The organism is Halomonas sp. CSM-2, assembly GCF_002119345.1.
In the GTDB taxonomy this organism is placed as follows: Bacteria; Pseudomonadota; Gammaproteobacteria; order Pseudomonadales; family Halomonadaceae; genus Vreelandella; species Vreelandella janggokensis.
Genome location: NZ_NBYR01000008.1, coordinates 170,230 through 222,562, shown reverse-complemented (window position 1 = coordinate 222,562; position 52,333 = coordinate 170,230). Strand labels below are relative to the sequence as shown.

The window sequence follows — 52,333 nt, the reverse complement described above, 5'->3', positions numbered from 1 at the left end:
GCTTTTTGAGCTGGTGGTCTACCTGCTGCGCAAGTACTGGTCACCAGAGCAAATAGCCCGCACACTGAAGCGTATGTTTCCTGATAACACTGACCGCCACGCCTCGCACGAAGCCATCTACAATGCGCTCTACCTCATGCCGCGCGGCTCGCTCAAGAAGGAGCTGATTGCCTGTTTGCGCCAGGGTAACGGTAAACGACGCCCTCGCAGCCGTGGCAAGGATAGGCGGCAACAGATTCCTGATCTGGTGAGCATCCACCTGCGGCCACCTGAGATTGAAGACCGCCTGATGCCTGGCCACTGGGAGGGGGATCTCATCATTGGCGCTAACAATCGTTCTGCCGTTGGTACATTGGTGGAGCGCACGACGCGTTTAGTGATCCTGGCGAAAGTGGATGGCACCACGGCTACAGCGGCGGCTGTTGGCTTCAGCGACAAGCTCAATGAGGTGCCGCGCGCTCTACGCCTGTCCATGACCTATGACCAGGGCAAAGAGATGGTGAAGCATGCCGAGATCACTCAGAAGACGGGGACAGCGATCTACTTTGCCGACCCGCATAGCCCATGGCAGCGGGGTTCCAATGAGAACACCAACGGGCTGTTGAGACAGTACCTGCCGAAGGGCACGGACCTGTCGGTCTTCAGCCAGGAAGAGCTCGACGAGATCGCCGACTCACTCAATACACGGCCGCGCAAGACACTGGACTGGCGCACGCCGCTGGAAGTCTACGCCGAGGTACTCAAGAAATCCGTCGCCGGACCGAGCGCGCTTCAATAGTGTTGCACTTGGAACTTGAGGCCGCCGTGTTTCCGCACTTTTATGGCCGAACTTTATTGCCGAATGGCCTTTGTTGAGTCCCCCGGATAGTTCAGTCTCAGGGCCTGATAATGTCTTTAGCCCTTGGCAGCTGCCCTTGGTGAATACATTGCTGTTGGTCACCTCAAGTATCACATTGACAATTTCCCATGAAGCACTCAAGGCTGAAAAGCGTGGTGTATGCAGGAACTGGCTGGCTGGAACGGTAATACTTGGTTGCTGTTTTATTTTTATTCAAGGTGTCGAGTATTATGAAGCTTACCAGCATTATGGTATTACGCTGGAAGCCGGTATTTTTGGGTCTACGTTCTTTATTTTAACGGGTTTTCATGGCGTTCACGTCATCATAGGCACCCTCATTCTTATGGTAATGCTGGCGCGTATCATACGCGGACATTTTTCGGATACTGAGAACTTTGGTTTTGAGGCATCCTGCTGGTACTGGCACTTTGTCGATGTTGTATGGTTAGGATTGTTCATCTTCGTTTACGTTGTGTGAGCACTCAGGTGAGTTGGCCGCTCCCGAATCCATAGACGATTAGCAATAAGAGCAGAGCAGCAAAGCCTATCCGCCATTTCAGAGATGTAAGTAGTCGCTTGGACGAAGAGCCATCACGTAACAGGTAACCAGCGCCTATCGCCAAGCTAATCAACATAGCGAAAAAAACAATGATAATGAGTGATTTAAGTAGCATGAAAAAGTACTCCTCATGTCGCTGGCGTCTATATGGCTGGTATGCGTTCTGGTTGTCGTTGGTGCTGCTGGGCGGTCTTCTTGGCGCATGGCAGTGGGACAGGGCCAATAATAAACAAGCGGCGGCTTCGGCGCGAGACAATGCGCCTGCGCTGGTTGACCCGCAAACGCTACCTACCGAAGGGGCTGAGCTTACGCTCAATGGTGAGTATATATCCGAGCATACTTTTTTTTTAGATAACCGAATTGCCAATGGACGGTTGGGGGTTGCCGTTTTAACCCCGCTTAAAGATAGATTTGGTCAGTACTGGTTGATTCAGCGTGGCTTTGTTGAAACCGGGACCAGTCGTGAATCGCCAATTATATCGACACCCAAAGAACACGTCTCTTTAACCGGGAAATGGCAGCAAGCAAATAATGATGGCCTATTGTTTGGACCTAACCGGGAAGAAGAGCGCCTTCAACAAATCAGCCTTACGCCTTGGCAAGGGGTGATACCCGGCTTTCGTTACCAGGGATGGGTGCATGCGCAAACCGGCGACGGCGTTTTCTCAGAGTGGTGGCAAGCCAATGTAATGCCAGCAAGTCGGCATATTGCCTATGCATTTCAGTGGTGGGGGCTTGCGCTGGTGGCACTGATCACGATGTTGGTTGGCAGACGTTATCTTTACTCGAGCCGAGAGCACCATGAGAGGGGGCATGATGATAGCCATTAATTCAGTCAATCGTCAGCGTATTAAGTTGGTATTGATATTCGTTATCTTTTCTGCGCCTATCATCACCGCTTGGGGGATGGTTGAGTGGCGTATCGGCGTTCCTGAACAGATTACGGCTCACGGATCACCCGCTGAGCAACTTCCATTACTTGAGCATTGGCCCGTTGAAACGGTTTCAAAGACAGATGTTGGTGAAGATCAATGGACATTAGCATTTGATTGTTCGGTTAAGTGTGCAGAGCGCCGAGACATCCTGTGGCGAATGCATCGCGCTCTCGGCCGTGAGGCCCATCGGTTGGCGCGATTAAGTATCGGCGGAGGAGGTCAGGCATTGCCTGGCGAGCAGTTGGCACGTTGGGAAGGAAAGCCCACCTGGCGAAAAGCAAATAGCGTGTGGTTGATTGATCCTCAGGGTCGTCCGGCGTTGTCGTTTCCTGCTTCTGTGCCGGTGGCAGATATACTCGACGACACGCAACATTTATTTAAGGTCAACGCCAGATAGCATAGAACAAGCGCTTTGCCGTGGGAGGTCTCAATGGTTGATCAACAGCGTATTGTCGTCGTCAAGGGGCTGTCATTTATCGGTATCTTTTTTACCGCTCTGGTGATGTTAGTGGGGGCCTGGACGCGACTGTCAGACGCAGGTTTGGGGTGTCCAGATTGGCCAGGGTGCTACGGTCAATGGGTGGTGCCCACAGCCGATCACGCCGCTGTGAACTATCCAGCCTTCCCCTTAGAGGCATCGAAGGCCTGGCTTGAAATGTTCCATCGCTATGTTGCAACCATGCTCGGCGCGACTGTCATCCTGCTGTTGTGGCTGGGTTGGCCACTAAGACGTGTAAAGCAATATCCATGGAATATCAGCATTATCTTGTTAATGGCTATTACGGCACAAGGGACATTTGGTGCGTTGACCGTCACCCTCAAATTATGGCCCCAGGTGGTTACGTTGCATTTGCTGGGTGGTATGGGGATTCTGTTGCTGTTTGTATTGTTGTATAGCCGTCTGAAAGCATTACAGCAAAATTCTGGTCGGCAGCCACGTCGAGCATCTGCACACTGGTGGCTGGTGGCAGTACTATTATGTTGCCAGATAGCGTTGGGGGGCTGGGTTTCGAGCAACTATGCTGGTATTTCATGCCAGGGCTTCCCGTCGTGCAATGCTCAATGGTGGCCGGAAATGGATATTAGTGAAGGCTTCCACTTGACCCAAACCGTAGGACCCAATTATTTACACGGCCAGTTGCACGCTGATGCGCGAACCGCGATTCATATGATGCACCGACTGGGGGGCGGCTTGCTGGGAGCGGCTCTAATGGCTTTGTGGTGGCGATATCGGCATGACAGGGCGGCACTCGGCTTGCTTACGGTATTGAAAATCTACTGCCTCCAGGTGGTCCTCGGCATTGCCAGCGTTGTTCTGTGGCTGCCGCTATGGTTGGCGTTACTGCATACCGCCGGCGCGATGGCGCTTAGTGTCAGTTATTTAATTGCCTGGCGGCAGTGGCGATACAGCATGTCGGATAGAAATGCTCACGGGCTCAACTCTTCCTCGACGGCAAACTATTTATCGCCTGATAAGGCAAGCCAGCCAGCAGAGCTAGTAACACTCGCTGCCAATCGACAAGCTCGATATGATTAGCGTGATCGATATAGATGCTGTAAGGTCATGATGATTGATATGTACAATTTTGGTAAAGCAATTGATAGGTTTGGGTAAGGAGCATCATGAGTCTGACGTATGCATTGTTACTTCTCTTGGTTGCGGTTGTGGTGATTGTCGCACTGGGTGGCTACGCCTACCGCTTACGCAAGGAAGTCAAGCGGCGTGATGCGTTTCGCGTCGCTGAAGACCAACAGGCTCAGTTGAAGAGCCTGGAGAATCTGGATTGGGTAACCGCTGCTTTGGTTCAGGAGCAGGTGGACATCACCGAAGGCGCTTGGCGTTGCAAAGTCTTGCTGGAGATTATCGACCCGAGCCTGACGGAAAGGTCTGATTTTCAAGCCTTCGCAGAGCATTATGAGCGCACAAAGCACCTTAAAACCCATTCGGCCAGGCAACAATTGACGCCGCGTGAGCGCATGGAAGAAGATCGTGAACGTCTTGCCGCGGAAGAGCAAATGCGAGATGCCGTGTTAGCCGCTGCTGAGGCTGTGATGACATGGCGTAAAAAGGGTGGGCAAGGGCTTCATTGAGCTGTCAATAGATTGATTGCCCAAATTTTTTAAGTGTAACGGCTGGTTTATAGTGCTCTTCGTGCTTAATTTGCTATGCTGAGGTATGTCAGCGTCTGCAACAAGTTGATAAATCGACATGTTGCCTAAGGGCATTGATTCGGTACCATGACCAACGGCCTCACACCGAGGAAGGCAAATTTTGGCGGTGTCAGGCAAGCGAAAAATGGATGCTCTCGCTTAAAAAGAAGCATTATATGACATGGTCACTAATGACCATGTCAGCATTGGATCAAGAAGGAGTTCTGCATGAAAAAATCAACGACTGGCTTGCTAATCGGTTCTGCTCTGGTAGTGGGCCTTTCCGGTTGCGCTAGCTCTGCCTCCCAGTCTTCCGGCCAAATGAGCGCCAGCAGCGATCGCAGCTGGTATCAGCATCCTTTTGTTTGTGGCTTGGCCGGTAGCGTAATTGGTGGAAGCATCGGCTACGCGGGCAGCAGCAGCTCTGACGAAGACACGGGCGCTGCTGTTGGTGCGACAGCGGGTGCCACTATCGGTGCTATGCTGTGTGCGGACAGCAGCCCTGAGCCTATGGAGCCTCAATGCCCGAGTTATGGCGGTGAAATTCCTGCTGGTGCAGCTGTCGATGCTGAAGGCTGCCCGTTAGATTCCGACAATGATGGCGTGCCTGACTTCCGTGATCAGTGCCCGGGTACTCCTGCAGGCGTTGAAGTCGATGCCAACGGTTGCCCGCTGGACTCTGATAACGATGGCGTGCCTGACTACCGTGACCAGTGCCCCAATACACCGGCAGGTGTTGAAGTCAATTCATTGGGTTGCCCGGACAGCGTTGTACTACAGGATGTCAACTTTGAGTTTGATTCCGCTCAACTAACCGCTGAAGCGCAAAATGTGCTTAATGGCGTTGCTGAGCGCTTGGTGAATAATCCTGGCGTGCGTGTCCGCATTGAAGGTCACACCGATTCTGTTGGCTCCAATCAGTACAACATGGATCTGTCCCAGGCTCGTGCCGAGTCGGTGACTGAGTATCTTGCAACTCGTGGCGTCGAGTCCAACCGCATGATGGCTGAAGGTTTCGGTGAGGAGCAGCCAATTGCAACGAATGAAACTGCTGCAGGACGTGCTGAAAACCGTCGTGTAGAGCTGGATGAGTGGAACTAAGGTACGCATTTAACGCGCCGACCTTACGGTTTTAAATCGCGTTAATTGAAGTAAGCGGGGGGCTTTAGCCTCCCGCTTTTTTATTTATACAAAGTCCGTCATCTGTTAGTCTTGTACGTTGTTATCGTTAACCTATTTTTACATCATTGATAGCGAAATGTGATCCTTGGTATGGATCACCACTGCGCTCAAGGAAAATCCGCATGCCCATTGTGACACTGCCAGACGGCAGTCAGAGAACATTTGATGAACCGCTTTCCATTATGCAACTGGCAGAGTCCATTGGCCCTGGTTTGGCTAAGGCCTGCGTTGCCGGAAAAATCGACGGCGTCCTGGTAGATGCTGCTGATCTGATCGAGCAAGACGCTCAGGTGGCCATCCTTACTGCCCGTGACCCCGAGGGGCTGGATATTATCCGGCATTCCTCTGCGCATTTGATTGGCCACGCCGTCAAGCAGCTATATCCCAATGCCAAGATGGCAATTGGTCCGGTCATTGAAGACGGCTTCTATTACGATATCGAATTTGGCAGCTCGGTATCGCCTGATGATCTGGAAGCAATAGAAGCGCGTATGAAAGCGCTTATTGATCACGAATATGACGTCGTACGTGAGTACGTGGATCGTGATCAAGCCATGCTGACCTTCCTGCATCGTGATGAGCCCTATAAGCAGGAAATTGTTCGGGATATTCCCGAGGGCGCTACCATCCGGCTCTATCATCATGAAGAATATACCGATATGTGTCGGGGGCCGCATGTCCCCAACACGCGTCACCTCAAAGCCTTCAAGCTGACCAAGCTGGCGGGGGCTTACTGGCGTGGTGATGCCTCGAATCCCATGTTGACGCGGATTTACGGAACAGCGTGGGGCGACAAGAAACAGCTCAAGGCTTATCTAAAACGGCTGGAAGAAGCTGAGAAACGGGACCATCGCAAGCTGGCGCGCAAGATGGATCTTTTTCATCTCCAGGAAGAAGCGCCTGGCATGGTGTTCTGGCATCCCAACGGCTGGACGATGTATCAGGCCTTGGAAGACTACATGCGCCAGATCCAGCGTGAACACGGTTATCAGGAGATCAAGACGCCCCAGGTCGTGGATCTTTCCCTGTGGAAAAAGTCGGGTCACTGGGGACACTACAATGAACTGATGTTTACCACGGAATCGGAAAAGCGCGAATATGCGGTCAAGCCCATGAACTGCCCGTGCCATGTGCAGGTCTTTAATCAGGGGCTCAAGAGCTACCGTGATTTGCCGTTACGCTTGGCAGAATTTGGTAGCTGCCATCGCAACGAGCCGTCTGGGTCCTTGCATGGCCTGATGCGTGTACGCGGCTTTACGCAGGACGACGCGCACATCTTTTGTACTGAAAGCCAGATTCAGGCGGAAGCGGAAGCCTTCATTGCGCTCACGCTTCAGGTATATAAAACGCTTGGCTTTGAAGATGTGGAGCTTAAGCTGTCAACCCGGCCCGAAGACTTCTTGGGCGAGGCTGATGTGTGGGATCAGGCTGAGCAAGGATTGGAAGCTGCCCTCAATGCCACCGGGCTTGACTGGGAGTTGCAGCCGGGTGAGGGTGCCTTTTATGGTCCGAAGATTGAGTTTGCCCTGCGCGATTGCCTGAATCGCGTGTGGCAATGTGGTACGCTACAACTCGATTTCAATTTGCCAGGTCGGCTTGGAGCGCAATACGTAGCCGAAGACGGGGCTCGCAAAACGCCAGTGATGCTGCACCGTGCTATATTAGGTTCCTTCGAGCGCTTTTTGGGAATTTTGATTGAGCACTACGCTGGCGCAATGCCATTATGGCTGGCACCGCAGCAGGTCAGCGTGATGACGATAACCGATTCACAGCGTGATTATGCCCTTGCTTTAGAGCAACGTTTGCAAAAAAATGCAATGCGAGCAAAAGCGGACTTGAGGAACGAGAAAATCGGCTTTAAAATCCGCGAGCATACGTTACAGAAAGTTCCCTATCTCCTGGTGGTAGGAGATAAGGAAGTCGACGCTGACTCAGTGGCCGTGCGAACTCGCAGCGGCGAAGATCTCGGCACTATGACGGTCGATGAGTTTATCGAACGTTTCAGTGCTGAGCGAGCAGCCCTGGCGACATCGTCAATTGCCTAAGGAGACGGAACGATCAAGAGAAGCAACCAGCGCGGGCGTCCAGCAGACAAGCGCCCACCAATGAACGAGCGAATTACCGAGCAAGAAGTGCGTCTTATCGATAGCGAAGGTGAGCAGTTGGGTGTAGTGCCCACCACCGAAGCGTTGGAACGTGCTGAATCTGCCGGTTTGGACCTCGTGCAAATTTCGAATGCCGATCCCATCGTCTGCAAGATTATGGATTACGGCAAATTCGTTTTTGAGCAGAAAAAGCAAAAAGCGGCTCAGAAGAAGAAGCAGAAGCAAATCCAGGTCAAGGAAGTTAAATTCCGGCCTGGCACCGACGAGGGCGACTATCAGGTCAAGCTGAAAAACCTGACGCGCTTTCTTGAAGGTGGTGACAAGGGGAAGGTCACATTGCGCTTCCGTGGTCGTGAAATGGCGCACCAGGATATCGGCCGAAAGCTGATGGAACGGATTGCGGCAGACCTGGAAGAGATCGGAACGGTGGAAGCATTTCCAAAAATGGAAGGCCGCCAGATGATCATGATCCTTGCCCCGAAAAAGAAGTGATCCAACGGCGAAGTTAACGGGCTACCTCCTGTAGGTAGTAGGCCCTGGATTTTCTAAAAAACATCGAGCGGAGTTTTCCTCATGCCGAAAATCAAAAGCAACAGTGGTGCTGCAAAGCGCTTCAAGAAGACAGCCAATGGCTTCAAGCACAAGCAGTCTTTCCGTAGCCACATTCTGACCAAGAAGTCGACCAAGCGTAAGCGTCAGCTGCGCGGTATGAAGCAGATTCATGCGTCTGATAAGGCGCTTATCCAGCGCATGCTGCCGAATCTGTAACGTCGAATTTTCTAAACTGAGTGCATTTGCCTCAGTCATAAAGTCAGGAGTGTGTTATGACTCGTGTTAAGCGTGGCGTAGTTGCCCGTCGTCGCCATAAAAAAGTATTGAAGCAGGCCAAAGGTTATTATGGTGCTCGTTCGCGTGTGTTCCGTGTAGCCAAACAGGCGGTTATCAAAGCCGGTCAATATGCCTACCGTGACCGCCGCAATCGCAAGCGTCAATTCCGTGCGTTGTGGATTCAGCGCATCAATGCGGGTGCGCGCATGAACGGTATGTCATACAGCCGTTTTGTTGGTGGCCTCAAGAAGGCCGGTATTGAAATTGACCGTAAAGTGCTGGCGGATCTGGCCGTTCATGAAAAAGCGGCATTTGCTGCCATCGTGGAAAAAGCCAAGGCTGCCCAATAAGCTTCAATTGGCACCGGTGGTGCCAGTGAACGTTTCGGTCATTTCAGTGTGACCCATACAGGGGAAGAGCAGCCGCTCTTCCCCTGTTTTTATGTCACGCTCTTCAATCACAACGTGACACGCCATCCTCGGGATGGAAATCGCTTAATTCGGAGATGAACAGGATGGACCACCTTCCAGCGCTGGTATCTGAAGCACGCGACGCCATTCAGGCGGCACAGAGCGTCGCTGCATTGGATGAAGTGCGCGTACGTTATTTAGGCAAAAAGGGCGAAATGACGACGTTGCTTAAAGGGCTTGGCAAACTGTCCGCCGAAGAGCGTCCAGCTGCAGGTGAGCGTATCAATCAAGCCAAGCAGACATTGGCGGGAGAAATCGACACCAAGCGCCAGCAGCTCGAAAGCGAGGCCCTTGAAGCGCGTTTGGCCGCGGAGCGTATCGACGTGACCTTGCCCGGTCGCACGCAGTCGGCTGGCGGCCTGCACCCGGTGACCCGTACACTGGAGCGGATCGAGGGACTGTTTACCCGCATAGGTTATGACGTCGCCGTCGGGCCAGAAATTGAAGATGACTACCACAATTTCGAGGCGCTCAATATCCCCTCGCACCATCCGGCTCGCGGCATGGCCGACACTTTTTACTTTGATGCAACGCGCTTGTTGAGGACACATACCTCGCCAGTGCAAGTGCGCACCATGAAAAGCACTGAACCGCCTATTCGGATTGTTTGCCCAGGGCGCGTTTATCGCAGCGATTCGGACCTGACCCACACGCCGATGTTTCATCAGGTCGAGGGTCTTCTGGTGGATGAAGATATCAGCTTTGCGGATTTGAAAGGCACGATTGAAGATTTTCTGCAGGCATTTTTCGAGCGGGATGATCTCTCGGTGCGCTTTCGTCCTTCCTACTTCCCGTTTACAGAACCTTCAGCGGAAGTTGATATTCAATGTGTCATGTGTAGCGGTGAGGGATGTCGTGTGTGTTCACACAGTGGCTGGCTTGAGGTGATGGGCTGCGGCATGGTCCATCCTGAAGTCTTTCGTCACTCAGGTATCGATGCTGAGCGTTTTACGGGCTTTGCCTTCGGTATGGGCGCTGAGCGCCTGGCAATGCTTCGATATGGCGTCAACGACTTGCGTCTTTTCTTCGAGAATGATCTGCGCTTCTTGCGTCAGTTCGCTTAAGTCCTTCGCCAACCACAGGAACGACCATGAAATTTTCAGAACAGTGGCTGCGTGAGTGGGTTTCGCCGCAGCTGGATACGCAGGCAGTCGCCGACCAGATCACCATGGCAGGCCTGGAAGTCGATGCCGTTGAGCCGGTGGCAGCATCATTCAGCGCCGTGGTAGTCGCGGAAGTGTTGACCAGGGAAAGTCATCCCAATGCCGACAAGCTCAACGTGTGCACAGTGGATGACGGCAGTGGTTCGTCGGTACAGGTGGTTTGCGGGGCGCCCAATGTCGACGCGGGCCAGAAAGTACCATTTGCCCGGGTAGGTGGTGTATTGCCCGGTGATTTCAAGATTAAAAAAGCCAAGCTGCGGGGTGTCGAGTCGCAAGGCATGATTTGCTCGGCCTCAGAGCTTGGCCTTGAAGAGGATACCTCGTCCGGTATTCTCGAACTGCCCATCGAAGCGCCTGTTGGCATGGATTTTCGTGAGTATATGCATCTCAATGACATGACGATTGAGGTCGATCTCACGCCTAACCGAGGCGACTGCCTGAGTATTAAAGGCATGGCCCGTGAAGTGGGGGTGCTTAACCGCCTGACGCTGACGGAGCCAGAGGCGCTGACGGTGCCTGCCGAGATCGATGATACCTTCGCGGTCGACCTGGAAGCGCCGGAACAATGCCCGCGTTATCTGGGCCGTGTCATCACCAATGTCAACACAGGCGCGGAAACACCTCTATGGATGGTCGAGCGCTTGCGTCGCAGCGGTATCCGTGCGATTGACCCGGTTGTTGATATTACCAACTATGTGATGCTGGAACTTGGCCAGCCCATGCACGCCTTTGACCGGGAAAACCTCAGCGGCGGTATCGTCGTGAGGATGGCTCATCCCGGTGAAACCCTAACCCTGCTGGATGGGCAGGAGATCGCTCTGCGGCCTGAAACCCTGGTAATTGCCGATCAGGCAGGTCCGCTGGCGATGGCAGGGATCATGGGGGGCGAGCTGTCCGGTGTCAGCGAAACAACACGGACGATCTTTCTGGAAGCCGCTTTTTTTAGCCCGGTGGCCATTGCCGGTCAGGCCCGTTCCTACGGTTTGCACACCGATGCCTCGCATCGCTTTGAGCGCGGTGTCGACCCAGAACTGACGCCCCTCGCCATCGAGCGTGCGACAAGCCTGCTCATGGAGATATGTGGTGGCCAGGCAGGGCCCGTTGTCGAGGCGAAGAGTGAGGCTGCAATGCCGACCACCAAGCACATCACGCTTCGCGCTGAGCGGCTTGAAAAAGCCCTTTCCAAACGTCTGGCCAGCGATGATGTCAGCGATATTCTCAAACGACTGGGTTTCAGCGTCACCGAAAGCGAAGGCAACTGGCTGGTGCAGGTACCCAGTTGGCGGTTTGATGTTTCCATTGAAGAAGACCTGATTGAAGAAGTGGCGCGAATCCACGGCTATAATAATCTGCCGGTTCGTCGCCCCGCTGCGCGACTTTCGCTGCGTCCCACAGATGAAGCCACGCTTTCCCTCGGGCGACTGCGCCGACAAATGGTGGCGCGGGGATTTCAGGAAGCCATTACCTATAGTTTCGTAGCCCCCGAGCTACAGTCGGCCATGCTGCCAGACGCCGTCTCGCCGGTTCTTGCCAATCCCATCTCTGCCGATATGTCGGTGATGCGTGCCAGCCTGATGCCGGGATTAGTGAGGGCGATGGAGCACAACCTTAACCGTCAGCAAAGCCGGGTGCGCCTGTTTGAGACGGGGCTGGTCTTCAACGGTGAGCTGGATGCTTTATCGCAAGTGCCGATGATGGGGGCGCTGGTGTGCGGCAGCCGCGACCCAGAAGGCTGGAGCGGCGCGAAGGTCGGCGTGGACTTTTATGACCTCAAAGGTGACCTGGAAAGCTTGTTGACATTGGGCGGCAATCGCGATGCGTGGCGGTTCGAGCCCGCTGAGCATCCAGCCTTGCACCCGGGTCAGAGTGCCCAGGTACTGTTTGAAGGCAAGCCGGCGGGTTGGATTGGTACCCTGCATCCTCAGGTGAGGGCAACGCTGGGACTTAAGGTTGATGCGGTCGTATTTGAAGTGCGTTTGGATCACTTGAGTCAGGGGTGTGTACCTGCTTTTGAGCCGCTGTCACGCTTTCCAGAAGTACGCCGTGATTTAGCGTTTACGCTTCCCAGTGAGCGCCCCGTGCAGACATTGCTGGATTGTGCGCAGGTAAAAGCCGGTGAATACCTGAAAGACATAACGCTATTTGATGTCTATGCTGGTAAAGGCGTTGCCGAAGGGTATAAAAGTATCGCGCTAGGCTTGACCTGGCAGCACCCATCGCGCACGCTTAATGATGAAGAAATCAATCAGTTGGTAGAGTCGATAGTGGCGCAGGTGCAGGCTGAGTTGGGCGCTGAGCTACGCGGCTAAAAATGCCAAGATGCGGTCCGTTCCGTATGCTTGGCGGCTTTGTGCTACACGGAGGATTCCCATGGGTGCGTTAACCAAAGCAGAGCTGGCGGAGCATTTACATACTGAGCTGTCGTTTTCCAAGCGGGAAGCGAAAGCTATGGTTGAGGCTTTCTTCGAGGAGATCCGAGCCTGCCTAAGGGAGAACGAGCAGGTGAAGCTGTCGGGTTTTGGTAATTTTGATCTTCGCGACAAGCGTGAGCGGCCTGGCCGCAACCCCAAAACCGGTGAGGAAATCCCCATTTCAGCCCGCCGGGTTGTCACTTTCCGTCCCGGGCAAAAGCTCAAGCAGCAAGTCGAGCATTATCGGGGGGCGGCATCATAAAGTAACGTAGATGCTCTGTTTCCCCTGTAAGCCACTGATTAACCCCCGTTGACGCTGCCCGTGTCGATGGGGGTTTTATATTGTCCACTCTGGTAGAGGTTCTCTTGAGGGTGCGCCATATCACGCAGGCATGTTAATATTTGAGCAAATTCATCAGGTATTAGTCGGCTATTTGTCGGCGGTACATTACCTTGTTTGAGGAGTCGTAATGCCTCGTCTAAGTATAGCAGTAGGTACCATGTACGGTGGTGCATTGGATGTGGCCGAGCAGGTCAAGCCGCTATTTGAGGAAGCGGGTTACGTGGTTGATATCCTGGAACAGCCAGTACTGGCGGACATTACCGATTCGATGCCGGATCTCGTGTTGTTTTGCGTATCGACCACCGGTAGCGGTGATTTCCCAGGCAACTTTGTTCCTTTAGTTCGCGACCTTCAGAGTCAGAGCCCATCACTTTCCTCGTTGTCTTACGGCCTGATAGCGCTCGGTGATAGCTCCTACGGTGACACCTTTTGTGGTGCGGGACGTCGTCTGGATGAGTTGCTGGCAGATCTTGGTGCGACACGTCTGGGCGAGCGATTGGAAGTCGATGCCATGGAAACCTTTATGGCCGATGACGCCGCATTACCCTGGGTCGAAGAATGGCTGGCGTCTGAGCAACTGCCGGTGAATAGCTGATGCAGCCGGGGGAGGCAACGTCAGCCAATAAAGTGAGCAGTGCGCTAGGCCTGTGTGTCGTGATGCTCGCCACCTTGCCTCGCTACATGGCGGGTGGCCACGAAACCCGCTTGACGTTGATACTGCTGGCTCTGGTGGTTGTGCTAGTGGCTACCGTCGTGCAGTGGCGTCTCCTGCCGCGCGATGGTCGACAGCAGCTTCCTGGTATGCTTAAACGTCTTGCCATCATGATGATGCTCGGAGTGTTGGTAATGGGGGCGTGGCATGCACTGTTCACCGACTGGATGAGCTGGCAGGTGTTTATTTCCCATGCAAGCACCTTTGGCCTTGTTGCCCACGTTGTCAGTCTATGGTGGGTGGCCAAATAAGGCGGCAGGCCATGAAAATTGTCCGCCTTGGTACTAAATCGATGTCAAAGGGGCTCTGAAACCAGCACTATCCCCTTGTTTTTCACGATGCTGCCCCCATCTTGCGAGCATGGCGCTTGCCACGATGCGCCAGGGTTCTTAAAATTGCCCCTTGGACTTATTTACAGCAATCAACACAACGCCCAGCCGTTAGAGGACAATTCATGCAAGTTTCCGTCGAGACGACCTCCCAGATTGAGCGCCGCATCACGATCCAAGTGCCTGCTGGCGAAATCGATGAGGCTGTCAATACTCGCTTAAAAGAAACGGCGAAGAACGTTCGCTTGAATGGTTTTCGCCAAGGGCGAGTGCCGATGGCCGTGGTTCGTCAGCGTTACGGTCAAAGCGTGCGTAATGAAGTTGTTGGCGAAGTAATGCGTGAGCGCTACGTGCGTGCAATCACCGATGAAGGCTTTAACCCGGCGGGCTATCCGCAAATCGAGCCGGTCGTCAACGAAGCGGGTAAAGACTTTGAATTTGTTGCCACCATGGAAGTCTATCCCGACGTCGAGCTTGCTTCGATTGAGGGAACAGAAGTGGAGCGCCCGGTAGTAGAAGTCACCGATGCTGATGTTGACGAAATGATCGACACACTGCGTAAGCAAAATGCGACCTATGAAGAAGTCGATTCTGCTGCGCAAGACGGCGATCAAGTGACCATCGACTTCCAGGGCTACCTTGGCGACGAGCCGTTCGAAGGCGGTAGTGCTGAAGGTCATGAGCTGGTGATTGGTTCCAATAGCTTCATCCCCGGTTTTGAAGAGCAGCTCATCGGTGCCAAAGTTGGTGACGACAAAACCATTACGGTGACCTTCCCTGAAGACTACCAGGCCGAGCACCTCGCGGGTAAGGAAGCCACCTTCAAGGTCAAGGTGCACAAGGTCAGCCGCCAGGCGCTGCCGGAAGTCGACGCCGAGTTCATCGAGCGTTTCGGCGTTGAGGGCGGAGACGAAGCCAAGTTCCGCACTGAAATCAAGAAGAACATGACCCGTGAAGCAGAACAGGCGGTCGATAACCGCGTCAAGCAGCAGGTGCTGGATGCGCTGAAAAAAGCCAACGACATCCCTGTTCCGAGTGCGCTCGTGCAACAAGAGACTGACGGCATGAAGCGGCAGGCTGCTCAGCAGTTCGGCCTCGGTGAAGATTTCGACGTCAGTCAATTGCCGAATGAGCTTTTCGAAGAGCAAGCGAAAGGCCGCGTTCAGGTCGGTTTGTTACTCGCCGAGGTCATCAAGGCGAACGAGCTTGACGCATCAGACGATGAGATTAAGGCGAAGGTTGAAGAACTGGCGGAGCAGTACCAAGATCCTTCTGAAGTCGTTGACTACTATATGGGCAACGAGCAGATGAAAACCCAGGTCAAATCTGCCATTCTCGAAGAAAAAGCGGTTGATAAGCTGCTTGAGCAAGCAACCGTCGCCGATGTTGATATGTCCTACCAGCAAGTGCTGGCAGCGGCTCAGCAACAGGCTGAGGCAGGTGAGGGCGCTGAGGAAGACGAAACTACCAACGCGTAAACTCCCTGACACTGGCGCACTTTCCGGGTGCGCCATTCCCTTATCGGACGCAAGGAATCACCTAAATGAGTGAATTTGATATTCAAAACGCCGGCGGTCTAGTGCCCATGGTGGTGGAGCAAAGCGCCAAAGGGGAAAGATCCTACGATATATACTCGCGTCTGCTTAAAGAGCGCGTTATCTTTTTGGTGGGCCCCGTCGAAGATTACACAGCCAATCTGGTCGTTGCCCAGCTGCTGTTTCTTGAATCTGAAAACCCCGACAAGGACATCCACCTTTACATCAACTCTCCCGGTGGATCCGTGACGGCAGGTATGTCGATCTACGATACCATGCAGTTTGTGAAACCCGATGTGTCGACAGTGTGTATTGGCCAAGCGGCCAGCATGGGTGCTTTGTTGTTGACCGCCGGTGCCCAAGGCAAGCGCTATTGCCTGCCCAATTCACGCGTGATGATCCATCAGCCGCTGGGTGGCTATCAGGGCCAAGCGTCGGATATCGAAATCCACACCCGTGAGATTTTGGGTATTCGTGAGAAGCTGAATCAGATTCTGGCACATCACACTGGCCAGGAGATTGAGGCTGTTGCGCGCGACACTGATCGCGACAACTTCATGAGTTCCAGCCAGGCTCAAGAATATGGCTTGATTGATGCAGTGCTGGATAAGCGGCCTACATCCTGATAGCGTGATGGGATACTGCATTTCCAACGAGCTTACAAGGCGGTCTTTACCGCCGCAGTGAAAGAGGTACGCGAATGGCCGACGGCAAAGGCAAAGACGAAGGTGGCAAGCTGCTTTACTGCTCGTTTTGTGGCAAGAATCAAAACGAAGTAAGAAAGCTGATTGCAGGTCCATCCGTCTATATCTGCGATGAGTGTGTCGACTTGTGTAACGACATCATTCGCGAAGAAGTTCTCGAAGCCGATGCCGAGAGCGATGAGGAGCGTTTACCTACGCCTCGCGAAATACGTTACACGCTTGACGACTACGTCATCGGACAGGATCGAGCCAAAATGGTCCTGTCGGTCGCTGTGTACAACCATTACAAGCGACTGAAATCTGAAGTCCGTGAAAGCGACGTCGAGCTCGGAAAATCCAACATCCTGCTGATTGGTCCGACGGGGAGCGGTAAAACACTCCTGGCCGAGACCATGGCGAGATTGCTGAATGTGCCGTTCACGATTGCTGATGCCACCACGCTGACGGAAGCGGGCTATGTGGGTGAAGATGTTGAAAACATCATCCAGAAGCTGCTGCAGAAGTGTGACTATGACGTCGAGAAGGCGGAACGAGGCATCGTCTATATTGACGAAATCGACAAGATTTCGCGCAAGTCGGACAACCCTTCAATTACGCGTGACGTTTCCGGCGAAGGCGTACAGCAGGCGCTGCTCAAGCTGATTGAAGGTACGACAGCGTCTGTTCCTCCGCAGGGTGGTCGCAAGCATCCCCAGCAGGAGTTTGTGCAGGTCAATACCGCCAACATGCTGTTTATTGTCGGTGGGGCATTTGCCGGGCTGGACAAAGTTATCCGTGACCGTGTTGAAAAGGGTGGTATCGGTTTCAATGCGACGGTTAAGAGCAAGGAATCATCTCGGGGTGTCGGTGAAATGCTTGCCGATGTCGAACCGGATGACTTGGTCAAGTTTGGCCTTATTCCTGAGTTCGTCGGTCGTCTTCCAGTGATCGCCACGCTTACCGAGCTCACTGAAGAAGCGCTGATCGAGATACTCACCGAACCCAAGAACTCCTTGATCAAGCAGTATGCCAAGCTGTTTGAAATGGAGAATGTGACGCTTGAATTTCGTGATGATGCGCTTCGTGCCGTTGCGGAAAAAGCGATGGAACGCAAAACCGGTGCGCGTGGCTTGAGGTCGATCCTTGAATCCGTATTGCTTGATACCATGTACGAAATACCTTCCTTGGAAGGCGTCAGCAAAGTGGTGATCGAAGCTTCGGTAATCGCCGGTGAAAGTGAACCGCTGTTGATTTACTCCCAGCAAGAAGAGGCACGGGTCGACGGTACCGATGGCTAAACCCATCACCGAAGAGCCTTAGCTTTCTATCGCTTTCGCGGTTAGCGCCAGTCAAGGGGGTCGCCTAGGCGGCCCCCTGTCATTAGTAGCGCAGTGCTACATGGTGCTTAGGCCGTGCTTTAAACGTAGTCAGTTCTCTTCCCAGAACTCATCTGATTTATCGAGGAACGTCTGCGATGCAGCAGAGCGCCGAACAGACACAATGTCTACCCTTGTTACCATTGCGCGATGTGGTGGTTTATCCGCAAATGGTGATCCCCCTTTTTGTGGGACGTGAAAAGTCGATCCAGGCCCTCGAGGCGGCAATGGAGGCTGACAAACGCGTTCTGCTAGTGGCTCAACGCGAGGCATCTCAAGATGAGCCCGACAACGCCGACCTTTATGCCATGGGGACGGTGGCTGACATCATGCAGCTCCTGAAGCTGCCTGATGGAACGGTAAAGGTGCTGATCGAAGGCAACTTCCGGGCGGACGTGAGTCGCATCGAAGAGCATGCTGATGGTTACACTCAGGCCTATCTGGTGGCCCGTGAAAGCCAGCCGCTGACGACCCGCGAGCAAGAAGCATTGGTTCGCGTACTGCTCAATCAGTTTGAACAGTACGTCAAGCTGTCCAAAAAAGTACCCAATGAAGTCCTCAACTCGTTGTCCGGCATTGAGGATCCAAGTCGCCTGGTGGATACCATCTGTGCGCATTTATCGCTGAAAATCGGCGATAAACAAGAGCTCCTGGAAATGGATCGTGTGCGTGATCGCATCGAGCATTTGATGGCGCTCATCGAGTCTGAAATTGACCTCTTGCAGGTAGAAAAGCGGATTCGCACGCGTGTCAAAGAGCAGATGGAAAAGACGCAGCGTGAGTATTACCTGAACGAGCAAATGAAAGCCATCCAGAAAGAGATGGGCGAGCTCGATGATGTACCCAATGAAGTGGAAAAATACGAGCAGGCGATTGCCGCATCCGGCATGCCGAAAGAGGCGGCGGACAAGGCCAACCAAGAGCTGAACAAGCTCAAGATGATGGCGGCCAACTCTGCTGAAGCCAGCGTGGTTCGTTCTTATCTGGACTGGCTGGTTGCAGTGCCGTGGAAAAAACGTACCCGTGTTAAGCACGACTTGCAGAAAGCCCAACAGGTGCTTGATGAAGATCACTATGGTCTGGAAGAGGTAAAGTCACGCATCCTTGAATACCTCGCGGTACAAAAGCGTGTACGCAAGATGAAAGGCCCCGTTTTGTGCCTGGTTGGCCCTCCTGGCGTGGGTAAAACGTCGCTTGGTCAATCGATTGCTCGGGCGACGAATCGTAAATACGTGCGCCTTGCTCTGGGCGGCGTGCGTGATGAATCAGAGATTCGGGGACATCGCCGAACCTATATTGGTTCGTTGCCAGGTAAACTCATGCAACGCATGAGTCGGGCAGGTGTTAAAAACCCCTTGTTTTTGTTCGACGAAGTCGACAAGTTAGGCATGGATCACCGGGGTGACCCGGCGTCTGCGCTGTTAGAGGTCTTGGATCCTGAGCAGAACAACAGCTTCAGCGATCATTACCTTGAGCTTGATTATGATCTGTCCGAAACGCTGTTCATCTGCACAGCAAATTCGATGAATATTCCGGGTCCCTTGCTGGACCGTATGGAAATCATTCGTCTTCCTGGCTATACAGAAGATGAAAAGCTGGCGATCGCCAATCGTTACTTGCTACCCAAGCAGTTGAAAGCCAATGGTTTGAAAAACGCCGAGCTGGCGGTTGAAGATGAGGCCTTGCTGGAGCTTATTCGGTATTACACCCGTGAAGCGGGTGTGCGTGAACTGGAGCGCCAGATCGCCAAGGTCTGCCGGAAAGTGTTGCGCGAGCGTATAGAACCTTCTGCCGTCAAGGATGGCGAATTGCCACCTGATCTGCTCGCGGCCAAGCACGTCGAGCACTATGCCGGCGTTCGGCGCTACAGCTATGGTCTTGCCGAAGAAGATGACCAGGTGGGCCGTGTGACCGGGCTGGCATGGACCTCTGTAGGTGGTGAGTTGCTTAATATCGAATCGGTTGTGACGCCAGGCAAAGGGCGAATCAACAAAACCGGCTCGTTGGGCGATGTCATGAAGGAGTCCGTCAGTGCTGCGCAAACCGTGGTACGTGCCAGAGCGCAGGCATACGGTATCGACGCCGAGCGATTCGAGAAAGAAGATCTACATATTCACGTCCCTGAGGGCGCCACCCCCAAGGATGGACCGAGTGCCGGGGTAGCCATGGTAACGGCGATTGTCTCTGCCTATACCCAACGGCCAGTGAAGTGTCAGGTTGCGATGACAGGTGAAGTCAACCTGCGTGGCGAAGTATTGCCGATTGGTGGGCTAAAGGAGAAATTGCTGGCAGCCCGTCGTGGTGGTATAAAGATAGTCCTGATTCCGGAAGAAAATCGTCGCGATCTCAAGGAGGTACCGGACAATATCAAGGATGCACTGGATATCCGTCCGGTACGCTGGATTGACGATGTACTTGCCGTGGCGTTGGCGGACGAACCTCTAGAAGGTGCGCCGCTACCTAAAGCGGATAAAGCGTTGGGTAACTCCGCCGTCGCCAATACACATTAGGCAACGTCGGCAAACCAATAGCATTTTGTTTGTATCATTGCCCAAAGCCTTTATGGCGGGCACATCCAGGCAAGGTTGCTTGACAGGCGTTTCAGGGCATTGCTATAAAACGCTGCTATGCCTTGATCGTCGATACCGTCGGTGACCATGTCTTTAGAACCATTTTTTGAAACAGTCAAGGGGTGAAGTGTGAATAAGTCTGAGCTGATTGAAGCCATTGCCGCGTCTGCAGATATTCCAAAAGCAGCGGCAACCCGCGCATTGGATGCCATGGTGGAGTCTGTCACCGATAGCCTAAAAAATGGTGACAGTGTTTCACTGGTGGGCTTTGGTACCTTCGCAATCAAAGAACGCGCTGCGCGTACGGGCCGTAACCCACAAACAGGTCAGCCGATCCAGATCAGTGCGGCAAAAGTGCCTAGCTTTAAAGCCGGTAAAGCATTGAAAGACGCCGTTAACTAAGTTGTACGCGTTTGTAGTCATCTATGGGCGCATCGCAACCGCGATGCGCCCATGTTATTTTCTAGCTCACCTTTAGGGGCGACCCGTTTAGCTGTGACTGCCTGAGGAAAACATGCTGCAAAGTATTCGGAATGGATCCAGAAGCTGGGGAGCCAAGATTATTATCGGGGTCATGGTGGCTGCCATGGCGCTTTTCGGTGTGGAATCTTTGTTTGGTCTGTTCGGTGACGACCCGAATCAGGAAATCAGCGTGAATGGCGAGCCCATCATGCGCCAACAGATTGAATTGGAAGTTCAGCGTGCTATGCGTTCGGGCCAGGTCCCTCCTGAGCAAGAGCGTCAACTGCGCAATGACATAAGGGATGAACTGGTAACACAAACACTGCTTACCCAATATGCTGAAGAAGGCGGCTTGTACGTATCCGAAGATCAAGTCGACCAGCTCATTGTGGGGATTCCTGAATTCCAGGATGAAGACGGACGATTCTCGCCCGACATATTTCGCAACCGCCTATCAGGTGCAGGCTATACCCCTCTTTCATTTCGTGAGGAACTGGAAGTGGACGTTAAACGTCAACAGCTTCAGCAAGGCCTCGCGTTTAGTGACTTCACGCTGGATAACGAACGTCAGCGTCTGGCAGAACTTCAACGTCAACAGCGCAGTTTTCGTTACGTGATGTTGGATGAAGATGACCTCGAGGGGGATATCGAGATCAGCGACGATGAGCTTCAAACCTACTATGAAGCCAATGCTGATCGGTTTGAACGTCCCGAACAGGTGCGTCTTGAGTATGTTCTGGTCGACCGTCGAGAAATGGCAAATAACGTCGATGTGGATGAAGAGGCACTGCGAGAAGCCTGGCTAGAGCGGACCGAAGACGCAGATCGTCGCGTTTCGCACATCATGATTACATTCGGTGATGAGCGCAATCGCGATGAAGCTCAGCAGCGGGCGGATGAAGCGCTACAAGCCCTTGAAGACGGCGAGTCTTTCGCCGATACGGCACTCCGCTATTCTGATGATACGGCCAGTGCGGAAGAAGGCGGCGACCTCGGCACGATCAGCCCTGGCTTCTTTGGTGAAGCCTTTGATGAGGCGGCATTTTCTCTTGATGAGGGGGAAACGTCATCGGTTGTCGAAATGGACAACGCCTTGCATATCATTCAAGTCACCGACATTGAGCGTCCGGCGTTTGAGGACCAGCGGGATTCGCTGCGTGAAGATGTCGCGATGAACGAAGTGAATGATGCGTTTAACGATAAGGTTCAGCAGCTCATCGACGAGAGCTTTGCCGCCGATGACTTGCAAAGCGTCGCCGAAGACCTTTCGCTAACCCTTGAAGAAAGCGACTGGCTGTCCCGGAATGACCAGGGTAGTAGCGTTCTATTTGAGCCAGGCGTCATGGAGCAGGCCTTCAGTGACGACGTTCTGGAGGAAGGTTATAACAGCGAAGTGATCGAGCTGGATGAAGACCGTCGATTGGTCGTTCGCGTTGCTGACCATCGTGAGCAGACTCAGTTGCCGCTAAATGACGTGCGCGATGAGGTCGAGGCAGCGGTACGCGCCAAGCGGCAACAGGAGCGGCTTCAGTCGCAAGCCGAAGACATGGTGGCACGCCTGCAGGCAGGTGAGTCGATTGATAGGCAATGGCTGGAAGCCAACAATGTACGCCGCCAGGATGAAGTCACGGCTTCTCAACTGATCGTGCAAGCTGCTTTCCGGATGCCCCATCCCGATGACGGCGAAAGCACCTACCAAACGGCAGTTCTACCTACTGGCGTTGCGGTCCTTGCGCTTGACGAAGTCACGGCGGGTGATGTGGATGAAGAGCGCGAGCGGTTTGTCGCTCAAATGGCCCAGCAATTGCGCGCGCAGGCGATTATTCAGGGGCTTGTTGAAGACCTGCGTAGTGACGCCGAGATTGAGCGATGATATTTGGGCGTTAAGCACGTACCGTCAAAAAAGCCGATCCAAGGGATCGGCTTTTTTTATAGTGGCCGCTAGGGAGGCGGTGGGTCGTTAAGGGGGAACTGCCGCAGCCGAGGGGTAGTATGGTCTGTTTTCTCGACCACAATATCCCAACCGTGACTGGCATCCCAGTCGCCAAGCACGAAGCGTTTTGCAGGAACATCTTCCACGGTTAAATCGTGCACTTTGGGGCGATGGGTATGGCCATGAATCATGGTTGTGACACCATGCTTTTCCATCAGCGCTACCACCTCATCGTGGGTAACATCCATGATGGCATCTGCCTTCTTGGCATTGGCATCTCCCGACTGCAGGCGTAGGCTGCTGGCCAATTCCAAGCGTTGATCCAGCGGCATGGCGAGTATCTGAGCTTGCCATTCAGTGTCCCGAGATTGTTGGCGAAATGCCATATACGCCTCATCCCGAGTGCACAGGCTATCGCCGTGCAAGATGACGGCAGGCACGCCCTGGAGCTCGATTTGTTCGACCTCGGAAAGCAGTGTCGCCTGGCAGGCGTCAATAAAGCGTTGGCCCAGCAAGAAATCACGGTTGCCGTGAATAAAATATATCGCGGTTCCATCGCTGCTAAGCCGGTGTAATTGCTGAATGACCTCGCGAGCGACAGCGCCCAGTGGGTGAGGCGTATCGAGGAGATCATCACCGATCCAGGCGTCAAACAGATCGCCCAGAATGTACAGGGCATCCGCTCCTCTGGCGGTATGGGCTAAATAATCATAGAACCCCTGATTGATCTCAGGGGTATCATGACTTAAATGCATATCAGCAACTAGCAGGGTACGCATATAGCTCCCGGAGATTATTCTGCTTCCTTGAGATAGGCGCGCTCGATGATAACGTCCTCGGCGGGTACGTCGGCATGCATACCGCGACGCGTGGTGCTGACGTTTTTAATGGCGTTGACCACGTCCATACCGTCGACGACTTCACCAAAAACGGCGTAACCCCAACCCTGCAAATTCTTGCCGCTATGATTCAGAAAACTGTTATCACCGACATTAATGAAGAACTGAGCAGTAGCGGAGTGAGGGTCCTGGGTGCGTGCCATCGCCAGGGTCCCCAGGGTATTTTTCAGCCCGTTATCCGCTTCGTTTTCGATTGCATCACGGGTGGGTTTTTGATTGAAATCCTGGTCAAAGCCACCGCCCTGGACCATAAAGCCATCAATGACACGGTGAAAAAGGGTGCCATCGTAAAAACCATCGCGAACGTACTGCTCGAAGTTGGCGGCGGTGACGGGGGCTTTTTCGTGATTAAGCGCAATCGTGATGTCGCCGTGGTTCGTCTGTAATACGATCATAGATAAATTCCTGTTCAATAAAGGCGTTCGCCTTGGCGCTGTGCATCGGCGTCACGTTATAATACCGGTTTTGCTTGGCACCGCGAAGCGCTATACCGTTAGAGTAGGCAGACGACGCCAAGCATGCCATCCACCACGAGGTTATCAACACCACCATGACCAACGAGACCACCCCAGCGCCGAACTTCATTCGCAACCAAGTACGCGACGAAATCGAGGGCGGCCAGGTCACTAAGATTGTGACGCGCTTTCCCCCTGAGCCCAATGGCTTCCTGCACATCGGCCATGCAAAGTCGATCTGCCTGAACTTTGGGTTGGCGGAACAGATGGGTGGTGAGTGTCATTTACGCTTTGACGACACCAACCCTGCTAAAGAAGAGCAGGCCTATATTGACGCGATTAAAGAGGACGTCAGTTGGCTGGGCTTCCAGTGGGCAGGGGCGGTGCGTTTTGCTTCTGACTACTTCGACCAGCTATATGCCTGGGCGCAACACCTGATTCGTGAAGATAAAGCCTATGTTGATGACCTGACACCTGACGAAATTCGCGAATACCGCGGTACGCTAACCGAGCCAGGCCAGCCGAGTCCTTACCGTGAGCGTAGCGCGGAGGAGAACCTTGATCTTCTCGAGCGCATGCGCCTGGGAGAGTTTGCTGAGGGTGAAAAGGTGCTGCGTGCCAAAATTGACATGGCATCGCCCAATATCAACCTGCGTGACCCGATCCTGTATCGAATCCGACATGCCAGCCACCATCAGACCGGCGATAAGTGGAAAATCTACCCGTCTTACGATTTTACCCATGGGCAGTCTGATGCCATCGAGGGGGTTACCCACTCGATCTGCACGTTGGAGTTCGAAGACCATCGGCCGCTTTACGAGTGGTTCTTGAATCATCTTCCGGTACCCACCAAACCCCGTCAGATCGAGTTTGCCCGATTGAACCTGAACTACACGCTGACCTCGAAGCGTAAGCTTAAAATGCTGGTGGACGAACAGATCGTCGACGGCTGGGATGACCCGCGTATGCCGACTATCTCTGGCATGCGTCGCCGCGGCTATACACCCGCCGCCATCCGCAAGTTCTGCGAGATGATTGGCGTTACCCGCGCAGATGGCGGCCTGGTGGATATCGCCATGCTGACCCACGCGATTCGTTCGGACCTTGAAGATAATGCGCCGCGTGCGATGTGTGTATTGAAGCCACTGAAAGTGGTGCTGACCAACGTGCCTGACGATCACGAGGAAGTATATGAAGTGGCAGGCCACCCGGCGCGTGACGACATGCCGGTGCGGAAAGTGCCATTAACCCGTGAGGTCTACATCGACCAGAATGATTTCATGGAAGATGCGCCGAAAAAATTCTTCCGCCTGGCGCCGGGCAAGGAAGTCCGCCTGCGCAATAGCTATGTTATCTGCTGCGATGAGGTCATCAAGGATGACGCTGGGGAGGTAACCGAACTGCGCTGCTCGGTTGATTTTGACACCCTGGGCAAAAACCCCGAGGGTCGAAAAGTGAAAGGGGTCATCCATTGGGTGAGTGTCGACCATGGTATCCCGTTGGAAGTGCGTCTCTATGATAATTTGTTCATGGTGGAGCAGCCTGACCGGGACAAAGATGTCGACTTTCTGGACCATCTGAACCCCGAGTCACTGACGGTTTGCCACGCCATCGGCGAACCCAGCCTGGCGGATGCAGGACCTGAAGCGCGTTTCCAGTTCGAGCGTGTGGGTTATTTCTGTGCTGATCGGCATGTATCGACGCCAGACCATCTGGTGTTCAACCGTACTGTCGGGCTCAAGGACAGCTGGGCGAAAATCAAACAGAAAGGTTAAGGAATCGGCACATGCATATTTACAATACGCTGACACGTCGCAAAGAGCCTTTTACCCCGCTGGTGGCGGGCAAGGTGAGTATGTATGTCTGCGGCATGACGGTGTATGACTATTGCCACCTTGGCCATGCCCGCGTCATGGTGGCGTTCGATGTCATTACGCGCTACTTGCGGGAGCGAGGTTATGAAGTCAATTATGTGCGCAATATCACCGATATTGACGACAAGATCCTGAAGCGTGCCGATGAGAACAGCGAGACTATCTCGGCGCTGACCGAGCGCATGATTGCGGCGATGCACGAGGACGAGGCGCGCCTCAGTGTGTTGCCGCCCAGCCATGAACCCAGGGCAACCGGGCATGTCGACGATATTATCGCCATGATCCAGACGTTGATTGAAAAAGGCTTTGCCTATCCGGCCGACAACGGCGATGTGTATTACCGCGTTCGCCGTTTCGCTGACTATGGCAAGCTGAATAATCGCCAGTTGGATGACATGCGCGCAGGCGCCCGCGTTGACGTAGACGTTCATAAAGAGGACCCGCTGGATTTCGTGCTGTGGAAGGCGGCCAAACCCAGCGAGGCCAGTTGGCCATCTCCCTGGGGAGATGGCCGCCCCGGTTGGCATATTGAATGCTCGGCAATGTCGACCTGCTGCCTGGGCGACACTTTCGATATTCATGGAGGTGGCCCGGACCTGACCTTCCCTCACCACGAAAATGAAATCGCACAGTCTGAAGCGGCCACCGGCAAGACCTATGTGAATACCTGGATGCACGCGGGGGCCGTCCGTGTTGACCAGGAAAAGATGTCGAAGTCGCTGGGAAACTTCTTCACAATTCGTGAAGTGCTGGCTGAGCACGACCCCGAAGTGGTCCGTTTTCTGCTGGTCGCCAGCCACTACAGAAGTGCGATTAACTACTCACTGGATTCGCTTTCAGAAGCCAGAAAGTCATTGACGCGGTTTTATACGGCGTTGGAGGGCGTGCCAGTTGATGCCGCCGCCGCGAGCGATGATCCGGCGGTTGCCCACTATCGCGAGCGTTTTACCACAGCCATGGACGATGACTTCAATACCCCCGAAGCGTTGGCGGTCTTGTTTGACCTGGCGCGTGATGTCAACCGTGCTAAATCCGATGCACCTGAAAAAGCCCTGGGTCTGGCCGTTGAATTGAAACAGCTGGGCGGCGTGCTGGGGCTTCTCCAGCAATCACCAGAGGCGTTTCTCAAAGGCTCGCAGCAAGACAATCTCGCGCTGAGTGAGTCGGCCATCAACGAAAAGATTGCCCAGCGTCAGGCTGCCAAAGCCAACAAGGATTTTGCTCAAGCCGACGCCATCCGCGACGAACTGGCGGCGCTGGGGATTATTCTTAAAGATTCCCGAGAAGGCACCACCTGGGTCGTCGAGTCTGCTTCTTAAGCAGGGCCAAGCGATGGTTTAGATAGCGCTGTGGATTCGAAGGGCGTCTGACTTCAACGCACGAGGGGCATATACTCCTACCAAACTCTGCCAAAAGGATGATGACAATGCGTTTTGCGACTAAATCGGCCATCGCCATCGGATGTGTCAGCCTGTTACCGCTATCATCGGTTAATGCCAATGACCCTGTGGTAGTCTCGTCAAAAATCGACACGGAAGGGTCGGTGCTGGGTGAACTGATCATACAGACGCTGGAGCGTAACGATATCCCCACTGAAGACCGCCTGCAGTTGGGCGGCACCAGTGTTGTACGTAGCGCCCTGCAAGCGGGGGAAATCGACCTTTATCCCGAGTACACCGGCAACGGCGCCTTTTTCTTCGATATGGGCGGCAGCGATGTATGGAACGACCCGGAAAAGGCGTATGAAACTGTCCGTGAGCTCGATGCCGAACAGGGACTGGTGTGGCTAAGTCCGGCGAGTGCCAACAATACCTGGGCCATGAGTGTGCGAAAGGACGTCGCAGAGGCGAATGGCCTGGAAACGCTCGATGACCTGGCGGCTTATCTGGACGAAGGGGGCGAGTTCAAGTTTGCGGCAAGCGCCGAATTTGTTGAATCCGAGCAGGCTCTTCCCGCTTTTCAGCAAGCCTATGGGTTTGAACTCAGCGAAGACCAACTGCTGGTGCTTTCTGGCGGTAACACGGCGGCCACCATGCGGGCAGCCGCCGAGCAGACCAGTGGCGTCAATGCCGCGATGACATACGGTACCGACGGCGGTTTGAATGCGCTGGGGCTCGTGGTGCTTGAAGATTCAAGGGGTGTTCAACCCATTTATCAACCCGCCCCGGTCGTACGCGAAAGCGTATTGGAAGCGTATCCTGATATCGCTCCGTTGCTTGAGAACGTATTCAGCACGCTGGATCTTGAAACGCTGCAAAAACTCAACGCTGACGTGGCAGTGAACGGCATGTCACCCGGTAATGTCGCAGGCGATTACCTCGATAGCCTGGATAACGACTGATAATGGCGTTGCTGGATGCTTTGCCAAGTCCGCGTATGTCTTGGCGACAGTGGCGGCCCAATAGTGTTCTCGTCGTTCTCCTCAGCGTCCTATTGGTGGCCGTTTGGCTGTTCGATGTCGTCAGCGTCTCCCCCAACCGGATCGTCAGCGGCCAGGGAGCTGGTCTGGTTGAAGCCGTGGGCTGGTTGGGGGCATTGCTGGTCAGCGGTGTCATTCTCACCCTGGTGCTGCTGTCTCTCCAGCCTAGTCGACAGAACTATCAGGTTGCCCTGGTAGGTGTCTGTCTATTACTTCTCCTGATGCCGTTTGGTTTGATGGTGGCCAGCGACCGGCTGGTCAGTAGCGATGCGCCACCAGCTCGACTGAATATGGGGATGGCCTATTGGCTGATGCTATCTCTATTATTCCTGTGCTGGATCGAGCTGCGCTTGCGTTTAACGCTGCCACGGCGTTGGACTGTCCTGATGCTTCTGGGCGTCGCGATCGTCTGGTGGCTGTGTGCCATGTGGGCGCTTGAGGCGTTGGCGTTGGGGCAGGAGTTTCGCGCTCGGGACGATGAATTCTGGCGCGCCTTGCGACAACATATATCGCTGGTGAGTGTCGCCGTGGCTATCAGTATTGGATTGGGTCTATCCCTTGCCATGCTGATGCGCCGCTATGCAAACTTTCAGAAAGTCGCCTTTGGGGTGCTCAATTTCCTGCAGACCATTCCGAGTATCGCCCTGTTCGGTTTAATGCTGGGCCCCCTTGCTTGGCTGGCGGCTCAGTGGCCGCTGTTGTCTCAACTGGGAGTCAGTGGCATTGGCTGGGCACCCGCTTTGCTGGCGCTGGTCGCTTACAGTCTACTGCCGATGGTGCGAAACACCTACATTGCCCTTGAGCAAGTCAGTCCTGAAACATTGGAAGCGGCACGCGGGATGGGGATGCGCAATAGCCAGCGCTTCTGGCAGGTACGTTTGCCACTGGCCTTGCCGGTGCTGATTGAGGGTATAAGAATCACATCGGTCCAAGCTATTGGCCTTACGGCGGTTGCTGCCTTGATTGGCGCGGGCGGCCTGGGGGCTTTTATTTTTCAGGGATTGGGGCAGGCAGCGATGGATATGGTGTTACTGGGCGCATTGCCCATTCTGATACTGGCGCTCATAGCAGACGCCGGACTGGGGGCCTTGTCTGATATCCTCCGGCCGAAAAATACCGTGCCGCCTGGAGAAGCCCAATGATCGAACTCGCCCACGTTTCCAAACGTTTTGGCGACGCTGTCGCAGTGGATGACATTTCGCTGCACATCCCAAAAGGCAAGTTTTGTGCGCTTGTGGGTACGTCGGGCTGTGGTAAATCAACCACTTTACGGATGATTAACCGTCTGATCGAGCACAGCGAGGGTGACATCATATTGGATGGTCAACCGATTGCCGCCTATGACCCGGTCAAGTTGCGGCGTCGCATCGGCTATGTGATTCAGCACACAGGATTATTTCCCCACTGGACGGTGGCTCGCAATATTGGACTCGTTCCACGCCTGCTTAAATGGTCCGCCGCAGAGGTTCAGGCAAAAGTTGACGAGCTGATGAACCTGCTGGGTTTGCCGAAAGATGAATTCGCCCATAAATACCCTCATCAGCTGTCGGGCGGGCAGGCGCAGCGTGTCGGGGTGGCGCGGGCGCTGGCTGCTGACCCTGATATTTTGCTGATGGATGAACCCTTTGGCGCACTGGATCCGATTACCCGTGAAAAGCTTCAGGATGAACTTGCCAGGCTCCAGGCAAAGATGCATAAAACGGTGGTGTTTGTTACCCATGACATGGATGAAGCGCTAAAGCTGGCGGATCATCTGGTCGTGATGCGTGAAGGCCATATTGTTCAGCAGGGCACGCCACTGGCACTGCTTCAGCATCCGCAGGATCCGTTTGTGGAATCGTTGCTCGGCGGACTTGAGCGCGGGCTGAAGCAGGCGGCATTGACCCGGGTAAAGGACCATATGGCCCCGATGGGACCAACATTACCTGCTCAATCGAGAATTCCCGCGGCGTTTTCCCTGCGCCAGGGGCTTTCCATGATGCTGCGTGACCATACGGATCGGCTTACCGTCGTGGACCAACACGACGTGCCGGTAGGCGAGCTCACACTGCGCAAAATCGTCAAGGAAGCCCAACCGGAACAAGGAAAAGTGCGTGAGTCATAATGCCTTGGGCCGTTCGCTGACGGCGCGCGGCGCTAACCAGGTGATGTGGCCGGCTATCTGGCTGGTGCTTTTAATGGTGTGTGTCTGGGGATTTCCTTACGCTGACGGTGTGCTACGCGTGATAGAGCCGGATGCCCGTCAGGTTGTCTATCAACGCGCCAGCTTAGCGTCGCTGTTGGTGCAGCACCTCCTTGTGGTCAGCGCGGCCGCCGTGATTACCACGGCGAGTGGCGTGTTGGCGGCGATTGTCGTGACAAGGGAATGGGGACGTAATTTTTTACCTCTGGTGGCGCAAGTCGCCTCACTGGGTCAGACCTTTCCACCGGTTGCCGTGCTGGCGCTGGCGGTACCGGCATTAGGTTTTGGCACACTGCCGATCATTGTTGCGCTGGTGCTGTATGGCGCGCTACCCATCGTTCGAAATACACTAGGCGGCATACAGGGCGTTGATAAAGAGGTTAAAAGCGCCTCCGCCGCGATGGGCATGACGGGCTGGCAAACCCTTTGTCAGGTGGAGTTGCCCCTGGCGGCCCCAGTCATACTGGCCGGCATTCGGACCTCCATCACCATCAATATCTCGACCGCCGCGATCGGCGCCACCGTCGGTGCGAGCAATCTGGGTGACCCCATCATTGCCGGTATTGTGAACGGAAACATGGCTTATATCATTCAGGGGGCGCTGACCATCGCGTTGCTGGCGTTGACCGTCGATAGCCTGTTCGAGCGTCTTCAGGAACGGCTACGTTCGCGCTTTTATACCTCTTAAGTCGAATCCCTAAAGTGTCTCAGCTGCGTTACTGTCGCAGGTGTTGCGTTGACCAATGTCAGATAAATCCACTGGCATAAAAGGTCATCACCGACAACACTGCCCTCAAAAGGGGTACGACAAGGACAATAATGATGACACAGCATGCACACCAGCCTGTCTTCCTGACAGGCGATGAATTTTCGATTCCCACCTTCAGTTTGCTGAGCCCCGAGGGCGAACTCTACAGCGAAGCTGATGCCCCGACGCTTGAAAAAGACCATGCCCGGCGCATTTATCATGCGATGCTGGCAACGCGTATTCTCGATGAGCGTATGTTGGCGGCCCAGCGTCAGGGACGGCTGTCTTTCTACATGCAATGCACCGGCGAAGAAGCCGCCGTGGTAGGCGCCACGGCGGCGCTCGACGATGCCGACATGATCATGGCGCAGTATCGCGAGCAGGGTGCCTTGATGTACCGCGGGTTTTCCATTGATGAATTCATGAATCAGCTATTCGGCAACGAGCTGGACTATGGCAAAGGCCGCCAGATGCCGATTCACTATGGGTCGCGAAAGCTCCACTACATGACCATTTCCTCGCCGCTTGCTACCCAGATTCCCCAGGCGACAGGCTATGCCTATGGTCAGAAAATGGCGGGCGATGGGCACTGTACCCTAACGTTCTTTGGTGAAGGGGCGGCTTCTGAAGGCGACTTTCATGCGGCGCTGAATATGGCCTCGGTCCACCAGGTCCCGGTGATCTTTTTCTGCCGCAACAATGGCTACGCGATTTCGACGCCGGCGGTAGAGCAGTTTGCAGCCGACGGTATCGCCCCCCGGGCTTTTGGTTATCACATGCATGTGATCCGTGTGGATGGCAACGACATACTGGCGGTCTATGAAGCCACGCGACAGGCTCGTGAAATCGCCGTTGAACGCAATCAACCCGTGCTGATAGAAGCGATGACGTATCGGCTGGCCGCGCATTCCTCTTCCGATGACCCGTCGGGTTATCGTTCCAAAAATGAGGAAGAGGCCTGGCGTATCAAAGACCCACTGTTGCGCATGCAGAAGTGGCTGTTGGCCAAAGGCTGGTGGAGCGAAGACGAAGAGGCCAGCGAGCAGGAACGTCTGCGTCGTGAAGTGTTGGACACCATGAAGCGCGCCGAAAAGCGCTCGCCTCCGCCCCTGGACTCCCTGATCAGCGATGTCTATGCGGATGTCACCCCGGCGTTGCAGCAGCAGTTCGACCAGCTCAAGCAGCATATCCGCCGCTACCCGGAGGCTTACCCGCGTGGGGCCAAGTCATTGGATCTGAGTGTGAGCACCGATGCCGACTCCCAGGGGGGCGAATAAAATGCCGACAATGAATATGCTTCAGGCAATTAATAACGCCCTCGACATTGCCATGGCGGAAGACGAAAAAGTCATCTGTTTTGGTGAAGATGTGGGGATTTTTGGCGGCGTCTTTCGTGCCACCAGCCACCTGCAGGAAAAATATGGCAAGGCCCGCTGTTTTAATACCCCTTTGGTAGAGCAGGGTATCATTGGCTTTGCCAATGGCTTGGCTGCTCAGGGATCGGTTCCAGTCGCTGAAATTCAGTTTGCCGATTATATTTTTCCCGCCTTCGATCAAATCGTTAACGAAACCGCCAAATTCCGCTATCGCTCGGGCGATTTGTTTAACGTCGGCGGCCTGACCATTCGGACGCCTTACGGCGGTGGGATTTCCGGTGGCCTTTATCACTCACAATCCCCCGAGGCCTACTTCACCCATACACCTGGGTTAAAGGTTGTGGTGCCCCGCAACCCCTATCAGGCCAAGGGGCTACTACTGGCGTCCATTCGTGACCCGGATCCGGTGCTGTTTCTAGAACCCAAGCGGCTTTACCGCGCGTCAGTCGGCGAGGTACCGGAAGACGATTACCAGCTTCCCATCGGCGAGGCCGAGATCACCAAGGAAGGCAGCGATATTACCCTGGTCGGTTGGGGCGCGCAGATGGAAGTGATTGGCAAAGCGGTGGAGTTGGCAGAGGAGCAGGGCATTAACTGCGAAGTCATCGACCTGCGCTCGCTATTGCCCTGGGATGCAGATACGGTCGCCGAGTCCGTTCTCAAGACAGGTCGGTTAGTGGTCAGCCATGAAGCGCCGTTGACCGGTGGTTTCGCCGGTGAAATTGCCGCGACGATTCAGGCGCGTTGTTTTCTCTACCTGGAATCGCCCATTGCACGGGTGACCGGGCTGGATACGCCTTTCCCGCTGGTGCTGGAAAAAGAGTATCTACCCGACCACCTGAAAATCTTTGAAGCGATTCGTGAAAGCGTTAATTTTTGACGCCAGAGGAGAACAACAATGAGCGATTTTATGTTGCCGGATATCGGCGAAGGTATCGTCGAGTGTGAAGTGGTCGAATGGCGCGTCGCTGAAGGCGACCGGATTGAAGAAGATCAGCCTATTGTCGAGGTCATGACCGACAAGGCGCTGGTGGAAATCACCGCCCATGAGGCAGGCGTGGTCACTAAACTGTATGTCGATCAGGGGCAAATTGCCAAGGTCCATGCCCCCCTTTATGCCTACCAGGCTGAGGGTGAAGAGGCTGATGAGGCAAAGGTATTGAATGATAGCTCAGAAGCGTCGTCGTCCAGTCAGCCCCCGGCTGCTGAAAAACAGGCGGAAACTCAGCCGTCACCCTCAACCCCATCGGTTGTTACTCAGGGGAAAGTGCCTGCAAGCCCCGCCGTCAGACGGCTGGTCAGAGAGCATCAGTTGCAGCTCACGGATATCGCGGGAAGCGGCAAAGACGGCCGAGTCCTCAAAGAAGACGTCCTGGCGCATCTTGATCAACCTGCAGAGACCGTTTCGATGGCTTCTTCATCACGAGGGAGTGGTGAAGTGAGCCGGGTCGAGCCACTGCGTGGTATGCGGGCGATGATGGCCAAGCGCATGGTGGAATCGGCCAGCACGATTCCGCATTTTCATTACGGTGAGGAAATCGACGCGACGCAGCTTCTCGCCATGCGGGAACGCTTGAAACCGGTAGCAGAAGCCCAGGGGGAGCGCTTGACGCTGATGCCTTTCTTCATGAAAGCGATGGCATTGGCGATTGCCCAAACACCGATTATCAATGCCCAGCTCAATCAAGCAGGCGACGAGCTGCACTACTACTCTCATTGCAATATCGGCATGGCCGTGGACAGCAAGGCTGGCTTGCTGGTGCCCAATGTCAAAGGTGTCGAGCGATTGACGCTCCTGGAGATTGCCAGGGAAGTTGGGCGTTTAACCCATGCGGCCAGAGAAGGGCGGGTTGATCAGGCGGATCTCAAGGGTGGCACCATCAGCATTTCCAACATTGGGGCGCTGGGCGGCACCTACGCGGCGCCGATCATTAATGCCCCGGAAGCCGCCATCGTGGCGATTGGCAAAACCCAGTGGTTGCCGCGTTTTGATGACCAGGGCGAGGTCCAGCGGCGTGCGATCATGACGATTACCTGGGCGGGGGATCACCGTTTTATCGACGGCGGTACGATCGCGCGCTTCTGTAATACCTGGAAGGGCTTTCTGGAAGCCCCAGATAGCATGTTGTTGCATCTGGGATAACGCAGGCACCCCATGGCTCAGGCACCCCTTCAGCAATTTTATATACCCGAGGAGCAGTCGGTATACCTGCTGAGCCACCACGATGCCCGCAAGCTCAAGGACTGGGTGGCGCTGTGCCAGGAGCAGCTCTCCCAGTTGGGATACCGGGACATCGAACTGATCGGTAAGGGTGCCTACGGTTTCGTTTTTGCCGGTAGTGCGCCGATCCAGGGAGCGACGGCGCACTACGTTTTCAAGTTCTCGCGCATTACCCTGCCTATTCACCTCCAGGAACGCCTTGAAGAAGAGGCGTTCATGCTGGAGCAGGTGTCGCACCCGCTCATTCCCAGGTTGATTACCTACCAGCGCGCGCGGGGGCAATCGATTCTGGTCATGGAGCGCGCGCCCGGCTTGAATCTTGAACAGGTATTGCTCAAGGAGGGGCGCCTGTCACCCCGTCTGATCGTCCGCATCGCCGCTCAGTTAGCCGATATCCTCATGGCGTTACGCAGAGAGTCCGGACCCAAGGCGCGGCCTGTCGTCCACGGTGATATCAAACCCTCCAATCTGGTCTTTGACCCGACTGACGAGTCCATCGCCTTGATCGATTGGGGCTCATCCGTCTTTGCCCAGCTCGATGCCCAATTGCAGTTCGTTGGTGCTAATGTGATGGAGTTGATGTCGGATAACCTGCAACAGACCAATGCGCGACTGGGCGATGTCTATTTTATCGGCGAGGAACAGCTCAATGGAGCACTTTCGTCGCCACGCTTTGACGAGCAGGGCGTGGCGGGCACCTTGTATGCCTTGGCGTCTGCCCAGTCGTGCCGCTTTGGTCATCGCGCGATTCCTGCCAGTTCGCTGGGGCTTCCCATGGAGTTTGCCCGAACGCTGGACGCTATGCTCGACCCAGATCCTCAAATACGCCGCAAAGCGGGTGACTATTTTTTGCGCGCCATGCCCCGGATGGCTCGTGTGGTGATGCTGGACCTGCCGGGTAGCGTTCAATCACCGCTGGTACCTGTATGGGGGCGTCCGGCTGAACAGGAAATTGACACCGTGGTGTACAGTTCTCGCAAGGCGTTTCTGCGTGAAGCCAATGCCCCTGAAACCCTCAACGACGTTAACGATGTGCAGCTGGATCGCTATTACAAACAGTTCATGCAGGGGATGGGAGAAACTGAAAAAGCCTTTCTGGCCTCGGTGAGCCGTCTGGGCAAGTACCCGGTTGTAGGCGGTCTGGCGGTACGCTGGGAGCGCGACGGGGTCTATATCGATTCGTCGTTGAACCTGCACGACCCGGCATTGAAGCCTGCGTTTATCGAAGCGGTCAATAACATGGTGCACCTGGCGCGGGCGATCCATCGCCAAGGGGTATTCAAGAGCTGTCTGTTTAACGCCCGCCAAACATTGCATCTGGAGCGGGGTTCAGCGTCAGAGGCTTTTGATTGCGAACCCGGCATGGCGATCAGCTATGAAATGAGCGCCGTTCCGGAACTTGAGGACCGTACTCGTCAGCATAGCTACTTCGAGGATGGTCCCGATCCCGAAGAGCTATTAGCATTGCCAGAATCGATCATGCAGGTGCTCAAACAGCTTAACGAGATTCATCACACCGGCATGATCATTTTTGAAGCGCTGCCCAAGCACCTCAAGATTCACAGCTACTATCGTCTTCTCGACCCTTCCAGGGAGGGCGAATTTCGTGCGTTGCTGGTGAAAATGCTCGCATCAGTCAGCCAAATTGAAGGTCTGGGGGTCTCTGGATTCATGAAAATGCCTTACAAAGATACCCGCTACTTTACGCACCTTGAAAGCCAGCCCGAACGATACTACCCGCGTGACCCCCGGGACTATATCAGGAAACATGGCCAATAAAGGCAGACCATTTTTGCAGGTGTTACCGGGAGAATTCCCGCCATGCCGCGTAAGTACTGAGAAAGACGCGACCGGTGAGCGCCTCAAGAAAGTCACTTTTCTTGAGCTGATCCATCACAGGGCCTTTTACCTCTGAAAGGTGCAGTTTGACACTTGCGTCCTTGAGGCGGGCATTGATGGCGTCGAGGCTTTCCAGTGCTGATGCATCAATCAGGTTAACGGCTGAGCAAATCAATACCACGTGTTCCAGTTCGGGACGGCTGGCCACCAGGTTATACAGCGTATCTTCCAGATAGCGCGCATTGGCGAAGTACAGGCTTTCATCAATTCGCAGTAGTGCGACACGGCTGACAGTCTCGACATCGTGACGGGTAATGTTACGGAAGTGTTCGGTGCCAGGCACGCGCCCGACAAGCGCGCTGTGCGGGCGACTGGTACGATATAGATAAAGTGCAATGGAAAGGGTCACGCCCCCCAGAATACCCGCCTCGATTCCCTCGACAAGCGTCAGGATGATGGTAAGCGCCATGGCTGAGAAATCACTGCGGGAATAGCGCCACGTCTGGCGCAGCATGGGGATATCCACCAGGGTCAGGATAGACACGGTAATCGTCGCTGCCAGGGTGGCAATTGGCAGGTAGTAAAGCCATCCCGTAAACGCCATCGTCACCAGCGCAATGCCCAGCGCGGCAAAAGCACCGGCAGCTGGCGTCTGAGCGCCCGCATCAAAGTTAATCACCGTGCGTGACAGGCCGCCGGTCACCGGCATGCCATGGGTAACGGCCGCGGCCAGGTTGGTTGCGCCCAGGCCAATCAATTCCTGATTGGGGGAAATGCGCTGGCGCCGTTTGGCCGCCAGCATCTGCCCCATCGACACCGACTCGACAAAACCGACCAGGCTGATGAGCAAGGCCGGAATGAATAGCGCTTTCCATAACGAGGCATCAGCCCACGGCAGGCTGAAAGCGGGAAGCCCAGACGGCACGTCGCCGACGACATTGACGCCCTGATCAGCAAGCCCCCAGTACCAGGTGGCAAGGGTGGTAGCAACCACGGCGATCACCGGCCCTGCCTTGGCGACCAGGTCGGCAGCACTATTGGGTAGCCCCAGGCGCTTGAGTGTCGATTTCCCATGTCGACGAAGCCATACCAAAAACACCAGTGTGCCAAGCCCCAAAAGGCAGGTGGGCACGTTGAGGGCATCCAGGTTGGGGATGAGCGTCATCAAACGCTCCACCAGAGTGAAACCGCTGCTTTCGATCCCCAACAGACTGCCAAGCTGACTGACCGCAATCAGAATACCTGAGGCCGTTAGAAAACCTGAAATGACCGGGTGGCTCAAGAAATTGCTAAAAAAGCCCATTTTCAGCAGCCCCATGGCGACCAGCATGCCCCCCGAAAGCATCGACAGCACCAAGGCGGCTTCCAGGTAGGCATCAGATCCTGGAGAGGCAACCGATGAAAGGGCAGCCCCGGTCATTAGCGCAATAATCGCCACAGGGCCCACAGCCAGGGTACGGCTGGTACCAAACAGGGTATATACCAGCTGCGGTAAAATACTGGCGTAAAGGCCCACCACGGCCGGAAGTCCTGCGAGAAGGGCATAGGCAAGCGACTGCGGTATGACCATGACGGTGACAATCAAGCCGGCAAGTAAATCTGCTCCCAGTAACCGCTTATGGTAGTAAGGCAGCCAGGACAGAATGGGCAAGTAGCGCTTTAGCATGGGCTCCCGGGGCGATCCGCCTCAATTCTTCGGATTGATAAGCTGTGTCAGAGCTTAACGCGAATGTAGGTCATTATATTAACAAGTTATAAGTCAAATTACGGCACCCTGCGGTAATTTCATCTTCAGAGGGGCGTCCTTCCCCCAAAGTGTTACTTATTTAATCCTCATTAATTAGTAAGCTTACGATAAGTCTAATGGAAGACTTAGGGCCTCATTACCACTTTAATAACAAGAGAACTGACTATGCGTGTCATTCAATGGGCGGTTCCCATCGTGCTCTTGGCACTGGCGGGTTGGCTAGTGTCTTTCAGTACATTTGGGGGATATGTAGCGGTGGGGTTGGCGGCTCTTGCGGGGGGGCTGAGTGTTTTGATGGCCTGGGGAGCGCTATACCAGGCAGATCAGCAGTCGTTGGAGAGCAGGCGACCTGTCAATCGGTTAATGGCCGATTATGCGTCGCTACGCGCCATGGCGTTTAGGTTAATGAAGCGCGCCAGCAGCACCGCGATCGCCTCGGCAGAAGTTTCACACTACGCAGATTTGATGGATCAGCGTCTCACTAAACAGGAAAGAATGGCTCGGGAGTCGTCAGCCAGCATGGGGGCTATCAATACGGCTATCATGCAGGTCAGTGCCAGCGCCTCTCAGGTTGCCACGCTCGCTGAAAGCGCCCGCGAAGCCAGTCATCACAATCAGGAAGCACTCACCGATATCATCCAGGAAATGAGCGATGTGTCCGAACAGTCCCAGCAAGCGCTGGAAATGCTGACCGCGCTTAACGACAAGATCGAGCGTGTGCGCAACGTCACCTCAATGATTGAAGACATTGCCGAACAAACGCACCTGTTATCGCTCAATGCCTCCATTGAGGCCGCACGGGCAGGCGAGCACGGACGAGGGTTTGCTGTCGTGGCCGGTGAGGTTCGCAACCTGGCTCACAAGACCTCGACGGCCACTCAAAGCGTGGATGAGCTCGTCAAGGATATGCATCAAAGCGGGCAAAACGTGGTGTCATCGATGGGGAGCCTGATGAGTCGAATCAGTCACCGGTCCGCTGACATGCAGCACGTCGGTACCAGTCTGGGCACCATTACCCAGGAATTTGATCAAGTGCAAAGTGAAATCAGCAGCGTTGCGGACGCCATCGATAATACCCGTCAGCATAGCCAGACCGTGGCCGATACCTTGCACGAGCTGGAAGCAGACGTTGATGAAGGCAACCGCGACATGCACGACCTGGCGAATCAGGCCCGTGCGCTGATGGAAGCGGCAGAAGGTGTTGATGGCGAGCTGGCGCAACAGCGGCTCAACGGTCGTCATCAACAAGTTTTTCATGCGGCGCGGAAAGCCGCCGACCGGTTGGGCAAACTGTTTGAGAACGCCCTCAAACGCGGCGAATTAAGCGAAGCGGCGTTGTTCCAGCCCAGCTATCAGCAGATCCCCGATACTCGGCCACCGCTGTATCGAACGTCGTTCGATGACTTTACCGATAAATATCTGCCCGATATCCAGGAACCGTTACTTACCCAACTTGAGTTGAGCTACGCGATTACCTGCGATAAGAAAGGCTATGTGCCCACCCACAATCAAGCCGTGAGCCGTGCGCCCACTGGCGACTTTGAACACGACTTAAAATTCTGTCGCAGCAAGCGTATCTTCGACGACCCGACGGGGCGCCGCTGTGGTGCACACGAAAAGCCACTGCTACTGCAAACCTATAAGCGTGATACGGGCGAGATCATGCATGACCTGTCAGTACCCATCTATATCAATGGCCGACACTGGGGTGGTTTCCGTATCGGCTATCAGCCAGAGCGCGAACCGGTTTCTCAGGCTCTGGACCATCAAGACGATGTGCCCGCGCTACCTGGCCGACAGTTCGCCGGGACGTGATTGCCAGGCAGACCAAGAGTAAAGTGCCAGCCCTGTCCAGATCATGATAAACGTCACCAACTGGATAGGGCTGAGAGGTTCTCCAAAAACAGCCAGGGCGATTAAAAACTGGATACTGGGGTTGATGTACATCAGAAACCCAAGCGTCGCGAGGCGCAAACGCCTCGCAGCGCCCGCAAAAGCCATGAGCGGGAGGGCCGTAATGACCCCGCTGGCGATCAACAGGGCCGTTGTCTGGGTGTCGCCTAAAAAGTGGGATGTTCCTTTCCAACTAAAGCCTGCCAATGCGATCAGCGCAACGGGGAATAGCAACAACGTCTCAACAAAAAGCCCCGACAGGCCATCAAGCGGGACCTGTTTGCGAAACAGGCCATAACTTCCAAAGCTCAGTGCCAGCAGTAGACTGATCCATGGCAATTCCCCCAGCATTAAAAACTGAATGGCGATCGCCAGGCTGGCCAACCCCAGTGCCACCAGTTGCAACCGTGCCATCACTTCACGCAGTACCAGCATGCCCAGCGCCACATTGACCAGCGGGGTTAAAAAATAACCTAAACTGGCCTGTAATACTTGGCGGGTTTCAACCGCGTAGATATACATTCCCCAATTGAACCCAATCAGCAAGGCGCAGGCGAGAACACGGCCGAGACGCCTGGGCTCCACCAGGGCGGCGACAACCGGCGGCCAGCGGCGTAGGAGGGTAATAAGGCCCACCAGGAAAAGACATGACCACAAAATGCGGTGAACCAGTATCTCGACCGCCGGTACGCCATCAAACAGCGCAAAAAAAAGCGGGAAGCATCCCCACATGGTATAGGCCGTCAAACCAAAGGTGACCCCTTTGACGGCTTCGGGATCGCGTGGTGGAGTGGGATGCATAGCAGCCTCATTATTTAAAAATGCTAATCTAACACAAACGCGACAACATGAACGGCGTAAAGGAGTGATTCGATGAGCCAACTCAGAACCAGCCTGGTGCAGTGCGATCTGCGCTGGGAAAACCCGGAAGCCAACCACACCCACCTTGAGAAGCTGCTGGGTGATCTAGATAACCGGGAAACTGATCTGATCGTATTGCCCGAAATGTTTGCCACCGGGTTTACGATGAACTCCCGTGAGATGGCACAGCCCATGGACGAAAGCCAAAGTGTTGCCTGGATGAAGCATCAGGCCCGGTCACGTCAGTGCGTCATGACCGGGAGTGTGGCCATCCAGCATGAGGGTGAGTTCTACAACCGGCTGATCTGGGCCATGCCGGATGGGGAGCTGACCTATTACGACAAGCGACACCTGTTTCGCATGGCCGGTGAACATGAGCGTTATGACATGGGGGAGCGTCGTGAAATTGTCGAATTGAACGGTTTCAAAATACTGCTCACGGTCTGCTACGACTTGAGATTTCCGGTTTGGCTGCGCCAGCAACCGGCACAAGGCGAACATTTCGAGTATGATGCGCTGCTGTGCGTGGCCAACTGGCCCGCACCTCGCCGTCAACCCTGGCGCACCTTGCTTCAGGCCCGGGCGATTGAAAACCTGACCTACGTGATTGGCGTCAATCGCGTGGGCGAAGATGCCAAAGGCCTGGCGTACAGCGGCGACTCCATGCTGGTTGATTTCAAAGGCGAGCCACTTATCGACCATTCAGCGCATACGCCGTTTGTGGAAACGGGATGCCTCAATAAAACGGATCTAGATGCTTTTCGAGAAAAATTTCCTGCCTGGCAAGACGCCGATCGATTTTCATTACTCCCAGGAGTCGGCCAATAATGCGTCTTGATCGCTTTTTAAGTGAAACGACCCCGTTAACGCGCAGCCTGGCTAAGCGCGCGCTAAAAAACGGTGAGGTTACCTTGAACGGCGAGCCGATCAAGCAGGCAGCAACGCATATTGATACGCAAGAAGACGTGGTGCTGCTTAACGGCGCGCGTCTGGCGCTGGTAGGGCTACGCTATATCATGCTGAACAAGCCTGCCGATGTGGAGTGCACCGCTAGGCGAGGGCTTTACCCCAGGGTCATCGACCTGATTGACCTTCCCAAGGCGGAGCGATTACAACCGGTCGGTCGTCTTGATGTCGATACTACGGGTCTATTGCTGCTTACCGACGATGGCCAGTGGTCGCATCGTGTGACGTCACCGCGCCATCGCTGCGCCAAGGTGTATGTGGCTGAGCTTGCCGAGCCCATGGAAGGTGATATGGCCGAGTGGGCCATCAACCAGGTGGCAGAAGGCATCATGCTCGATGGTGAAGAAACGCCGACCCAGCCAGCAACGCTGCGTTTTATATCACCGCGCCAGGCCGAGTTGACCATCACGGAAGGCCGCTATCATCAGGTCAAGCGCATGTTTGTAGCGTTAGGCAATCACGTAGATGCGCTGCATCGACGTTCCATTGGCGATATTGAGCTGACTGATGCCCTTGCGCCAGGCGAATGGCGTGAACTGACCCCGGAAGAAATCGCCAGCTTTTAATTGCCCACGAACGCCCTGAGCTTACGCACACCGATATGGCTCAGGCGCGTTTCATTTTACTATCATTTTATACCGTTATCTTTTTTGCCTGGTCTTTAGGCAAACTCGAGATATTCTTGAACAGGCAGCAAATCAGCCCACGAAATCTTTCAGATACGCCGCCGCTATAAGCGATTGGGTATAAGGATGCTGGGGAGAGGCCAGTACATCCAGACAGGATCCTTGCTCGACGACGTCGCCATCTTTCAGCACCATGATGCGATGGGCCATCGCGCGCACCACGGCGAGGTCATGGCTGATAAACAGATAGCTGAGCTGGCGCCGTGCCTGGAGGTCCCTCAGCAGTGTCACCAGCTGCTTTTGAACGGTGCGGTCCAGTGCTGACGTCGGTTCATCCAGCACCAGCAGCTCAGGCTCCAGGATAATGGCTCGCGCGACGGCGATCCGTTGGCGCTGACCACCGGAAAATTCATGCGGGTACCGCGCTGCACAGCTTTCCGGCAGGCCAACTTCTCTCAGCGTTTGATGGACGCGCTCGGTGACTTCCGCATCAGACAGGTGCGGGTAGTGAAACCGCAAACCTTCGCTGACGATATCGAATACCGGCATACGCGGTGACAGTGCGCCATAGGGATCCTGGAAAACCATCTGTAGCCGGTGCCGCTGACGGCGCAAGTCGTTACCCGTCAGCTTGCTCAAGGGGACATCACCCAGGGTGATATCGCCCTGGCTGGTCACCATCCGCATAATAGCGGAGGCGAGGGTGGTTTTGCCCGAACCTGACTCACCCACAATACCCAAGGTTTCGCCTGGTGCGACGGTGAGGTCAGTGGCTTTGACCGCTTCAAAGGCAGGCGGTTGACGCTTGAACAATCCGGGTTTGGGACGTTTAAAGCTTACGCTCAATTGTCTGACAGTCAGTAACGGCGAAAGTTCGGCAACAGGCGATGGCCTGCCTTCCGGCTCGGCGGCCAGCAGTCGCTGGGTATAATCGCTTTGTGGCCGCTCAAACACCTGCTCGACGGGGCCAGACTCCTGGATTTTACCCTGATACATGACGCACACACGGTCTGCATGACGGCGTACCAGGTTAAGGTCGTGACTGATCAACAGCAGCCCCATGCCGTGCTGGTCGCGCAGCTCTTTGAGCAGGGCCAGAATTTCCTGTTGAACGGTGACGTCCAGTGCGGTGGTGGGCTCGTCGGCGATCAACAGCGATGGGTTATTGGCAATCGCCATTGCGATCATAACCCGTTGACGCTGCCCCCCGGATAGCTGGTGAGGCCATGCATCGAGCAGTTCTTCAGCACGCGGCAGTTTCACTTGTTCAAGCAGGTTTTTGGCCCTTGCTCGGGCGGCTTTTCCACGAAGCCCCTGGTGCAGGCGCAGGGATTCGCCAATCTGCTTACCAATCCGGTGTAGTGGGTTGAGCGATGTCATTGGCTCCTGGAAGACAACGCCTACCGTATTGCCGCGCAGGGCGTTCCACTCGGCATTGCCAAGTGAGTTAAGCGGGGTACCGTTCAGACGTCGTTCGCCGCTTACCCTGGCATTGGCCGGCAACAGATTCATCAATCCGAGCGCCGATACCGATTTGCCTGAGCCGGATTCGCCCACAATGGCCAGCGTCTCGCCTGCATGTAGCTCCAAACTCAGTGACTCGACCACGGTGCTACCATCAAAGGCGATGGTCAGGTTGTCGACGCAAAGTAGCGGCTCAGGCATGGGGCGTTTCCTTAGCAGGCGTTGGTAGCTGCTGAACGTGGCGGGGGTCAAAGGCGTCACGTAGGCCTTCGCCGATAAACACCAGCAGCGAAAGCATAATGGCCAGGGTCATGAAGGCGGTGATGCCCAGCCAGGGTGCGTGCAGGTTGTTTTTGCCCTGAGCGGCAAGCTCGCCCAGTGAAGGCGCTCCCGGTGGTAGTCCAAACCCCAGAAAATCCAACGCGGTCAAGGTGCCAATGGCCCCGGTAAACAGGAAAGGGATGAACGTCAGGGTGGCCACCATGGCATTGGGCAGCACGTGCCGCCACATGATCAGACGCGACGGCAGCCCCATGGCTTTGGCCGCGCGAACGTACTCTAGGTTACGTGCACGCAGGAATTCGGCGCGAACGATGTCCACCAGCCCAAGCCAGGAAAACAGCAGCATGATACCCAGCAGCCACCAGAAACCGGGCTGCACGAAACTGGCGAGAATGATCAGCAGAAACAGTACTGGGAGTCCTGACCATATTTCGGTAATGCGCTGGCCGACAAGGTCCGTCTTGCCGCCAAAATAGCCCTGGACACCCCCCGCAAGCACGCCTAGTACCAATGATCCAGCCGTTAATACCAGGGCAAACGCGACCGAAAGACGAAAGCCATAAATCACACGCGCAAGCACATCCCGTCCCTGGTCATCTGTGCCCAGCCAGTGGCGACCATCTGGCGGGGCAGGCGACGGGCGGGTCATCTGCATATCCAGGGTCTGGTAAGAAAACGGAATCAGGGGCCACAACGCCCAACCGTTGTTCTCGATCTGCTGCTGGACAAAGGGGTCCAGGTAATCGGTTCGTGTAGGCAAGAAGCCGTCAAATTCCGTTTCGGGGTAGTCGACCAGCAGTGGAACATACCACTGACCATCGTATTGCATGATGATCGGTTTATCGTTGGCAATCAGTTCGGCAAAAAGGCTCAACACAAACACGACACCAAACACCCATAATGATACCCAGGCGCGGCGGTTCGACCTGAATGCGGCAAAGCGGCGCCGGGTAATGGGTGAAAATCGAGACGTAGAAACAGTCATGGTCACGACTCCCGGGTGGCAAAGTCGATGCGCGGGTCAACCCACACATAGGTGAGATCTGACAGCAGTTTCAGCAGCAACCCGATGACCGTATAGAGAAACAGCGTACCGAAAATGACGGGATAGTCTCGCTGCATGACCGCTTCAAACCCCAGCAGGCCCAGCCCATCAAGAGAGAAAATCACCTCAATCAGTAACGAGCCAGTAAAGAAGATACCAATCAAGGCTGAGGGCAGGCCGGCAATAATGATCAGCATGGCATTACGAAACACGTGTCCATAAAGAATGCGCTGCTCATCGGCGCCCTTGGCCCGGGCTGTCAGCACGTATTGCTTGTGGATTTCATCCAGAAAGCTGTTCTTGGTCAGCATGGTGAGCGTGGCGAAACTGCCAATCGATGCAGCCAATACAGGAAGCGTGATATGCCAGAAATAATCCTTGACCTTACCCCAGGTGGAAAGCTGGTCGAAATAAGGGGAAGTGAGCCCCCTGAGTGGAAACCAGTCCAGGTAGGTGCCGCCGGCAAATAGCACAATCAGCAAGATGGCGAATAAAAACCCCGGGATGGCGTAACCGACGATGACCAGCCCGGATGTCCAGACGTCAAATCGTGAGCCGTGGCGCAGGGCCTTCCGTATGCCTAGCGGAATCGAGATGAGGTAGACCAGCAAGGTCGTCCAAAGCCCCAGCGAGATAGATACCGGCAAACGCTCTATCATCAAATCGATTACCGGCCGGTCGCGAAAAAAGCTGGTGCCGAAATCGAAGGTGAGATAATCCGCCATCATGCCGATGAAACGTTCATGGGCCGGTTTATCAAAGCCAAACTGCTGTTCCAGTTGCTCAATAAAGCGAGGGTCGATTCCCCTGGCACCGCGGGACTCGTCGTTGACCTGTACATCGGCACCCCCCATATCCAGGCGCGTACTGGCCATTGCATCGGCGCCTTCAAAGCGTGCCAGCATTTGATCGATCGGGCCACCAGGCGCGGCCTGCACGATAATGAAATTGAGCAGCATGATCCCGACAAGCGTCGGAATCATCAACAACAGTCGGCGTAGGGTGTAACGTGCCACAGAACTCTCCATGGTTCATCAAGAATAAGCCGAGGTCAGCGGCGTGACCGGCGCTGTAAAGCGGCTTCACGTTCGGGGACCACCCACCAGGCGTCTAAATCCATGGCGTATTCGGGGAAGGGGTCGGGATAACCGAATTTATCCCATATGGCGATCCGTGTCTCACCTGAATGATAGTGGGGAATGACATAAAACCCCCAGCGCAGGACACGGTCCAGCGCCCGGGTAATGGTATTAAGCTCTTCGCGGTCTTCTGCTCGGATCAGCTTTTCCACCAGATCGTCGATAGCCGGATGCGCAAGGCCCATGCGATTGCGACTCTGTGGCGAGTCAGCTGCTTGGCTGGTCCAGAAGTCACGCTGCTCATTGCCTGGGTTATTGGACTGGGGGAAATGGCTGATTACCATATCAAAATCAAAATTGCGCTGACGATTGAGGTACTGATTGATATCGACGATACGCATCGAGGTTTGCACACCCAGGCGGGCCATGTTGCGCAACATAGGCTGTACCACGCGCTCAAGCCCTGAATCGTATAGCAATACTTCCAGGCTTAGCGGCTGCTGGGTATCCTCATGGACCAGAACGCCGTCTTCCACCCGATAACCTGCCTCGCGAAGCAGGTCCAGGGCCAGGCGAAGCCGTTCGCGGAGGTCGTGAGGATGGTCGATAGGCAGTGGTTCCGTGAACAACCGCTTTGACTGGTGGGACTCCATCAGCTCCTCGCGATGGGGTTCGAGTAATGCAAGCTGTTCGTCGCTCGGTAGGCCCTGGGCTTCCATTTCGGAGTTTTCAAAGAAGCTTTGCGTCCGCTGATAGGTATCGTAAAAAATATTGGTGTTCAGCCATGGAAAATCAAAGGTCAGGCTCAGCGCTTCACGAACGCGCGGATCCTGGAACTTTTCCTTGCGCAGATTGAACACGAACGCCTGCATCATGGAGGGGTTAACATCGGGGACCGTGATACGCTTGACAAGCCCTTCCTCATAAGCGGGAAAATCGTAGCCAATCGCCCAGGTAGCGGCGCGCGCGTCAGTGCGAAAATCCGTCAGTCCGGCCTTAAAAGCTTCCCAGGCAATATCCCGATCCCGGTAATAATCATAGATCACCCGGTCAATGTTGTATCGGCCCACGTTGACCGGCAGGTCCTTTGCCCAATAATCGTCGTCGCGCTGATAGACAATCCGTCGCCCAGGATCCACTTCGCCAATTTTATACGGGCCAGACCCGGGATGCGCCGCCAATGTCGGGGCGGTGAAATCATGCTGTTCCCAGTAATGCTTCGGCAGCACGGGGAATTGGGCGACGATAAGCGGTAACTCTCGTGACTCACTGTCGCTAAGCGTGAAACGAACCAGGTGGTCATTGAGGGCAACGGCTTGCTCAACCCCTGCATAGTAGCTGCTATAGAAAGGGTTGCCTTCGTCACGAAGCAGGTTCAGCGAAAAGACGACATCGTCGGCCGTGACCGGCTCACCGTCCTGGAAGCGAGCTTCAGGGCGAAGGTCGAATTCAATCCATTCACGATCGGGGTCAAGACGCACACCTTCTGCAAGCAAACCATAAAGACTGAAAGGCTCATTAGGATTGCTTGCCATTAAGGTGTCGTAGATCTGAAATATTCCCGCCGCTGGTGTGCCGCGAATAATGAAGGGGTTTGTCGAATCAAAACTGCTTCCCACCGCCGTATGCTTGATACTCCCGCCTTTGGGCGCGTCGGGATTCACGTGGGAAAAGTGCGCAAAATCCTCAGCGAGGGCAGGCGCGTCATAAAGCGACATCGCATGGCGGGTTTCGACAGGTGCCGAGCCATCCGTGGCGGTGGACTCTGTCACGCGGGCATCACTGCTGGCATGAGTGCTGGCCAGGAGTGATGCCGCAAGCAGCGCGTTACGGGCAAGGCATAAAACAGGACGCAGAATAACGCCACAGCGCATGGGGCAATTTCCCTATCAACAAGGCGATGAGTCTCAACGTCCTGAAAGTGTCAGGAGTTGGCCTGCTTGTAAAGCTTCTGGACGTTCAATCTCATTTAACCGCATCAACTCTTGAGCGCTCAGATTATAGCGACTCGCTATCACTGATAGGCTATCGCCGCTTTCCACGCGGTAAGTGTCGGGCGTATTGGCGCTGGCTATGGCCTGGCGCTCATTTGCACCGTTTGACAGCTCTGCGAGAACGTCATGATCCACGTCTTCAGGTACCAGCAGCGTTTGAGAACTTGATGGGTTGAGCGCACCATTGAGGAGACCGGGGTTGAGTTCAGCCAGCGCCGATTTATCTATCCGAAGCAACTTTGACGCTTCAGACAGGGTAACCGAATGCTCGAGCTTTACCTTGGCGAAGGCCGGCTCTGTATGAATATCCGGCAAGCTGACATTGTAGCGTTCCGGATCATCGATAATCTTGGCAATAGCAAGCAGCTTGGGCAGGTATTGCATGGTTTCCTGGGGCAGGTTCAGATCCCAATAGCTGCCTTGCAAGCCTTGGTTTTCGGCGCGTTGTTTGGCTTTATTGACTGTCCCGGCGCCTGCATTGTAGGCGGCAAGAGAAAGCTGCAGGTCCCCTTCATACCACTGGTCGGCCTGCATTTCGAGGTAGTCCAGCGCGGCGTTAGTCGAGGTGACAACGTCGAGCCTGCCGTCGTAATGGCCGTTGCGTACAAGCCCTAAAGCGTCACCGGTGCCAGGCATAAATTGCCATAGGCCAGCAGCGCCCCGATGACTTCGCGCATTGGGGTCAAAAGAGCTTTCAACGAAGGGTATAAGTGCTAATTCTCCCGGCAGGTTGCGATCACTTATCTGCTGAGTGATCCAGGCAAGCCATGGACTTGCACGACCGGTGATTTCAGCAATATTTTCAGGGCTTGAGCGGTAGTGGTCTATCCATTCATCGACACGTGCCTGTGCCTTGGCAGACAGTGACTGCTCGCGCCACTGGAAGCTGTCACGCAGTTTGCTCCAGGCATCCTGAGGCTCCAGCATCAGCTCTTCCCAGAAATGTACATGAGACGCTGTGGGATGATCGGACGCAGAGGCATTCCGTGAATCGGAGGCAGACCGCTGAGAAGGGTCGTATTGGATAGCGGATGCCTGAGAGTTAGCGGCAGCTGCCAGTAACAGGCTCATGATCACGGTACTGCCGGCGCCCAATAAAAGGCGTTGGCGAATCGTGCGATAGGTCATAGTGGTTTACGTCGTTGCGATAGCGTTTAGAAACGATTCTTCCACTCACGCAGAGTGGTGAACGTTGCGAGATCATTATCAATAGCGCCCTGCTTGCTTGCGGCGCCGCGGACACTTTCCGTATCGACACGCAAGTAGGGGTTGATTTTCAGCTCGCGTCCTATCGTGCTGGGTAAGGTGGGGCGGTCTAGTGCCCGTGCCTTCTCACACTCCGTTAAGGCGTGTTTGACGTCTTCATTTTCCGGGTCTGCTTCGCTGGCAAAGCGAAGGTTGGCCAACGTGTATTCGTGAGCAGCAAACACAAATGTTTCTTCCGGCAGGGCAGCAAAGCGTTTCAATGCCTTGTGCATCTGCTCAGGGGTCCCTTCAAAAAGGCGGCCACAACCGGCACAAAACAGGGTGTCGCCGCAGAACAATAACGGGGGAATCCCTGGTGTAAAATAACTGATATGGTCTAACGTATGCCCAGGCGTCTCGATGACCTCGAACAGGCGGCCCATGACGCGAATTTCATCGCCATCACTGACCCGCTCGTCGACCCCCTCGATAGAGGGATTGTCCGGGCCTATTACCCGGGGGGCATAGCGCCTGATTAATTCTCCCAGCCCATCAGTATGATCAGGATGATGATGAGTGACCAGGACAGTGCCGAGTGACAACGACTCGCGTTCAAGAAACTCGATAACCGGCAACGCTTCACCAGGATCCACCACGCACACCTCTTGACTGGTATCCTGTCGGAGCAGCCAAATATAGTTGTCGCTAAGGGCGGGAATCGGTGTCACGCTCAGCATAGGCGAGATCCTTTAACGATGGATTAGCGCTCATGATTAATAGCTTTTTCATGATGCAAGACGTCAAAAAGCAGTTACTGTGGAGGGTTGAGCGGTACATGTCAAATTCAACGGCGGCAGAGACACTCGCCCACACGCTATTTACAAGCCGCACCTACTGGGAGTCGGAGGCAGGTAAATCATTGTGGGATTCCCAACGCGCCTGCCTCGGGCCCCTGGTTGATTCCCGTTCCGGTGGTCATAGCCTCGAGATGGGAATGGGGCCAGCACTGATGTCGATGTCCGGCATTGCCCATCGCCTGGAGTGGGCACCTACACGCACGAGCGCCTCCAGCGACCAGACGTTAATTTGTCCGCCCGACAGGCTCGCACTACCGGACAGCTGTCTGGATGTCGTCGTGCTTCACCATTGGCTTGAGCATTTGCCGGATGCCCATCATGCGCTTCAAGAAGCCGCACGCGTTACCTCAGATAGTGGCCTACTGGTACTGTTCGGGTTTAACCCTATGGGGGTCAGCGGTGTGGTCAAACAGTGGCGCAAGCGCCAGGGGCAATACCCCTGGAACGGGCAATGGCGAACGGCCAGCCGGATGGGTGACTGGCTGGCATTTGTCGACTTTGAGGTGGAGCGAGTAGACTACTGCTGCTTTAGAAGCTGGCCGGGAGGGCGTTGCGTCGAGCACTGGGAGTCACTGGGTCGGCGCTATAACTGTCCTCTGGGGGAAAGCTACATGGTGCTGGCCAAACGCCGCCAACGCCATGCACCCAAACAACGCATTAAATTTGGTCTGAAAGCGCCGGTTGCCGCGAATTCCCTGGGGGCGACGCGTACCCATGGTCATTAACCGCCGTTATCCAGTCTACAGACCCCAAGCTCAAACATTATGGATTTAAGGACGCACACAACGTGACTGACACTGGACGGTTACCCCGGGTAACCGTGTATACCGATGGAGCCTGCCGTGGGAACCCCGGCCCCGGCGGATGGGGCGTTGTGCTGGCAAGTGGGCAGCATGAGAAAACCCTTTATGGGTATGAAGCACAAACGACCAATAACCGCATGGAATTAATGGCGGCCATCATGGCACTGCGTACATTGAATACCCCTTGTCAGGTGGCGATCTGGACGGATTCCCAATACGTCCGTCAGGGTATCACGCAGTGGATACATAACTGGCGTAAACGCCAATGGAAAACCGCTGCTAAACAGCCGGTCAAAAATGCCGAACTGTGGAAAGAGCTTGATGCTGAAGCCCAGCGTCATCAAGTTGAGTGGCACTGGGTAAAAGGGCATAGCGGTCATCCCGGCAATGAACGAGCTGATGCCCTTGCCAACCAGGCAATCGATGAAGCAGTAAAAAACGCATAGGAGACCATGATGCGCCAAGTCATTCTGGATACGGAAACCACAGGTATTGATCCCAGGGAAGGTCATCGGCTGGTAGAAATCGGTGCCGTGGAAATGGTCAATCGGCGTTTTACCGGCCGTACCTACCATCAATATATCAATCCCGAGCGTCACATCGACGCTGAGGTAGTCGCAGTACACGGGATTGATGATGCCAAAGTTGCCAACGAACCGGTGTTTGCCCAGGTTGCCGACGATTTCTGGGCCTTTATAGAAGGGGCCGAGTTGGTCATTCATAACGCCCCCTTCGATGTGGGGTTCATTGATCACGAATTAAAAATGCTGAAGGGTCGTGGGCAACCGCTCGGCCCTGTCGGTGATCATTGCCGTATTCTTGACACCCTGGTGATGGCCCGAAAGATGCACCCGGGCCAGCGCAATAGTCTTGATGCGCTATGCAAGCGGTATGATATCGATAACGGTCATCGCGTACTGCACGGCGCCTTGC

At 54.8% G+C, this 52,333-nt stretch carries 48 protein-coding genes and 1 pseudogene (1 of these 49 cut by a window edge); 38 read left to right on the top strand and 11 right to left on the bottom strand.

The genetic code is table 11. From position 1 onward, the window contains the following. Window positions 1-778, top strand: a 778-nt coding sequence (locus B7L15_RS09035) for an IS30 family transposase (RefSeq protein ID WP_085918649.1), incomplete at its 5' end; no start/stop codon positions are given. Window positions 779-806: 28 nt separating this feature from the next. Continuing rightward, a pseudogene (locus tag B7L15_RS09030) lies at window positions 807-1,316 on the top strand (cytochrome c oxidase subunit 3); the annotation flags it as partial. Window positions 1,317-1,320: 4 nt separating this feature from the next. Here the strand turns inward: B7L15_RS09030 and B7L15_RS09025 are convergent. Next, window positions 1,321-1,473, bottom strand: a complete 153-nt coding sequence (locus tag B7L15_RS09025; RefSeq protein ID WP_422823731.1) for a DUF2909 family protein — start codon at window positions 1,471-1,473, stop codon at window positions 1,321-1,323. A 37-nt stretch (window positions 1,474-1,510) separates the two neighbouring features. On the opposite strand from B7L15_RS09025, the gene B7L15_RS09020 reads away from it, so the two are divergent. From B7L15_RS09020 to B7L15_RS08925, 20 genes are all read left to right on the top strand, one after another. Beyond that, the gene (locus B7L15_RS09020; RefSeq protein ID WP_085918647.1) at window positions 1,511-2,227 is read left to right on the top strand and encodes an SURF1 family protein; all 717 of its coding nucleotides are present in this window, start codon (window positions 1,511-1,513) and stop codon (window positions 2,225-2,227) included. Further along, window positions 2,211-2,729 (top strand): hypothetical protein, encoded by a 519-nt coding sequence (locus tag B7L15_RS09015; RefSeq protein ID WP_233337401.1) that lies wholly within the window; start codon window positions 2,211-2,213, stop codon window positions 2,727-2,729. Before B7L15_RS09020 ends, B7L15_RS09015 begins: the two co-directional genes overlap by 17 nt. 33 nt (window positions 2,730-2,762) lie before the next feature. Next, window positions 2,763-3,869, top strand: coding sequence for a COX15/CtaA family protein (locus B7L15_RS09010; protein WP_085918646.1), 1,107 nt, complete (start codon window positions 2,763-2,765; stop codon window positions 3,867-3,869). 86 nt (window positions 3,870-3,955) lie between these two features. Beyond that, the gene (locus B7L15_RS09005; RefSeq protein ID WP_085918645.1) at window positions 3,956-4,423 is read left to right on the top strand and encodes a DUF2489 domain-containing protein; all 468 of its coding nucleotides are present in this window, start codon (window positions 3,956-3,958) and stop codon (window positions 4,421-4,423) included. A 288-nt stretch (window positions 4,424-4,711) separates the two neighbouring features. Further along, window positions 4,712-5,584, top strand: a complete 873-nt coding sequence (locus B7L15_RS09000; RefSeq protein ID WP_085918644.1) for an OmpA family protein — start codon at window positions 4,712-4,714, stop codon at window positions 5,582-5,584. A gap of 203 nt (window positions 5,585-5,787) precedes the next feature. Next, entirely contained in the window at window positions 5,788-7,710 is a 1,923-nt protein-coding gene (gene thrS / locus B7L15_RS08995) for a threonine--tRNA ligase (protein WP_085918643.1), read from the top strand. Window positions 7,711-7,770: 60 nt separating this feature from the next. Continuing rightward, a complete protein-coding gene (gene infC / locus B7L15_RS08990) occupies window positions 7,771-8,262 on the top strand; it encodes a translation initiation factor IF-3 (protein WP_217808002.1) in 492 nt (163 codons plus the stop codon). 81 nt (window positions 8,263-8,343) lie between these two features. Beyond that, window positions 8,344-8,538: a 50S ribosomal protein L35 gene (rpmI, locus tag B7L15_RS08985; protein ID WP_009724291.1), complete on the top strand. Its 195-nt coding sequence runs from the start codon at window positions 8,344-8,346 to the stop codon at window positions 8,536-8,538. Between the two features lie 56 nt (window positions 8,539-8,594). Then, window positions 8,595-8,948, top strand: a complete 354-nt coding sequence (gene rplT, locus B7L15_RS08980) for a 50S ribosomal protein L20 (protein ID WP_066317588.1) — start codon at window positions 8,595-8,597, stop codon at window positions 8,946-8,948. A gap of 164 nt (window positions 8,949-9,112) precedes the next feature. Beyond that, complete coding sequence (gene pheS / locus B7L15_RS08975) at window positions 9,113-10,132, top strand: phenylalanine--tRNA ligase subunit alpha (protein WP_085918641.1); 1,020 nt, start codon at window positions 9,113-9,115, stop codon at window positions 10,130-10,132. 26 nt (window positions 10,133-10,158) lie between these two features. Continuing rightward, window positions 10,159-12,540: a phenylalanine--tRNA ligase subunit beta gene (pheT, locus tag B7L15_RS08970; protein WP_085918640.1), complete on the top strand. Its 2,382-nt coding sequence runs from the start codon at window positions 10,159-10,161 to the stop codon at window positions 12,538-12,540. A gap of 61 nt (window positions 12,541-12,601) precedes the next feature. Continuing rightward, entirely contained in the window at window positions 12,602-12,904 is a 303-nt protein-coding gene (locus tag B7L15_RS08965; protein ID WP_085918639.1) for an integration host factor subunit alpha, read from the top strand. A gap of 208 nt (window positions 12,905-13,112) precedes the next feature. Further along, a complete protein-coding gene (locus tag B7L15_RS08960; protein ID WP_085918638.1) occupies window positions 13,113-13,580 on the top strand; it encodes a flavodoxin domain-containing protein in 468 nt (155 codons plus the stop codon). Continuing rightward, on the top strand, window positions 13,580-13,948 hold the full coding sequence (locus B7L15_RS08955; protein WP_233337402.1) for a hypothetical protein: 369 nt from the start codon (window positions 13,580-13,582) through the stop codon (window positions 13,946-13,948). Before B7L15_RS08960 ends, B7L15_RS08955 begins: the two co-directional genes overlap by 1 nt. A 203-nt stretch (window positions 13,949-14,151) precedes the next feature. After that, complete coding sequence (tig, locus tag B7L15_RS08950; RefSeq protein ID WP_085918637.1) at window positions 14,152-15,504, top strand: trigger factor; 1,353 nt, start codon at window positions 14,152-14,154, stop codon at window positions 15,502-15,504. Between the two features lie 65 nt (window positions 15,505-15,569). After that, the gene (gene clpP, locus B7L15_RS08945; protein ID WP_085918636.1) at window positions 15,570-16,187 is read left to right on the top strand and encodes an ATP-dependent Clp endopeptidase proteolytic subunit ClpP; all 618 of its coding nucleotides are present in this window, start codon (window positions 15,570-15,572) and stop codon (window positions 16,185-16,187) included. 74 nt (window positions 16,188-16,261) lie between these two features. Then, window positions 16,262-17,542, top strand: coding sequence for an ATP-dependent Clp protease ATP-binding subunit ClpX (gene clpX, locus B7L15_RS08940; RefSeq protein ID WP_066317568.1), 1,281 nt, complete (start codon window positions 16,262-16,264; stop codon window positions 17,540-17,542). A gap of 176 nt (window positions 17,543-17,718) precedes the next feature. After that, window positions 17,719-20,130, top strand: a complete 2,412-nt coding sequence (lon, locus tag B7L15_RS08935) for an endopeptidase La (protein WP_085918635.1) — start codon at window positions 17,719-17,721, stop codon at window positions 20,128-20,130. 189 nt (window positions 20,131-20,319) lie between these two features. Then, window positions 20,320-20,592, top strand: a complete 273-nt coding sequence (gene hupB, locus B7L15_RS08930) for a nucleoid-associated protein HU-beta (protein ID WP_066317565.1) — start codon at window positions 20,320-20,322, stop codon at window positions 20,590-20,592. Between the two features lie 112 nt (window positions 20,593-20,704). Further along, window positions 20,705-22,525, top strand: a complete 1,821-nt coding sequence (locus B7L15_RS08925; RefSeq protein ID WP_085918634.1) for a SurA N-terminal domain-containing protein — start codon at window positions 20,705-20,707, stop codon at window positions 22,523-22,525. Window positions 22,526-22,593: 68 nt separating this feature from the next. Here B7L15_RS08925 and B7L15_RS08920 read toward each other — a convergent pair whose 3' ends face one another. Together B7L15_RS08920 and B7L15_RS08915 are read right to left on the bottom strand one after the other, a co-directional pair. After that, window positions 22,594-23,364 carry a UDP-2,3-diacylglucosamine diphosphatase gene (locus B7L15_RS08920; protein WP_085918633.1) on the bottom strand — a complete coding sequence of 257 codons (771 nt, stop codon included), beginning with the start codon at window positions 23,362-23,364 and terminating at the stop codon, window positions 22,594-22,596. 14 nt (window positions 23,365-23,378) lie between these two features. Beyond that, window positions 23,379-23,879, bottom strand: a complete 501-nt coding sequence (locus B7L15_RS08915; RefSeq protein WP_085918632.1) for a peptidylprolyl isomerase — start codon at window positions 23,877-23,879, stop codon at window positions 23,379-23,381. 155 nt (window positions 23,880-24,034) lie between these two features. Between B7L15_RS08915 and B7L15_RS08905 the strand changes: the two genes are divergently transcribed. The 10 genes from B7L15_RS08905 to B7L15_RS08860 all read left to right on the top strand — a co-directional run bounded on the left by B7L15_RS08905 (window position 24,035) and on the right by B7L15_RS08860 (window position 36,538). Further along, window positions 24,035-25,714 carry a glutamine--tRNA ligase/YqeY domain fusion protein gene (locus B7L15_RS08905; protein WP_085918630.1) on the top strand — a complete coding sequence of 560 codons (1,680 nt, stop codon included), beginning with the start codon at window positions 24,035-24,037 and terminating at the stop codon, window positions 25,712-25,714. Window positions 25,715-25,725: 11 nt separating this feature from the next. Then, window positions 25,726-27,132 carry a cysteine--tRNA ligase gene (cysS, locus tag B7L15_RS08900; protein WP_085918629.1) on the top strand — a complete coding sequence of 469 codons (1,407 nt, stop codon included), beginning with the start codon at window positions 25,726-25,728 and terminating at the stop codon, window positions 27,130-27,132. 107 nt (window positions 27,133-27,239) lie between these two features. Beyond that, the gene (gene osmF / locus B7L15_RS08895; RefSeq protein ID WP_085918628.1) at window positions 27,240-28,154 is read left to right on the top strand and encodes a glycine betaine ABC transporter substrate-binding protein OsmF; all 915 of its coding nucleotides are present in this window, start codon (window positions 27,240-27,242) and stop codon (window positions 28,152-28,154) included. Between the two features lie 2 nt (window positions 28,155-28,156). Further along, a complete protein-coding gene (locus B7L15_RS08890) occupies window positions 28,157-29,374 on the top strand; it encodes an ABC transporter permease (protein WP_085918627.1) in 1,218 nt (405 codons plus the stop codon). Further along, a complete protein-coding gene (locus B7L15_RS08885) occupies window positions 29,371-30,336 on the top strand; it encodes an ABC transporter ATP-binding protein (protein WP_085918626.1) in 966 nt (321 codons plus the stop codon). The genes B7L15_RS08890 and B7L15_RS08885 overlap by 4 nt, the downstream gene beginning before the upstream one ends. A gap of 43 nt (window positions 30,337-30,379) precedes the next feature. Then, complete coding sequence (locus B7L15_RS08880; RefSeq protein WP_085918661.1) at window positions 30,380-31,102, top strand: ABC transporter permease; 723 nt, start codon at window positions 30,380-30,382, stop codon at window positions 31,100-31,102. 134 nt (window positions 31,103-31,236) lie between these two features. Continuing rightward, window positions 31,237-32,439, top strand: a complete 1,203-nt coding sequence (locus B7L15_RS08875; RefSeq protein ID WP_085918625.1) for a thiamine pyrophosphate-dependent dehydrogenase E1 component subunit alpha — start codon at window positions 31,237-31,239, stop codon at window positions 32,437-32,439. A 1-nt stretch (window position 32,440) separates the two neighbouring features. Beyond that, on the top strand, window positions 32,441-33,418 hold the full coding sequence (locus tag B7L15_RS08870) for an alpha-ketoacid dehydrogenase subunit beta (protein ID WP_066317536.1): 978 nt from the start codon (window positions 32,441-32,443) through the stop codon (window positions 33,416-33,418). An 18-nt stretch (window positions 33,419-33,436) separates the two neighbouring features. Next, complete coding sequence (locus B7L15_RS08865) at window positions 33,437-34,681, top strand: 2-oxo acid dehydrogenase subunit E2 (protein ID WP_085918624.1); 1,245 nt, start codon at window positions 33,437-33,439, stop codon at window positions 34,679-34,681. A gap of 12 nt (window positions 34,682-34,693) precedes the next feature. Then, window positions 34,694-36,538, top strand: a complete 1,845-nt coding sequence (locus B7L15_RS08860; protein WP_085918623.1) for a protein kinase domain-containing protein — start codon at window positions 34,694-34,696, stop codon at window positions 36,536-36,538. A 22-nt stretch (window positions 36,539-36,560) separates the two neighbouring features. Here B7L15_RS08860 and B7L15_RS08855 read toward each other — a convergent pair whose 3' ends face one another. After that, window positions 36,561-38,264, bottom strand: coding sequence for a SulP family inorganic anion transporter (locus B7L15_RS08855; protein WP_085918622.1), 1,704 nt, complete (start codon window positions 38,262-38,264; stop codon window positions 36,561-36,563). A gap of 246 nt (window positions 38,265-38,510) precedes the next feature. Between B7L15_RS08855 and B7L15_RS08850 the strand changes: the two genes are divergently transcribed. Then, window positions 38,511-40,160: a methyl-accepting chemotaxis protein gene (locus tag B7L15_RS08850; protein ID WP_085918621.1), complete on the top strand. Its 1,650-nt coding sequence runs from the start codon at window positions 38,511-38,513 to the stop codon at window positions 40,158-40,160. On the opposite strand, the gene rarD is transcribed toward B7L15_RS08850, so the two are convergent. Next, window positions 40,131-41,039 (bottom strand): EamA family transporter RarD, encoded by a 909-nt coding sequence (gene rarD / locus B7L15_RS08845; protein WP_085918620.1) that lies wholly within the window; start codon window positions 41,037-41,039, stop codon window positions 40,131-40,133. The two genes, B7L15_RS08850 and rarD, sit on opposite strands and share 30 nt — an antisense overlap. Before the next feature lie 72 nt (window positions 41,040-41,111). On the opposite strand from rarD, the gene B7L15_RS08840 reads away from it, so the two are divergent. Together B7L15_RS08840 and B7L15_RS08835 are read left to right on the top strand one after the other, a co-directional pair. Continuing rightward, window positions 41,112-41,927, top strand: coding sequence for an amidohydrolase (locus B7L15_RS08840; protein WP_085918619.1), 816 nt, complete (start codon window positions 41,112-41,114; stop codon window positions 41,925-41,927). Then, complete coding sequence (locus B7L15_RS08835; protein WP_085918618.1) at window positions 41,927-42,631, top strand: pseudouridine synthase; 705 nt, start codon at window positions 41,927-41,929, stop codon at window positions 42,629-42,631. The genes B7L15_RS08840 and B7L15_RS08835 overlap by 1 nt, the downstream gene beginning before the upstream one ends. 132 nt (window positions 42,632-42,763) lie before the next feature. On the opposite strand, the gene B7L15_RS08830 is transcribed toward B7L15_RS08835, so the two are convergent. Genes B7L15_RS08830 through gloB form a run of 6 tightly spaced genes read right to left on the bottom strand, consistent with a single transcriptional unit; the run spans window position 42,764 to window position 50,477 of the window. Further along, window positions 42,764-44,356 carry an ABC transporter ATP-binding protein gene (locus B7L15_RS08830; protein WP_085918617.1) on the bottom strand — a complete coding sequence of 531 codons (1,593 nt, stop codon included), beginning with the start codon at window positions 44,354-44,356 and terminating at the stop codon, window positions 42,764-42,766. Continuing rightward, complete coding sequence (locus B7L15_RS08825; protein WP_085918616.1) at window positions 44,349-45,422, bottom strand: ABC transporter permease; 1,074 nt, start codon at window positions 45,420-45,422, stop codon at window positions 44,349-44,351. Before B7L15_RS08825 ends, B7L15_RS08830 begins: the two co-directional genes overlap by 8 nt. A 2-nt stretch (window positions 45,423-45,424) precedes the next feature. Next, window positions 45,425-46,498 carry a microcin C ABC transporter permease YejB gene (locus B7L15_RS08820; protein WP_085918615.1) on the bottom strand — a complete coding sequence of 358 codons (1,074 nt, stop codon included), beginning with the start codon at window positions 46,496-46,498 and terminating at the stop codon, window positions 45,425-45,427. Window positions 46,499-46,533: 35 nt separating this feature from the next. Then, complete coding sequence (locus B7L15_RS08815; protein WP_085918614.1) at window positions 46,534-48,435, bottom strand: extracellular solute-binding protein; 1,902 nt, start codon at window positions 48,433-48,435, stop codon at window positions 46,534-46,536. Between the two features lie 33 nt (window positions 48,436-48,468). Then, the gene (locus tag B7L15_RS08810) at window positions 48,469-49,683 is read right to left on the bottom strand and encodes a transglycosylase SLT domain-containing protein (RefSeq protein ID WP_085918613.1); all 1,215 of its coding nucleotides are present in this window, start codon (window positions 49,681-49,683) and stop codon (window positions 48,469-48,471) included. 26 nt (window positions 49,684-49,709) lie between these two features. Continuing rightward, window positions 49,710-50,477 carry a hydroxyacylglutathione hydrolase gene (gloB, locus tag B7L15_RS08805; protein ID WP_085918612.1) on the bottom strand — a complete coding sequence of 256 codons (768 nt, stop codon included), beginning with the start codon at window positions 50,475-50,477 and terminating at the stop codon, window positions 49,710-49,712. 98 nt (window positions 50,478-50,575) lie between these two features. On the opposite strand from gloB, the gene B7L15_RS08800 reads away from it, so the two are divergent. From B7L15_RS08800 to dnaQ, 3 genes are all read left to right on the top strand, one after another. Further along, entirely contained in the window at window positions 50,576-51,322 is a 747-nt protein-coding gene (locus B7L15_RS08800; RefSeq protein WP_085918660.1) for a methyltransferase domain-containing protein, read from the top strand. Window positions 51,323-51,384: 62 nt separating this feature from the next. Continuing rightward, a complete protein-coding gene (gene rnhA / locus B7L15_RS08795; RefSeq protein ID WP_085918611.1) occupies window positions 51,385-51,846 on the top strand; it encodes a ribonuclease HI in 462 nt (153 codons plus the stop codon). Between the two features lie 9 nt (window positions 51,847-51,855). Beyond that, on the top strand, window positions 51,856-52,333 hold the 5' portion of the coding sequence (gene dnaQ, locus B7L15_RS08790) for a DNA polymerase III subunit epsilon (protein WP_085918610.1). 254 nt of this gene lie beyond the right edge of the window; only the first 478 of its 732 coding nucleotides appear in the window; its start codon is at window positions 51,856-51,858; the stop codon falls past the right edge of the window.

Bases quoted from the DNA above. Each gene is read 5' to 3' on its own strand.
- thrS (WP_085918643.1), top strand. From the start codon at position 5,788: ATGCCCATTGTGACACTGCCAGACGGCAGTCAGAGAACATTTGATGAA.
- infC (WP_217808002.1), top strand. From the start codon at position 7,771: ATGAACGAGCGAATTACCGAGCAAGAAGTGCGTCTTATCGATAGCGAA.
- B7L15_RS08870 (WP_066317536.1), top strand. From the start codon at position 32,441: ATGCCGACAATGAATATGCTTCAGGCAATTAATAACGCCCTCGACATT.
- B7L15_RS08905 (WP_085918630.1), top strand. From the start codon at position 24,035: ATGACCAACGAGACCACCCCAGCGCCGAACTTCATTCGCAACCAAGTA.
- pheT (WP_085918640.1), top strand. From the start codon at position 10,159: ATGAAATTTTCAGAACAGTGGCTGCGTGAGTGGGTTTCGCCGCAGCTG.
- B7L15_RS08890 (WP_085918627.1), top strand. From the start codon at position 28,157: ATGGCGTTGCTGGATGCTTTGCCAAGTCCGCGTATGTCTTGGCGACAG.
- osmF (WP_085918628.1), top strand. From the start codon at position 27,240: ATGCGTTTTGCGACTAAATCGGCCATCGCCATCGGATGTGTCAGCCTG.
- B7L15_RS09000 (WP_085918644.1), top strand. From the start codon at position 4,712: ATGAAAAAATCAACGACTGGCTTGCTAATCGGTTCTGCTCTGGTAGTG.
- B7L15_RS08835 (WP_085918618.1), top strand. From the start codon at position 41,927: ATGCGTCTTGATCGCTTTTTAAGTGAAACGACCCCGTTAACGCGCAGC.
- pheS (WP_085918641.1), top strand. From the start codon at position 9,113: ATGGACCACCTTCCAGCGCTGGTATCTGAAGCACGCGACGCCATTCAG.
- B7L15_RS08815 (WP_085918614.1), bottom strand. From the start codon at position 48,435: ATGCGCTGTGGCGTTATTCTGCGTCCTGTTTTATGCCTTGCCCGTAAC.
- rpmI (WP_009724291.1), top strand. From the start codon at position 8,344: ATGCCGAAAATCAAAAGCAACAGTGGTGCTGCAAAGCGCTTCAAGAAG.
- B7L15_RS08865 (WP_085918624.1), top strand. From the start codon at position 33,437: ATGAGCGATTTTATGTTGCCGGATATCGGCGAAGGTATCGTCGAGTGT.
- B7L15_RS08825 (WP_085918616.1), bottom strand. From the start codon at position 45,422: ATGACTGTTTCTACGTCTCGATTTTCACCCATTACCCGGCGCCGCTTT.
- clpP (WP_085918636.1), top strand. From the start codon at position 15,570: ATGAGTGAATTTGATATTCAAAACGCCGGCGGTCTAGTGCCCATGGTG.
- B7L15_RS08800 (WP_085918660.1), top strand. From the start codon at position 50,576: ATGTCAAATTCAACGGCGGCAGAGACACTCGCCCACACGCTATTTACA.
- B7L15_RS09025 (WP_422823731.1), bottom strand. From the start codon at position 1,473: ATGTTGATTAGCTTGGCGATAGGCGCTGGTTACCTGTTACGTGATGGC.
- B7L15_RS08880 (WP_085918661.1), top strand. From the start codon at position 30,380: ATGTGGCCGGCTATCTGGCTGGTGCTTTTAATGGTGTGTGTCTGGGGA.
- lon (WP_085918635.1), top strand. From the start codon at position 17,719: ATGCAGCAGAGCGCCGAACAGACACAATGTCTACCCTTGTTACCATTG.
- gloB (WP_085918612.1), bottom strand. From the start codon at position 50,477: ATGCTGAGCGTGACACCGATTCCCGCCCTTAGCGACAACTATATTTGG.
- clpX (WP_066317568.1), top strand. From the start codon at position 16,262: ATGGCCGACGGCAAAGGCAAAGACGAAGGTGGCAAGCTGCTTTACTGC.
- B7L15_RS08855 (WP_085918622.1), bottom strand. From the start codon at position 38,264: ATGCTAAAGCGCTACTTGCCCATTCTGTCCTGGCTGCCTTACTACCAT.
- cysS (WP_085918629.1), top strand. From the start codon at position 25,726: ATGCATATTTACAATACGCTGACACGTCGCAAAGAGCCTTTTACCCCG.
- tig (WP_085918637.1), top strand. From the start codon at position 14,152: ATGCAAGTTTCCGTCGAGACGACCTCCCAGATTGAGCGCCGCATCACG.
- B7L15_RS08920 (WP_085918633.1), bottom strand. From the start codon at position 23,364: ATGCGTACCCTGCTAGTTGCTGATATGCATTTAAGTCATGATACCCCT.
- B7L15_RS08810 (WP_085918613.1), bottom strand. From the start codon at position 49,683: ATGACCTATCGCACGATTCGCCAACGCCTTTTATTGGGCGCCGGCAGT.
- B7L15_RS08885 (WP_085918626.1), top strand. From the start codon at position 29,371: ATGATCGAACTCGCCCACGTTTCCAAACGTTTTGGCGACGCTGTCGCA.
- B7L15_RS08960 (WP_085918638.1), top strand. From the start codon at position 13,113: ATGCCTCGTCTAAGTATAGCAGTAGGTACCATGTACGGTGGTGCATTG.
- B7L15_RS08925 (WP_085918634.1), top strand. From the start codon at position 20,705: ATGCTGCAAAGTATTCGGAATGGATCCAGAAGCTGGGGAGCCAAGATT.
- B7L15_RS09020 (WP_085918647.1), top strand. From the start codon at position 1,511: ATGAAAAAGTACTCCTCATGTCGCTGGCGTCTATATGGCTGGTATGCG.
- B7L15_RS08875 (WP_085918625.1), top strand. From the start codon at position 31,237: ATGACACAGCATGCACACCAGCCTGTCTTCCTGACAGGCGATGAATTT.
- rarD (WP_085918620.1), bottom strand. From the start codon at position 41,039: ATGCATCCCACTCCACCACGCGATCCCGAAGCCGTCAAAGGGGTCACC.
- B7L15_RS08965 (WP_085918639.1), top strand. From the start codon at position 12,602: ATGGGTGCGTTAACCAAAGCAGAGCTGGCGGAGCATTTACATACTGAG.
- B7L15_RS09015 (WP_233337401.1), top strand. From the start codon at position 2,211: ATGATGATAGCCATTAATTCAGTCAATCGTCAGCGTATTAAGTTGGTA.
- B7L15_RS08850 (WP_085918621.1), top strand. From the start codon at position 38,511: ATGCGTGTCATTCAATGGGCGGTTCCCATCGTGCTCTTGGCACTGGCG.
- B7L15_RS08840 (WP_085918619.1), top strand. From the start codon at position 41,112: ATGAGCCAACTCAGAACCAGCCTGGTGCAGTGCGATCTGCGCTGGGAA.
- B7L15_RS08860 (WP_085918623.1), top strand. From the start codon at position 34,694: ATGGCTCAGGCACCCCTTCAGCAATTTTATATACCCGAGGAGCAGTCG.
- B7L15_RS09005 (WP_085918645.1), top strand. From the start codon at position 3,956: ATGAGTCTGACGTATGCATTGTTACTTCTCTTGGTTGCGGTTGTGGTG.
- B7L15_RS08915 (WP_085918632.1), bottom strand. From the start codon at position 23,879: ATGATCGTATTACAGACGAACCACGGCGACATCACGATTGCGCTTAAT.
- B7L15_RS08955 (WP_233337402.1), top strand. From the start codon at position 13,580: ATGCAGCCGGGGGAGGCAACGTCAGCCAATAAAGTGAGCAGTGCGCTA.
- B7L15_RS09010 (WP_085918646.1), top strand. From the start codon at position 2,763: ATGGTTGATCAACAGCGTATTGTCGTCGTCAAGGGGCTGTCATTTATC.
- B7L15_RS08830 (WP_085918617.1), bottom strand. From the start codon at position 44,356: ATGCCTGAGCCGCTACTTTGCGTCGACAACCTGACCATCGCCTTTGAT.
- rplT (WP_066317588.1), top strand. From the start codon at position 8,595: ATGACTCGTGTTAAGCGTGGCGTAGTTGCCCGTCGTCGCCATAAAAAA.